The sequence below is a fragment of the Pseudomonas sp. YA1 genome (assembly GCF_058680555.1).
Genome location: NZ_JBZWBG010000015.1, coordinates 111,452 through 167,479 on the forward strand (window position 1 = coordinate 111,452; position 56,028 = coordinate 167,479).

Here is a 56,028-nt window from a genome sequence, read left to right on the forward strand (position 1 = left end):
GAGCTGATGTACAAGCTCAAGCGCAAGGGCTTCTCCGACGCGCGCCTGGCCAAGCTGCTAGGCGTCACCGAGAAGAACCTGCGCAGCCATCGCCACAAGCTGAAGGTGCTGCCGGTCTACAAGCGTGTCGATACCTGCGCCGCCGAGTTCGCCACCGACACCGCCTACATGTATTCGACCTACGAGGAAGAGTGCGAGGCCAACCCGTCGAGCCGCGAGAAGATCATGATCCTCGGCGGCGGTCCGAACCGCATCGGCCAGGGCATCGAGTTCGACTACTGCTGCGTGCACGCGGCGCTGGCGATGCGCGAAGACGGCTACGAGACCATCATGGTCAACTGCAACCCGGAAACCGTCTCCACCGACTACGACACCTCCGACCGCCTGTACTTCGAGCCGGTGACCCTCGAGGACGTCCTTGAGATCGTCCGCGTCGAGCAGCCCAAGGGCGTGATCGTCCAGTACGGCGGCCAGACCCCGCTGAAGCTCTGCCGCGCCCTCGAAGAGGCCGGCGTGCCGATCATCGGCACCAGCCCGGACGCCATCGACCGTGCCGAAGACCGCGAGCGCTTCCAGCAGATGGTCCAGCGCCTGAACCTGCGCCAGCCGGCCAACGCCACCGCGCGCAGCGAAGACGAGGCCCTGGCCGCGTCCAAGGCCATCGGTTATCCGCTGGTGGTACGCCCGTCCTACGTGCTGGGCGGGCGGGCGATGGAAATCGTCTACCAGGAAGAAGAACTCAAGCGCTACATGCGCGAGGCGGTGCAGGTTTCCAACGACAGCCCGGTGCTGCTCGACCACTTCCTCAACTGCGCCATCGAAGTCGACATCGACGCGGTATGCGACGGCGAGATCGTGGTGATCGGCGCGATCATGCAGCATATCGAGCAGGCTGGCGTTCACTCCGGCGACTCCGCCTGTTCGCTGCCGCCGTACTCGCTGCCGCAGCACATCCAGGACGAGATCCGCGAGCAGGTCAAGAAAATGGCCCTGGAGCTTGGCGTGGTCGGCCTGATGAACGTGCAGATGGCGGTGCAAGGCGAGGATATCTTCGTCATCGAGGTCAACCCGCGCGCCTCGCGTACCGTGCCGTTCGTCTCCAAGTGCGTCGGCGAGTCGCTGGCCAAGGTCGCCGCCCGCGTCATGGCCGGCAAGACCCTGGCCGAGGTCGGCTTCACCCAGGAAATCATCCCGCCGTTCTTCAGCGTCAAGGAAGCGGTGTTCCCGTTCGCCAAGTTCCCCGGCGTCGATCCGATCCTCGGCCCGGAAATGAAGTCCACTGGTGAAGTGATGGGCGTCGGTGATAGCTTTGCCGAAGCCTTTGCCAAGGCTCAGTTGGGGGCCAGCGAGATCCTCCCGACCGCCGGTTGCGCCTTCATCAGTGTCCGCGAAGACGACAAGCCGTTCGCCGCCCAGGTGGCTGGCGACCTGGTCGCGCTGGGCTTCGAAGTGGTAGCCACCGCCGGTACCGCGCGTGTCATCGAGGCTGCGGGCCTGCCGGTGCGTCGCGTGAACAAGGTGACCGAAGGTCGCCCGCACGTGGTGGACATGATTAAGAACGACGAGGTCACCCTGATCATCAACACCACCGAGGGCCGGCAGTCCATCGCTGACTCCTACTCCATTCGTCGAAACGCCCTGCAGCACAAGATCTGCTGCACCACCACCATTGCGGGTGGGCAGGCGATCTGTGAGGCGCTCAAGTTCGGTCCCGAGAAGACCGTTCGGCGCCTGCAGGATCTCCACGCAGGAATCAAGGCATGAGCAAGTTCCCCATGACCGTCCAGGGCGCCCGCGCCCTGGAAGAAGAAGTGAAACACCTGAAGGGCGTGCTGCGCCCGCAGATCAGCCAGGCCATCGCCGAAGCGCGTGAACTGGGCGACCTCAAGGAAAACGCCGAGTACCATGCGGCGCGCGAACAGCAGGGCATGGTCGAGGCGCGTATCCGCGACATCGAGGCCAAGCTGTCCAACGCCCAGGTCATCGATGTCACCGCCATCCCGCACAGCGGCAAGGTGATCTTCGGCACCACCGTCGACATCGCCAACGTCGAGACCGACGAGACTGTGACCTACCAGATCGTCGGCGACGACGAGGCGGATATCAAGGGTGGCAAGATCTCGGTGAATTCGCCGATCGCCCGTGCGCTGATCGGCAAGACCGAAGGCGATGCCGTGCTGGTGAGAACCCCGGGCGGCGACGTCGAGTACGAGATCGTCGAGGTTCGCCATATCTAAGCGCGCCCCGTTGCGCGCAGGCGCGATCAGTTGGCTGCTGGCCCAGACGTTCTGGGTCGGCGGCCTCTGGTTGCTGCAGTTCGTGGTCCTGCCTGCATTGGCCAAGACCGGACTGGCGCCGCTGCTGGTGGAAACCGTAGCCGCGGCGTTGACGCCGCTGCTGATCGGCTTCGCCGGATTCTGTGCGGTGCTGCAGGCGCTGGTGTTGGTGTCGAGCCACGGGCCGAGGAGCCTTTGGCGAGACCTTCGCGGTCAGTTGTTGCTCGCCGTCGCGCTGCTCTGCCTGGTGTATTTCCTGGTGCGTGGGCTGGCGCCCGAGGCGGTGCGCTGGCTGCTGTTCAACTACCTGGCGGTGGCGATGTGTGGCCTGCTGCTGGTGTTGCAGCCGGTACCGGGGCGGGACGAGGAAGGCGTCTGAACCAGGCCGGGATGTTTCCCGACCTTGGTTGGATGGGGCATCAGATGCCGGCGAAACGGCTGATGTTCGAGAGATTCTTGTTCGGCTTCGGGTTCTTCCGATAGACCAGCGCCATCTTGCCGATGCTTTGCACCAGGTCGCTGCGTGACTGCGCGCAGAGTTCGTCGAGCAGGGCGCGGCGATCGTCGCGCTCGGCCAGCGCCAGTTTCACCTTGATCAGTTCGTGATCGTTGAGTGCGCGCTCGAGTTCGGCGAGAACGCCTTCGGTCAAGCCGTTCTCGGCTACGATCAATACCGGTTTCAGGTGGTGACCGATAGATTTGAACTGTTTCTTCTGCTCTTGAGTGAGCGCCATAATCAGACCCCTGGGAAAAAGTCGTCTATTTTACCCCAGTTTTAGTCCAAGTGATGCTGCCCCCGCCGACCGGGGGTGCCCGAAGAGGTATTCCGTGGCCCGCTCCAAAACCAGCCAGCGTTGGCTGAAAGAACATTTCGACGATCCCTACGTGAAGATGGCCCAGCGCGATGGCTATCGCTCGCGTGCCAGCTACAAGCTGCTGGAGATCCAGGAGAAGGACCGCATCCTGCGTCCGGGCATGACCGTGGTCGACCTGGGCGCCGCGCCGGGCGGGTGGTCGCAGGTCACCAGCCGGGTGATCGGCGACCGTGGCCGGCTGATCGCTTCGGACATCCTCGAGATGGACAGCATCCCCGACGTCACCTTCATCCAGGGCGACTTCACCGAGGACGCGGTGTTCGCGCGGATCCTCGAGGCGATCGGCGATCATCCGGTAGACCTTGTGATTTCCGATATGGCCCCCAATATGAGTGGAGTGCGGGCCGCCGACCAGCCGCGCGCCATGTATCTCTGCGAACTGGCGCTGGACCTGGCCGGCCGTGTGCTGCGACCGGGCGGCGATTTCCTGATCAAGATCTTCCAGGGCGAAGGTTTCGACCAGTACCACAAGCAGGCCCGGGAAATGTTCGACAAGGTACAGATGCGCAAGCCCCTGTCGTCGCGTGATCGTTCGCGGGAACAGTATCTGCTCGCACGCGGCTTTCGCGGGGAATAGACTGGAATGATTGACCCTATAGCCTGTCTATTGGTCGATGACCTGTTGTGCCGGGACGGGCGAGGGTTCATAAAGGGTTACAGACAACGCCTGCGTGCGCGGGCGCTTGTGTAGTACTTTTGGCCGGAAGGAGTCTGGCCGTCGTGTGAAGCGGTTTCCAGGACGGAGCCGGCTTCAGAGGGTAGTCAATTGAACGACATGGCAAAGAATCTGATTCTGTGGCTGATCATCGCGGCGGTACTGGTGACCGTGATGAACAATTTCTCGAGCCCGAGCGAGCCACAGACGCTGAACTACTCGGACTTCATCCAGCAGGTCAAGGATGGCAAGGTCGAGCGAGTGACCGTGGATGGCTATGTCATCACCGGCAAGCGTAGCGACGGCGATACCTTCAAGACCATCCGCCCGGCGATCCAGGACAACGGCCTGATCGGCGACCTGGTCAACAACAACGTCGTGGTCGAGGGCAAGCAGCCCGAACAGCAGAGCATCTGGACCCAGTTGCTGGTCGCCAGCTTCCCGATCCTGGTGATCATCGCCGTGTTCATGTTCTTCATGCGCCAGATGCAGGGCGGCGGCGGCGGTCGCGGCGGCCCGATGAGCTTCGGCAAGAGCAAGGCGCGCCTGCTGTCCGAGGACCAGGTCAAGACCACCTTCGCTGACGTCGCCGGCTGCGACGAGGCCAAGGAGGAGGTCAGCGAGCTGGTCGAGTTCCTTCGCGATCCGGGCAAGTTCCAGCGCCTGGGCGGCCGTATCCCGCGTGGCGTGCTGATGGTCGGCCCGCCCGGCACCGGCAAGACCCTGCTGGCCAAGGCCATTGCCGGCGAAGCCAAGGTGCCGTTCTTCACCATTTCCGGTTCCGACTTCGTCGAGATGTTCGTCGGCGTGGGCGCCTCCCGTGTCCGCGACATGTTCGACCAGGCCAAGAAGCACGCGCCGTGCATCATCTTCATCGACGAGATCGACGCCGTCGGCCGCCATCGCGGCGCCGGCCTGGGCGGCGGTCACGACGAGCGCGAGCAGACCCTCAACCAGTTGCTGGTGGAGATGGATGGCTTCGAGATGAACGATGGCATCATCGTCATCGCTGCCACCAACCGTCCGGACGTTCTGGACCCGGCGCTGCTGCGTCCGGGCCGCTTCGACCGCCAGGTGGTGGTCGGCTTGCCGGATATCCGCGGGCGCGAACAGATCCTCAAGGTGCACATGCGCAAGGTGCCGCTGGGCGACCATGTCGATCCTGCCGTCATCGCCCGCGGTACGCCCGGTTTCTCCGGCGCCGACCTGGCCAACCTGGTCAACGAGGCCTCGCTGTTCGCCGCGCGCTCCAACAAGCGCATCGTCGACATGCGCGAGTTCGAGCTGGCCAAGGACAAGATCATGATGGGCGCCGAGCGCAAGACCATGGTCATGTCCGAGAAGGAGAAGCGCAACACCGCCTACCACGAGGCCGGCCACGCCATCGTCGGTCGCCTGGTGCCGGAGCATGACCCGGTCTACAAGGTGTCCATCATTCCGCGCGGACGTGCCCTGGGCGTGACCATGTTCCTCCCCGAGGAAGATCGCTACAGCCTGTCCAAGCGCGCGCTGGAAAGCCAGATCTGCTCGCTGTTCGGCGGCCGTATCGCGGAAGAGATGACCCTCGGCTTCGAAGGCGTCACCACTGGCGCTTCCAACGACATCATGCGTGCTACCCAGTTGGCGCGGAACATGGTGACCAAGTGGGGTCTGTCCGAGAAGCTCGGCCCGCTGATGTACGCGGAGGAGGAGGGCGAGGTGTTCCTCGGCCGTAGCGCCGGCAGCCAGCACGCCAATGTGTCGGGCGAGACCGCCAAGATGATCGACCAGGAAGTCCGGCGCATCATCGACGACTGCTACGGTACCGCCAAGCGACTGCTCGACGAGAACCGCGACAAGCTGGAGATGATGGCCGACGCACTGATGAAGTACGAGACCATCGACTCCGACCAGATCGACGACATCATGGCCGGTCGCGTGCCGCGCGAGCCGCGTGACTGGCAGGGTGGTTCGGGTACCGGCACCCCGCCGGCCAACCTGGAAGAGTCGGGCCGCCGCGAGAACACCCCTCCCATCGGTGGGCCGGCCGGCGAGCACTGAGAGCCCTGAATGAGCAATCCGCAATACCCGACCCGACTGCCTTGCGGCAGTCGGGTTCTTGATTTGGCCCGCCCACATGTCATGGGCATCCTCAATGTCACCCCCGATTCCTTTTCCGACGGCGGCCGTTACGACCGGCTGGACGATGCCCTGCGGCATGCCGAGCGCATGGTGCTGGAAGGCGCAACGCTCATCGACGTCGGCGGCGAGTCGACCCGTCCCGGTGCGCGCAGCGTTTCTCCGACGGAGGAGCTGGAGCGGGTCGCTCCGGTAGTCGAACGCATCGCCCGCGAGCTGGACGTCGTGATTTCGGTGGATACCTCCACGCCTGCGGTCATGCGCGAAACTGCGCGTCTCGGAGCGGGTCTGATCAACGACGTCCGTTCGCTGCAGCGCGACGGTGCGCTGGATGCTGCGGTGGATAGCGGCCTGGCGGTCTGTCTCATGCACATGCGCGGAGAACCGCAGACCATGCAGGATGCGCCTGCCTACCAGGATGTGGTGGCGGAAGTCGGCGCGTTCCTGCAGGAGCGTGTGGATGCCTGCGTGGCGGCCGGAATCGACCGCGAGCGGCTGTTACTGGATCCGGGTTTCGGTTTTGCCAAGACACTGGAGCACAACCTGGTGCTGTTCAGGCATCTGCAGGCGCTCCATGGCCTGGGCCTGCCGTTGTTGGTCGGCGTTTCGCGCAAGAGCATGATCGGCAAGGTACTGGGGCGGGAGGTGGACGAACGCCTCTACGGCAGTCTCGCGCTGGCGGCCCTGGCGCTGGCCAAGGGCGCACGGATAATTCGAGTGCATGACGTGGCGGCGACCGTCGACGTGATGCGAATGATCTCCGCCGTTGAAATGGCGGATTGAGCACGGAAGACAAAAGATGAGCAGAAAATACTTCGGGACTGACGGTATCCGTGGTCGTGTTGGCGAGTTTCCGATTACTCCGGACTTCGTTCTCAAGCTGGGCTGGGCGGTGGGCATGGCCTTCCGCCGGCAGGGCAACTGCCGGGTCCTGATCGGCAAGGACACGCGCAGCTCGGGTTACATGTTCGAGTCGGCCTTCGAGGCCGGGCTCTCCGCTTCCGGCGCCGATACCCTGTTGCTGGGACCGATGCCTACCCCCGGCATCGCCTACCTGACGCGGACTTTCCACGCCGAGGCCGGGGTGGTGATCAGCGCTTCGCACAATCCCCACGACGACAACGGCATCAAGTTCTTCTCCGGGCAGGGGACCAAGCTGCCGGACGACGTCGAGCTGATGATCGAGGAACTGCTCGATGCGCCGATGACCGTGGTGGAGTCCGCCCGTCTCGGCAAGGTTTCGCGGATCAATGACGCGGCGGGGCGCTACATCGAATTCTGCAAGAGCAGCGTGCCGACCAGCACCGACTTCAACGGTCTCAAGGTCGTGCTCGACTGCGCCAACGGCGCTACCTACAAGATCGCTCCCAGCGTCTTCCGGGAACTGGGCGCGGAAGTGACGGTGCTGGCGGCCAGCCCGAATGGCCTGAACATCAACGACAAGTGCGGCTCCACTCACCTGGATGGCCTGCAGGCTGCGGTGGTCGAGCACCATGCCGACCTCGGCATCGCCTTCGACGGCGACGGCGACCGGGTGATGATGGTCGACCATACCGGTGCGGTCGTGGATGGCGACGAACTACTGTTCCTCATCGCGCGCGACCTGCAGGAAAGCGGGCGGCTGCAAGGTGGTGTGGTCGGCACCCTGATGAGCAACCTCGGCCTGGAGCTGGCTTTGCAGGAACTGCATATCCCGTTCGTGCGGGCGAAGGTCGGCGATCGCTATGTGATGGCCGAACTGCTGGCTCGGAACTGGATGCTGGGAGGGGAGAATTCGGGGCATATCGTCTGCTGCCAGAACACCACGACGGGCGATGCCATCATCGCGGCGCTACAGGTGCTGATGGCGCTCAAGCATCGCGGCCAGACCCTGGCCGAGGCGCGCCAGGGGATTCGCAAGTGCCCCCAGGTGCTGATCAATGTGCGCTTCAAGGGCGAAAACGATCCGCTCGAGCACCCCTCGGTGAAGGAGGCCAGCGTCCGCGTCACCGAGCAAATGGGCGGGCGCGGTCGTGTCCTGCTGCGCAAATCCGGCACAGAGCCGTTGGTCCGGGTGATGGTCGAGGGCGACGAGGAAGCTAGCGTTCGTGCCCACGCCGAACAGCTGGCAAAAATTGTTTCTGAGGTATGTGCTTGATTTTACTTGCCAGTCTGGAAACTGTTGAGTAACATCTGCGCCCACTTTGCCCCGCGAGGTACAGCATGCGTCGACCCTTGGTGGCCGGTAACTGGAAAATGCACGGTACGCATTCCAGTGTGGCCGAGTTGATCAAAGGCTTGCGTCAGCTGGCGTTGCCGAGCGGAGTCGATGTAGCTGTGATGCCGCCTTGCTTGTTCATCAGCCAGGTCATCCAGGGCCTGGCCGGCAAGGCGATCGATGTAGGTGCGCAGAACAGCGCCGTCGAGCCGATGCAAGGCGCGCTGACCGGTGAGACTGCTCCCAGTCAGTTGGCGGATGTCGGTTGTAGCATGGTCCTTGTGGGCCACTCGGAGCGTCGCCTGATTCTCGGCGAGAGTGACGAGGTTGTGAGTCGCAAGTTTGCCGCGGCTCAGTCGTGCGGCCTGGTGCCGGTGCTGTGTGTCGGGGAGACCCGGGCGGAGCGCGAGGCAGGCAAGACGCTGGAGGTTGTCGCTAGGCAGCTGGGTAGCGTGATCGACGAGTTGGGTGTTGGAGCTTTTGCTCGCGCAGTCGTGGCTTACGAGCCGGTCTGGGCGATCGGGACCGGGTTGACCGCGTCCCCCGCGCAAGCTCAGGAAGTGCACGCGGCGATCCGCGCGCAACTGGCAGCGGAAAATGCCGAGGTCGCAAAAGGTGTGCGACTCCTTTACGGCGGCAGTGTAAAGGCGGCAAGTGCAGCCGAGTTGTTCGGCATGCCGGATATCGATGGGGGGCTGGTAGGTGGAGCCTCCCTCAATGCGGATGAGTTCGGCGCGATCTGTCGTGCCGCGGGAAGCTGAAGATGCTGGAAAAGGTCGTAATTGTCGTGCATCTGCTGATGGCATTGGGTCTTGTTGGCCTGATCCTCGTTCAGCATGGCAAGGGTGCGGATGCAGGGGCTTCTTTCGGTGCAGGTGCTTCGGCAACTGTTTTCGGAAGCCAAGGTTCCGCTACCTTTTTGAGTCGGATTACTGGTATACTGGCAGCGGTTTTTTTCTTGACCAGCCTTGGCTTAGCGTACTTCGCTAAAGAAAAGTCTGATGCTCTGCAACACATCGGACTGCCGGATCCGGCAGTTCTGGAGCAGAAGCAAGAGAAAGCACCGGCCGCTGACGATGTGCCGGTTCTTCAGGAGCAGTCCAAGCCTGCGGAAAGTGCAGGCGATGTACCGGCGGCTCCTGAACAGAAGTAAGAGAAAGGTTTCTGCCGAGGTGGTGGAATTGGTAGACACGCTACCTTGAGGTGGTAGTGGCCATAGGCTGTAGGGGTTCGAGTCCCCTCCTCGGTACCATATAAGCAAGCCCCGTCCTGCGGGGTTTGTCTCCGCAAGGTTCGGTTGACCCATCAGGGTCTCGGTCGTATAATCTTGCACCAGCTTTGACGCGGGGTGGAGCAGTCTGGTAGCTCGTCGGGCTCATAACCCGAAGGTCGTTGGTTCAAATCCAGCCCCCGCAACCAGTTTTTCAGGGCCCCTTTTTAGGGGCTTTTTGTTAGCTGGACAGTCCATGCCACGGTTCCGAGTGGCAATTTAGGGATGGGCGTTTCGCCCATTTTTTGTTTCTACGACATACGCGAGGCGATCAGGTGTCGAGCAAGCTAGAACAGTTGCAGGCCTTGCTGGCCCCTGTGGTCGAGGCGCTCGGCTATGAGTGCTGGGGCGTCGAGTTCATTTCCCAGGGTCGTCATTCGGTGTTGCGCGTCTATATCGACCGCCCCGAAGGCATCCTCATCGATGACTGTGAAGCCGTCAGTCGGCAGGTCAGCGGTATTCTCGACGTCGAAGACCCGATCAGCGGCGAGTACACCCTGGAGGTGTCCTCTCCGGGCATGGATCGGCCGCTGTTCACCCTCGAACAGTTCGCCAAGCATGCCGGCGAGCAAGTGAAGATCAGGCTACGTTCGCCCTATGAGGGGCGGCGTAACTACCAAGGCATTCTCCGTGGTGTGGAGGAGCAGGATGTGGTGGTCCTGGTGGACGATCACGAGTACCTGCTGCCGATCGATTCGATCGACAAGGCCAACATCATTCCCCGTTTTGATTGAGACGCGAATCCGCGGATCCAATGGATTGAAAGGCGAGGCGTACAATGAGCAAAGAAGTACTGCTGGTTGTTGAGTCGGTATCCAACGAAAAGGGCGTACCGGCCGGCGTGATTTTCGAGGCGCTGGAGCTGGCTCTGGCGACCGCCACCAAGAAACGTTTCGAGGACGAGGTCGACCTGCGCGTCGAGATCAATCGTCATAACGGCAGCTACGAGACTTTCCGTCGTTGGCACGTCGTCGCCGACGAGGACTACCAGGACCCCGCCACCGAGATCACCGTCGAGGACGTCCAGGAGCAGAAGCCGGGCGCGAAGGTCGGCGAGGTCATCGAAGAAAAGATCGAATCCATCGAGTTCGGCCGCATCGCTGCGCAGACTGCCAAGCAGGTCATCGTGCAAAAGGTCCGCGAGGCCGAGCGCGCCCAGGTGGTCGATGCCTACCGCGAGAAGGTCGGCGAGATCATTTCCGGTACCGTGAAGAAGGTCACCCGCGACAACGTCATCGTCGATCTCGGCAACAACGCCGAGGCGCTGCTGGCCCGCGACCAGATCATTCCGCGCGAGACCTTCCGCGTTGGCACCCGCGTGCGCGCCCTGCTGAAGGAGATCCGTACCGAGAACCGCGGTCCTCAGCTGGTCCTGTCGCGTACCGCGCCGGAAATGCTGATCGAGCTGTTCCGCATCGAAGTACCGGAAATCGCCGAGCAGTTGATCGACGTGATGGCCGCCGCCCGTGACCCGGGCTCGCGCGCCAAGATCGCCGTTCGTTCCAAGGACAAGCGCATCGACCCGCAGGGCGCCTGCATCGGCATGCGCGGTTCGCGCGTCCAGGCGGTATCCGGCGAGATCGGTGGAGAACGGGTGGACATCGTCCTGTGGGACGACAACCCGGCGCAATTCGTGATCAACGCCATGGCTCCGGCCGAGGTGGCGGCGATCATCGTCGACGAGGATACCCATACCATGGATATCGCCGTCGCCGAGGACAATCTGGCGCAGGCTATCGGCCGCAGTGGCCAGAACGTCCGTCTGGCCAGCCAGTTGACCGGCTGGACCCTGAATGTGATGACCGAGGCGGATATCCAGGCCAAGCAACAGGCCGAGACCGGGGATATCCTGCAGCGCTTCGTCGACGAGCTGGATGTCGACGAGGAACTGGCCCAGGTACTGGTGGAAGAGGGCTTCACGACTCTTGAGGAAATCGCCTACGTACCGATGGAAGAGATGCTCAGCATCGATGGCTTCGACGAAGACATCGTCAACGAGCTGCGCTCCCGTGCCAAGGATCGCCTGCTGACCAAGGCCATTGCGACCGAAGAGAAGCTCGCCGACGCACAACCGGCAGAAGACCTGCTCAGCCTCGATGGCATGAGCAAGGAGCTGGCCCTGGACCTGGCGCTGCGTGGCGTAACCACCCGTGAAGATCTGGCCGAGCAATCGATCGACGATCTGCTCGACATCGACGGCATGGACGAAGAGCGTGCCGGCAAGTTGATCATGGCCGCCCGGGCCCATTGGTTCGAGTAAGCAGTCGCGGCCTGAGGAGAGAAGTGCATGACGCAAGTCACGGTGAAAGAACTGGCCCAGGTGGTCGACACACCGGTGGAGCGCCTGCTGCTGCAGATGCGTGACGCAGGTCTGCCGCACACCAGTGCCGAACAAGTTGTAACGGATAGCGAGAAACAAGCCCTGCTGACCCACCTGAAAGGCAGCCATGGCGATCGCGCCAGCGAGCCGCGCAAGATCACCCTGCAACGCAAGACCACTACCACGCTGAAAGTGGGTGGCAGCAAGACGGTGAGCGTCGAAGTTCGCAAGAAGAAAACCTATGTCAAGCGCAGCCCCGACGAGATCGAGGCCGAGCGCCAGCGCGAACTCGAGGAGCAGCGCGCGGCGGAAGAGGCGGAGCGTCTGAAGGCCGAAGAGGCCGCTGCCCGCCAGCGTGCCGAAGAGGAAGCGCGCAAGGCCGAGGAAGCTGCGCGTGCCAAGGCTGCCCAGGAAGCAGCGGCTACTGCCGGTGCCGAGCCTGCCGTGGTGGCGGATGTCGCGGTTGCCGAACCGGTGGCCAAGCCTGCCGCCGTGGAAGAGCGCAAGAAGGAAGAGCCGCGCCGCGTGCCCAAGCGTGACGAGGACGATGACCGCCGCGACCGCAAGCACACCCAGCACCGTCCCTCGGTCAAGGAGAAGGAAAAGGTTCCTGCTCCGCGCGTGGCTCCACGCAGCACCGACGAGGAAAGCGATGGTTACCGTCGCGGCGGTCGTGGTGGCAAGTCGAAGCTGAAGAAGCGCAACCAGCACGGGTTCCAGAACCCGACAGGACCGATCGTGCGTGAAGTGAACATCGGTGAGACCATCACCGTAGCCGAGTTGGCCGCCCAGATGTCGGTCAAGGGCGCCGAAGTCGTCAAGTTCATGTTCAAGATGGGCTCCCCGGTGACCATCAACCAGGTCCTGGACCAGGAGACCGCCCAACTGGTCGCCGAAGAGCTGGGCCACAAGGTCAAGCTGGTCAGCGAGAACGCGCTGGAAGAACAACTGGCCGAGTCCCTGAAGTTCGAGGGCGAGGCGGTCACCCGCGCGCCGGTCGTCACCGTCATGGGCCACGTCGACCACGGCAAGACCTCGCTGCTCGACTACATCCGTCGCGCCAAGGTCGCCGCGGGCGAGGCCGGCGGCATCACCCAGCATATCGGTGCCTACCACGTCGAAACCGAGCGTGGCATGGTGACCTTCCTGGATACCCCCGGCCACGCCGCGTTCACCGCGATGCGTGCCCGTGGCGCCCAGGCGACCGACATCGTGATCCTGGTGGTCGCGGCCGACGACGGCGTCATGCCGCAGACCCAGGAAGCCGTGCAGCACGCGAAAGCGGCGGGCGTGCCGATCGTGGTCGCGGTGAACAAGATCGACAAGCCCGAGGCCAACCCGGACAACATCAAGAACGGCCTGGCCGCTCTCGACGTGATCCCGGAAGAGTGGGGCGGCGACGCTCCCTTCGTCCCGGTTTCGGCGAAGCTCGGTACTGGCGTCGATGAACTGCTCGAAGCGGTCCTGCTGCAGGCGGAAGTGCTCGAACTGAAAGCCACTCCGTCGGCCCCGGGCCGTGGCGTGGTGGTCGAGTCGCGCCTGGACAAGGGACGCGGCCCGGTGGCCACCGTGCTGGTCCAGGACGGTACCCTGCGCCAGGGCGACATGGTGCTGGTTGGCATCAACTACGGTCGTGTCCGCGCCATGCTCGACGAGAACGGCAAGCCGATCAAGGAAGCCGGCCCGTCGATCCCGGTCGAGATCCTCGGCCTGGACGGTACGCCGGATGCCGGTGACGAGATGACCGTGGTCGCCGACGAGAAGAAGGCCCGCGAAGTCGCCCTGTTCCGTCAAGGCAAGTTCCGTGAGGTGAAACTGGCGCGTGCCCATGCCGGCAAGCTGGAAAACATCTTCGAGAACATGGGCCAGGAAGAGAAGAAGACCCTGAACATCGTCCTCAAGGCCGATGTGCGCGGTTCGCTCGAGGCTCTGCAAGGCTCGCTCAGCGGCCTGGGCAACGACGAAGTGCAGGTCCGCGTGGTCGGTGGCGGCGTCGGTGGCATCACCGAGTCCGACGCCAACCTGGCGCTGGCTTCCAACGCGGTGCTGTTCGGCTTCAACGTGCGTGCCGACGCCGGCGCGCGCAAGATCGTCGAAGCCGAAGGTCTGGATATGCGTTACTACAACGTGATCTACGACATCATCGAGGACGTCAAGAAGGCCCTGACCGGCATGCTCGGCAGCGATCTGCGGGAGAACATCCTGGGCATCGCCGAGGTGCGCGACGTGTTCCGCTCGCCGAAGTTCGGCGCGATCGCCGGCTGCATGGTCACCGAGGGCATGGTGCACCGCAACCGTCCGATCCGCGTACTGCGCGACGACGTGGTCATCTTCGAAGGCGAGCTGGAGTCTCTCCGTCGCTTCAAGGACGACGTCGCCGAAGTGCGTGCCGGCATGGAGTGCGGCATCGGCGTGAAGAGCTACAACGACGTCAAGGTCGGCGACAAGATCGAAGTGTTCGAGAAGGTCGAAGTCGCACGCAGCCTTTGATGGCGAGTGCGTAACCACAGCGCCCGGGCCGGCTTCCAGCTGTCCCGGGCGTTTGTCGCTTTTTTTTCCAGTGGCCGGGTGTCGCTGGAGGCAGGTTGAAAAATGGCAAAAGACTACAGCCGTACCCAGCGTATCGGCGATCAGATGCAACGCGAACTGGCTCAACTGATCCAGCGCGAGATCAAGGACCCGCGCCTGGGCCTGGTCACCATCACCGGTGTCGAGGTCAGCCGCGACGTGGCGCACGCCAAGGTGTTCATCACCGTCATGGGCCAGGACGATGCCGGCAAGATCGCCCTGAACATGGAAATCCTCAACGACGCCGCCGGCTACCTGCGCATGTTGCTGGGCAAGTCGATGAAGCTGCGCAGCGTGCCGCAACTGCATTTCCACTACGACGAAAGCATCCGCCGCGGCGCCGAGCTGTCCGCGCTGATCGAACGTGCGGTGGCCGAAGACGGCCGCCGCCACGGCGACGAGACCGAGGACTGAGCGTGGCCCAGGTGAAGCGTATCCGCCGCTCCATCAGCGGCATCCTGGTGCTCGACAAGCCGCGCGGCATGAGTTCCAACCAGGCACTGCAGAAAGTCCGCTGGCTGCTCAATGCCGAGAAGGCCGGCCACACCGGCAGCCTCGACCCGCTGGCCACCGGGGTGCTGCCGCTGTGCTTCGGCGAGGCGACCAAGTTCTCCCAATATCTTCTCGATGCCGACAAGGGTTACGAGACGGTGATGCGCATGGGCATCACCACCACCACCGGCGACGCCGAGGGCGAACTGCTCGCCGAGCGGGACGTGACCGTCGGTCGGGACGATCTCGAACAGGCCCTGCCGCGCTTCCGTGGCGACATAGAGCAGGTGCCGCCGATGTACTCGGCGCTGAAGAAAGACGGACAGCCGCTGTACAAGCTCGCCCGTGCAGGAGAGGTAGTGGAGCGCGAGGCGCGTTCTGTTACTATTACGCGCCTGGATTTGCTCTCCTTCGAGCCGCCCTGTGCGACCCTGGCCGTTTCCTGCAGCAAAGGCACCTACGTGCGTACGCTGGTGGAAGATCTCGGCCAGGTCCTGGGCTGCGGCGCGCACGTCGCAGCACTGCGGCGGACCCAGGCCGGGCCGTTCGCCCTGGCCCAGGCGATCACCCTCGAGACGCTCGAACGCGTGCATGCCGAAGGTGGTCCGGAAGCGCTGGACCAATTCCTGATGCCGGAAGACAGCGGCCTGTTGCATTGGCCGGTGTTGCAGTTGTCCGAGCACAGTGCGTACTACTGGCTGCACGGGCAGCCGGTGCGGGCCCCGGAAGCGCCGAAGTTCGGCTGGTTGCGGGTGCAGGATCACACAGGTCGTTTCATCGGTATCGGTGAAGTGACCGACGACGGGCGTATCGCCCCGCGTCGACTGATTCGGTCATAAGACCGATACGAGGGTGGCTGTCAGCAGGCACGGTCATTCCTCCTTTTAAAACACGGGAAGCGATTCCCGGCCTGTTCACTCAGAGGAAGCCCATCATGGCACTGAGCGTTGAAGAAAAAGCGCAGATCGTTAACGAATACAAGCAAGCTGAAGGCGACACCGGTTCCCCGGAAGTGCAGGTAGCCCTGCTGTCCGCCAACATCAACAAGCTGCAGGATCACTTCAAGGCCAACGGCAAGGATCACCATTCCCGCCGTGGTCTGATCCGTATGGTTAACCAGCGCCGTAAGCTGCTGGACTACCTGAAGGGCAAAGACGTGTCTCGCTACACTGCCCTGATCGGCCGTCTGGGTCTGCGTCGCTAAGCGACGCCGGTCGGCAGCTTGAAGCAAGAAGCTGGAAGTCTGGCGTCGATACCCGCACACGAGGCGGGTATCGGCGTCGGGCTTCCAGCTTCGCGCTTTCTAGGAATCGATTCGGGTCCGACTCCCGGCATTCCACCGATTTCCCCCAAGGCAACATAGAAGGTAAAGACACCGTGAACCCGGTAACCAAGCAATTCCAGTTCGGTCAGTCGACCGTCACTCTCGAGACCGGCCGTATCGCTCGCCAGGCCACCGGCGCCGTACTGGTCACCATGGACGACGTCAGCGTGCTGGTCACCGTGGTCGGCGCCAAGTCGCCGGCCGAAGGCCGCGACTTCTTCCCGCTGTCCGTGCACTACCAGGAAAAGACCTACGCCGCAGGCCGTATCCCCGGCGGTTTCTTCAAGCGTGAAGGACGTCCTTCCGAGAAGGAAACCCTGACCTCGCGCCTGATCGACCGTCCGATCCGTCCGCTGTTCCCCGAAGGTTTCATGAATGAAGTGCAGGTCGTCTGCACCGTCGTTTCCACCAACAAGAAGTCCGATCCGGACATCGCCGCGATGATCGGTACCTCCGCCGCCCTGGCGATCTCCGGCATTCCGTTCGCCGGCCCGATCGGCGCCGCCCGCGTCGGTTTCCATCCGGAAATCGGCTACATCCTCAACCCCACCTACGAGCAACTGCAGAGTTCCAGCCTCGACATGGTCGTGGCCGGTACCGAAGACGCCGTGCTGATGGTGGAGTCCGAGGCCGACGAACTGACCGAAGACCAGATGCTCGGTGCCGTGCTGTTCGCCCACGACGAGTTCCAGGCGGTGATCCGTGCCGTCAAGGAGCTGGCCGCCGAAGCTGGCAAGCCGGCCTGGGACTGGAAAGCCCCGGCGGAAAACACCGTGCTGGTCAACGCCATCAAGGCAGAGCTGGGCGAAGCGATCTCCCAGGCCTATACCATCACCATCAAGCAGGACCGCTACAACCGTCTGGGCGAGCTGCGCGACCAGGCCGTGGCCCTGTTCGCCGGCGAGGAAGAGGGCAAGTTCCCGGCTTCCGAGGTCAAGGACGTATTCGGCCTGCTGGAATACCGCACCGTTCGCGAGAACATCGTCAACGGCAAGCCGCGTATCGACGGTCGTGACACCCGTACCGTGCGTCCGCTGCGCATCGAAGTCGGCGTGCTCGGCAAGACCCACGGTTCCGCGCTGTTCACCCGTGGCGAAACCCAGGCCCTGGTCGTCGCGACCCTCGGCACCGCGCGCGATGCCCAGTTGCTGGATACCCTGGAAGGCGAGCGCAAGGACGCCTTCATGCTGCACTACAACTTCCCGCCCTTCTCGGTAGGCGAGTGCGGCCGCATGGGCAGCCCGGGTCGTCGTGAAATCGGCCATGGCCGTCTGGCCCGTCGTGGCGTCGCTGCCATGCTGCCGACCCAGGACGAGTTCCCCTACACCATTCGCGTGGTTTCCGAGATCACCGAGTCCAACGGTTCCAGCTCGATGGCCTCCGTGTGCGGCGCCTCCCTGGCGCTGATGGATGCCGGTGTGCCGGTCAAGGCGCCGGTCGCCGGTATCGCCATGGGCCTGGTCAAGGAAGGCGAGAAGTTCGCCGTCCTGACCGACATCCTCGGTGATGAAGACCACCTGGGCGACATGGACTTCAAGGTTGCCGGTACCGACAAGGGCGTCACCGCCCTGCAGATGGACATCAAGATCAACGGTATCACCGAAGAGATCATGGAGATCGCCCTGGGCCAGGCCCTGGAAGCTCGCCTGAACATCCTCGGCCAGATGAACCAGGTCATCGCCAAGCCGCGCGCCGAGCTGTCCGAGAACGCCCCGACCATGCTGCAGATGAAGATCGACTCGGACAAGATCCGCGACGTCATCGGCAAGGGCGGCGCGACCATCCGCGGTATCTGCGAAGAGACCAAGGCCTCGATCGACATCGAGGACGATGGCAGCGTGAAGATCTACGGCGAAACCAAGGAAGCCGCCGAGGCCGCCAAGCTGCGCGTCCTGGCGATCACCGCGGAAGCCGAGATCGGCAAGATCTACGTCGGCAAGGTGGAGCGCATCGTCGACTTCGGTGCCTTCGTCAACATCCTGCCGGGCAAGGACGGCCTGGTGCACATCTCGCAGATCAGCGACAAGCGCATCGACAAGGTCACCGACGTGCTGCAGGAAGGCCAGGAAGTGAAGGTCCTGGTGCTCGACGTGGACAACCGTGGCCGCATCAAGCTGTCGATCAAGGACGTGGCTGCCGCCGAAGCTTCCGGCGTGTAAGTCGAGTCGTGATCGATGAAAACAGGGCCCTCGGGCCCTGTTTTCGTTTCCGCGACACGCTTCTCGGCGAAGGGGGCGAATCCTTGCATTTTGCAAGCCCTGTCATCGCCAATTCGGCATTCTGCAACCGTCTCGCTTCCAGCTTATTTTTTAACTTATTGTTTTTAAAGGATTTTATTTTAGAGGAAAACTGGCACAGCGCTTGCGATATCTACTATGCAACTGACGCCAGGAATGGCTGCAGTTTTTCGAAATCCATAGGAGAAACCGCAATGAAATTCAGCAAACTCGCTATTGCCGCTGCTACTGCCACTGCTCTGAGCTTCTCGATGGCCAATGCGTTCGCTGCCCAGCCCATCAGCCTGGCGGCCAACGACACTATGCAGAAAACCGAAGAAGCGGTTTCCGATACCTGGATCACCAGCAAGGTGAAATCCAGCCTGATCGCCAACAAGAATGTCAGTGGCGTCGATATCAAGGTCGAGACCAACAAAGGTGTGGTTTCCCTTTCCGGCAACGTGAAGAGCGATGCCGAGCGTGACCTGGCGATCGAGACCGCCAAGGGCATCAAGGGCGTGAAAGCCGTTTCCGCCGATGGCCTGAAATCGGTCGAGTAAGCGCCCGGGCCGAACGACCCCTTTTCCCTCGTCACCAGGAGGAAGACCGATGAATTCCGATGTGATCAAAGGTAAGTGGAAGCAACTCACCGGCAAGATCAAGGAGCGTTGGGGCGATCTGACCGACGACGATCTCCAGGCTGCCGACGGACATGCCGAATACCTGGTCGGCAAGCTGCAGGAACGCTATGGCTGGTCCAAGGAAAGGGCTGAACAGGAAGTTCGCGACTTCAGCGACCGCCTGTGAACAGGTAGAAAGAAGCCCCGCCGGGATTGCCCGGCGGGGCTTTTTCATGGGCGCTGGATTCAGTCGCCGCGCCGGCTCTGGATGGCGCTGAGGCGGTTGCCCTCGAAACGGACGAAATACAGCATGCCGTTCCATGGGCCATAGATCCATTCCTGGACCTCGACCTCGTAGCGCTTGCCCCATTCCCCGACGACCTCGCGATAACCCAGGCTGTCGCGGCTGCGTGGCTCGCCGCAGCGCGCAAGAACGTCGGCGCTGCTGTTGCCGGTGCTGACCAGGCGGCTGCCGCAACGCAGCGAATCAGCCTGCGCATGTGCCAATGGCAGCAGGGACAGCAGCGCCACCAGGCCGGTACGCGGAAGCGAGCGATTCAACGCTTGAACTCGATGCGTTTCAGCTTGTTGGCTTCGAAGGTCAGGATGTAGGTCACGCCGTTGCGCGGGCCGTACACCCACTCCTCGACCTTGAATTCCCGGCGATCGTAGCTGCCCAGGGTATAGCCGACGTCGTCGCGGTGATCCGGATCGCCGCACTTTTGCTGTACTTCGAAGGCCCGGTCGCCGACGCTGACCAGCGCGCTGCCGCAACGCATGGTGTCGGCCTGCGCGCTAGCGCAGGCGAGGGGGAGCAGAGGGGCCGCGAGGGCGGCGAATCGCTTGTGCAAGGTATCACTCGCTATCCAGGTGCAATTGGGTGTCGACATTACCCTTGTCTTCGCCTTCGGCGAAACTGACGTCGATCAAGTAGATGCGATCGTCCGGCAACTGGCCTTTCTCCACCAGGTAATCCTTGATCCGGGTGGCCCGGGCCTGGCCAATCTGGCGCAGCAGCACCTGGCTCTTGGCCCAGGAAGCGATCACCGCTTCGCGCATCTTCGCGGTGCGTTCGTCGCTGTCCAGTTCCTTCCACTCGGCCGGTGGCTGCTGCTTCAGGCGGGTCCGGTAGATGCCTTCGAGCAGCGGTGCCTGCATGTTCTCCGGTACCTCGAGTTGCTTGGCGTCGCTCGGTACCTTGTCGCCGCGACGCTGGAGCATGCGGTAGTAGGTGTTCTGGTATTCCAGTTCGAGACGCTTGGCGCCGATCGAGGGACCGTCAGCCGCGGCGGAGGCCACGCCTTCCACTTCCAGGCGCAGCGCCGGCCGCTCCTTGAGCGCATCGGCGAGCTTGTCGAGGTTGGCCTGGGCTTCTGGCGTCAGCTCGTCGCTGCCCGCGGCGAAGGGTACCGTGCCGAGATCCTCGTTACCGCCGGCGGCGAGGCCGGCGATGAACTTGAACGGCGCCTGCACGGCGCGCAGGACCAGGTTGCGCAGGGTCTGCCAGACGATCGGCATGACGCTGAACTCCGGGTTGTTCAGATCACCGGCCACCGGCAACTGGATATCGATGTTGCCCTTGGTGTCCTTGAGCAGGGCTACCGCCAGCTTCACCGGCAGGTCCACGGCATCCGGGCTGTCGACCTTCTCGCCGAGTTGCAGGCCTTCCAGCAGGACCTTGTTTTCCGCCTTCAGTTGGCTGCGTTCGATCTGGTAGTGCAGGTCCAGGTTGAGTCGCCCCTTGCGGATGCGGTAGCCGGCGAACTTGCCGGAATAGGGCGTCAGGGTGGTCAACTCGACGCGCTTGAAGCTGGTGGTGATGTCGAGCTTCTTCAGCGGGTCGAATGGGTCCAGTTCGCCGGCGATGGTCACCGGTGCGTACTTGTCGACCTTGCCCTTGATGTCCACCTTGGCCGGCTGCGAGTTGCGCGTGTCGAGGGTGCCGACTTCGCCGCTGAGCTGCTGGATGGCGGTACCGAACGGCGGCATCAGGGTCAGGTCGGCGAAGTTCGCCGAGCCGTTGTTGATCCGTACGCCGCCGATGTGGATGCCCAGCGGCTTGCTCGCCGGCGCGTTCTTGCTTTCGGCGGCGGCCTTGCCGGACGAACTAGCCGGTTGCGGGATGATCAGCTCGCTGACGTTGGTGCTGCGATCTTCGTTGATGATGAAGCGGGCGTAGGGCTCCTCGAAGGACACGCTCTGGATCGACAGGCTGTCCTCGTGTCGGTAGGCGAGGCCGTTGAGGGTCAGCTTGGTCCATTTGACGAAGTCGCGGTCCTTGATGGTATCCAAGGTATGCAACTGGCTGACTTCGGCGCTGCCGTCGACGCTGAAGGCCAGCGGCTCGACGCTCTTCAGGTCGACCGCCAGCTCGCTGCCAAGGAAGCCGCTGCGCAGTTCCAGGCGGATGAACGGCGAGATGTAGGCCTGGGCCACGCGCAGGTCGATGTCGCGGGTACTGACCTTGAGCCTGGCGCTGACCGGATCGAGCACCACCTGGCCGCTGGCCTGGACCTGGCCGCGGTTGCCGAGGCCGGTCTTGAGCTTGAGGTCGAAGGGGGTCTTGCCGAGGCTGTCGACGTTCTGCAGGTCGAGGTCCAGCGGGCCGACTTCCAGCGGGACCTCGGTGGCCGGCTGGCGATCCACCAGGTGCGCCTTGTAGCCGCGCAGCTGGGCGTCGCGCAGGACGATGTGCCAGGGCTTGGCGGGCGTCTCCGCGGCGGCTTTCGTACTTTCCGGCGGAGGCGTCTTTGCAGTGCCGGCGAGCTGTTGCGGCTTGTCGTTGGCCGCCTTGTCGATCTCCGCAGTCTTGGCCGTTTCCTGCCCGGTTGCCTTGCCGGTCTTCGGAGCTTCGCTCGTCTCTTGCTTGGCTACTTTATCGGCAGCGCCGCCTTCCGCGGCCTTGGCGGACTCTTTGTCGTCCGTTGCCCTTTCCGTCTTGGCGACGCTGGCGTCCTTCTCCGCAGGCCTGTCCTTGCCCGCGTCGCCCGAGGCTATCGCGGCTGCCTTGGCGGCACCGTCGGTTGCCGGTTCGCGGGTGGTCTGCGCCGCGTCGGCCGGGGCAGCGGCGGGATCGGTGTTTTCCGCCGGCTTGGGCGCAGGCGCCTTGCGTGGCGGCGGAGTGAAGTCGGCGAACAGTTTCTGCCAGTCGAGCTGGCCGTCCTTCTCGCGCGCGGCCCAGGCTTCCAGGCCCTGGCTACGGACTTCGCCGAGCACCACTTCCTGCTTGGCCAGGTCCAGGGTGGTAGCGGCCACGTCGAGGCTGGCGAGCTTGGCCAGCGGCTTGCCCTGGGGCGAATTGATGCTGAAGTCGGCGAGTTTCAGCGCGGCCTTGTCGAGCAGCAGCTGGGTGTCCTTGGACAGGTCCAGGCGATAGTCGCTGGAGAGGCTGACCACGCCGTTCTCCAGCACCAGCGGGGCATTGTCGCGGACATAGGGCCACCAGGCCTTGAGCTGGATATCCTTGACGCTCAGGTGGCCCCTGGACGTGATCGGCACCAGGGTCAGGTCGCCTTCCCAGTCGAGGCGGCCGCCGTTCGGGCCGGTGGCGACCAGGGTCATCTTCGCGCCGTCGTCGGGCAGGGTGCTGAGGTTGTGCAGCTCGAAGCCCAGCGGATCGAAGCTGAAGTCCACCGGCTCGCTCGGTCGCAGGTCCTGGAAGTGCAGGCTGCCCTCGGCCAGTTGGATGCGGTCGATGCGCAGCGGGAACGGATCGCTCGGCTGTTCAGGCTCGGGCGATTCGCTCGGCGGGATCCTGAACAGGCTGGCCAGGTTGAGCTGGCCCTTCTCGTCGAACAGCAGTTCGGTATGCGGACCTTCCAGCTCGACGTCGGCCAGGTGCAGCTGGCGTTTCCACAGGCTGTCCAGCTGCAGGTTGGCGTACAGCCGGCGGAAGGCGAGCTGGGGGTTCTTCTCGTCGCCCAGGCGCAGACCCCAGAGGGTCAATTCCAGGCTGAAGGGGTTGAATTCGATACGTTCGAGACGTGCGGGGACGGTGGCGTATTGCGCCAGTTGCTGGTTGGCGACGCGCAGCCCGATGCCGGGTATGAGCAGGAAGCCCAGCAGGCAATAGACGAGGAAGGTGATCAGCAGGGCGCTGACAGCGCGTTTCAGTCCTTTGGGCATGGCTCTCTTTCGTTTTCCGTTCTAAGCGGTGCGTTGGAGTATGGCACGGCCTCAAGGTTCCGACCGTGATTCGCGCCGTTTCAGAGCCTTTGGACGGGTATTCTTGCTGTCACGGCACGAAAGTTCAGTGACTCACCGGCGGCAGCCCCATGCGCCGACAGGCTCGATGCATCGAAGCGTTGCGCACCGCCCAGCGCAGCAAGGGGACGCTGCGCCTGACGCTGCCGCGGATCAGGCGGCGTTGCAGCGGACTGAACGGGAGGTCGAGCATCGATCCGGCCCATTCCGGCAACAGCTCGGCGCCTGCGCGCAGCATCAGCGCGCCGAACGGCCTGGCCAGGGTGCTGGGCGCCGGCGCGTTGAAGAGAATCCGCACCACTTCGCGGGTGCGTTCGTCGCAACGCAGTCGCGGACGCATGGCCTCCAGGTAGGTGGCGATCTGCTGGCGGTCGCGTGGCACCGCACGGGCGCCGAGGCGTTCGGCGACCAGGGCGATTTCCGAGTAGTAACGGTCCTGCTCGCTGCCCGGCAGGTCGGGATTGAGATAGCGCAGGTAGGACTTGAGAAAGCTGCTGACCTCGGCGACATGCACCCAGGTCAGCAGGTCCGGGTCGCTGGCGGAGTAGGGCGTGCCGTCGGGCAACTGGCCGATGACGCTTTCGTGGATGCGCCGGACCCGCTCGATCAGTCGCTCGGCATCGGCCAGCGGGCCGTAGGTGGTGGCCGAGATGAACTGGCCGGTACGACGCAGGCGCCCGAGCAGGTCGTCGCGGAAATTGGAGTGGTCCCACACCCCCGCCAGGGCCAGCGGATGGAGCATCTGCAGGAGCAGCGCGCCGATGCCGCCGATCATCATGCTGCTGAAGTCGCCGTGGACCTTCCAGCAGGCGGCGTCGGGGCCGAACAGGCCCGGATCGCCTTTCGGCGATTCGAAGTCGACACCGCCGACGGCGAGCCCGGTAAGGCTCAGCACCTGGCTTTCGATATGGCGACGGACGCTTTCCATGGGGGGGCTCGCTACGACGGGGCAGGCACGAGCTTAACCCAGGCGCCGGAGCGACTGGAACCGTCCCGCGCCGCAGGGCGGCGGGACGGTTGCGCGGGTCAGCGGTTGAGGCGGTTGTCGATCAACCCCTGCACCACTCCCGGATCGGCCAGGGTCGAGGTATCGCCGAGACTGTCCAGCTCGTTGCAGGCGATCTTGCGCAGGATACGCCGCATGATCTTGCCGGAGCGGGTCTTCGGCAGGCTGGGCGCCCATTGCAGGTGATCCGGCTTGGCGAAGCTGCCGATCTCCTTGCCGACCAGGGCCAGCAATTCCTGTTGCAGCGCCTCGCTGGGCTGACTGCCGGCCATCAGGGTGACGAACGCGTAGATGGCCTGGCCCTTCACGTCATGCGGGCAGCCGACCACCGCCGCCTCGGCCACCGCATCGTGCAGGACCAGCGCGCTCTCGACCTCGGCGGTGCCGATCCGGTGTCCGGAGACATTGATCACGTCGTCGACCCGGCCGGTGATCCAGTAGTAGCCGTCCTCGTCGCGGCGCGCGCCGTCGCCGCTGAAGTAATACCCGGGGTAGGGCTTGAAGTAGGTGTCGATCATCCGCTGGTGGTCGCCGTAGACGCTGCGGATCTGACTCGGCCAACTGGCCTTGATCGCCAGTACGCCGCTGCCCGCGCCGTCGATTTCCTTGCCTTTCTCGTCGAGCAGCACGGGTTGCACGCCGAAGAACGGGCGGGTCGCCGAGCCTGGCTTTAGCGCAGTGGCGCCGGGCAACGGGGTGATCAGGATGCTGCCGGTCTCGGTCTGCCACCAGGTATCGACGATGGGGCAGCGCTTCTCGCCGACCACCTGGTAGTACCACTCCCAGGCTTCCGGGTTGATCGGCTCGCCCACCGAGCCGAGCAGGCGCAGGCTGCTGCGCGAGGTCTGGCGGACCGGGGCGTCGCCTTCACGCATCAGCGCGCGGATCGCGGTCGGCGCGGTGTAGAAGATATTCACCTGGTGCTTGTCGATCACCTGCCAGAAGCGCGAGGCGTCCGGGTAGTTGGGCACGCCCTCGAACATCAGGGTGGTGGCGCCGTTGGCCAGCGGGCCGTAGACGATATAGCTGTGTCCGGTGACCCAGCCGACGTCGGCGGTGCACCAGTAGACGTCGCCATCGTGGTAGTCGAACACGTACTTGTGGGTCATCGCCGCGCCGAGCAGGTAGCCCCCGGTGGTGTGCAATACGCCCTTCGGCTTGCCGGTGCTGCCGGAGGTATAGAGGATGAACAGCGGGTCCTCGGCGTCCATCGCTTCCGCCGGGCAGTCGGCTGAGGCCGCGTGGAGCGCCTCGTGGTACCAGATGTCGCGGCCTTCGACCCAGGGTATGTCGCCCTGGGTGCGCTCGACCACCACCACGGTGGAGACGTCCGGGCAGTCCTTCAGCGCCTTTTCCACATTCTGCTTCAGCGGGATGTACTTGCCGCCGCGCACGCCCTCGTCGGCGGTGATCACGGTGCGGCAGTCGGCATCGAGGATGCGGTCGCGCAGCGAGTCCGGCGAGAAGCCGCCGAACACCACCGAGTGCACCGCCCCGATGCGGGCGCAGGCGAGCATGGCGTAGGCGGCCTCGGGAATCATCGGCATGTAGATGCAGACCCGGTCGCCCTTTTCCACGCCGCGGCTCTTCAGCACGTTAGCCAGGCGGCAGACGTTGTGGTGCAGCTTGCGGTAGGTGATGTGCGCGGATTCGCTGGGGTTGTCGCCTTCCCAGACGATCGCGATCTGTTCGCCGCGGCGTTCCAGGTGGCGGTCGATGCAGTTGTAGGCGACGTTCAACTGGCCGCCCTTGAACCAGGTGGCCTGGCCTTTCCTCAGGTCGCCGTGGTGGACGCTGTGCCAGGGCTTGAACCAATCGAGGAAGGCCTTGGCCTGCTCGCCCCAGAACTCTTCGGGGTTCTCGACGGATTGGCGGTACAGGCGCTGGTAGTCGTCGTCGTTCAGGTAGGCACGCTGGCGGACGGCGTCCGGCACCGGGTGGACGCTGATCTCGAACATGGCGGTTTCCTTTGTTTTTCTGCTCCGCAAGGTGTCGAGAGACCGCACGCGGCCCCTCTTCAGGTTCGACCAAGGGTGGGCCAGGCGAGTGCCATGTTCAAGTGCCAAAGGCGCGAGCGGGGAAGGCGCCGGGGTCAATCGCCGGACGGAATGAAAAAGCCCGGCCTAGGGCCGGGCTTTGGGGAGAGGCGGATCAGCCGCGATGGCGGCCGCGGAAGAAGTCGATCAGGCCTTGGGTGGAGGCGTCCTCGGCCGGGGTTTCCTCGCTGCCGACCAGGCGCGAATAGACACCCTTGCCGAGTTCCTTGCCAAGCTCCACGCCCCATTGGTCGAAGGCGTTGATGCCCCAGAGGATGCTCTGTACGTAGACCTTGTGCTCGTACATGGCGATCAGCGCGCCGAGGCGGCGGGCGCTGATGCGCTCGACCACCAGGGTGTTGCTCGGTCGGTTGCCCGGGATCACCTTGTGCGGCGCCAGGCGCTGCACTTCGGCTTCCGGCAGGCCCTTGGCGCGCAGTTCGGCCTCGGCCTCCTCGCGGCTCTTGCCGAGCATCAGCGCCTGGCTCTGCGACAGGCAGTTGGCGTACAGCCACTGGTGATGGTCGGCCACCGGGTTGTAGCTGCTCACCGGGACGATGAAGTCCGCCGGGATCAACTGGGTGCCCTGGTGCAGCAACTGATGGTAGGCGTGCTGGCCGTTGCAGCCGACACCACCCCAGATCACCGGCCCGGTGCCGCTGGTGACCGGCGTGCCGTCCTGGCGCACGCTCTTGCCGTTGGATTCCATGTCCAGTTGCTGCAGGTGGTCGGTGATATTCCGCAGATAATAGTCGTAGGGCAGGATCGCGTGGCTGTTCGCGCCCCAGAAGTCGCCGTACCAGACGCCGAGCAGGCCGAGCAGCACCGGGATGTTGCGTTCGAACGGCGCGGTCTGGAAGTGCTGGTCCATGTTGTAGGCACCGGACAGCAGTTCCTTGAAGTTGGAGATGCCGATGGACATGGCGATCGGCAGGCCGATGGCCGACCACAGCGAGTAGCGGCCGCCGACCCAGTCCCACATGGGGAAGATGTTTTCCTCGCGGATGCCGAAGGCGATCGCGGCTTCCTTGTTGCTGGAGACGGCGATGAAATGGCGGTAAAGCTCTTCCTCGGTGCCGCCCTGGGCCAGGTACCAGGCGCGTGCGGCCTGGGCGTTCTTCAGGGTTTCCAGGGTCCCGAAGGACTTGGAGGAAACGATGAACAGGGTGGTCTCGGCGTTCAGGCGGCTGGCCAGTTCATGGAACTCGCTACCGTCGATGTTCGCCAGGTAGTGGCAGCGCACGCCTTTCTGGGCGAACGGCAGCAAGGCTTCGGATACCAGTTGCGGGCCGAGGAAGGAGCCGCCGATGCCGATGTTCACCACGTCGGTGATCGGCTTTTCGGTATAGCCGCGCCACAGGCCGTTGTGCACGTAGCCTACCAGTTCGGTCATCTGGTGCAGGACGCGGTGGACTTCCGGCATCACGTCGACGCCATCGACCAGCACCTTGTCGCCGATCGGTCGACGCAGCGCGGTATGCAGTACCGGCCGGCGCTCGGAGGCATTGATCGCCTCGCCGTCGAACATCGCCCGGATCGCGTCGCTCAGCCGTGCTTCCTCGGCCAGCTTCACCAGCAGGTCGATGGTGTCCTGGCGAATCAGGTTCTTCGAGAAGTCAAGGAACAGCCCACAGGCGCTGAAGGAAAACCGCTTGAAGCGCTCCGGATCGCCGATGAACGCCTGGCGCATCCTGAAGTCCTGCAGTTCCTGGCGATGGGCGGCCAGGGCGCGCCAACTGTCGAGTTGCGTGGCATCCAGCGGAGTGAGGTGGTGCTTCATGGCTGACCTTCTGGTTGGAATTCGATGGCGCACTTATTTGAACATGAAAAAGCCCGGATGAAACCGGGCTTTATCCAGAGGGGGCGAGGTCAGGCGACCTGTATCGGAATCGCCTCGCTGGTATGGCTGAGCTGGTTGCCCGGCGCCATGTACAGCATGCGCGGCTTGTGGCTGGCCAGTTCGGCTTCGCTGTAGTGTGCGTAGGCGCAGATGATCACGCGGTCGCCGACCTTGGCCTTGTGTGCCGCGGCGCCGTTCACCGAGATCATCTTCGAGCCGTTCTCGGCGCGGATCGCATAGGTGGTGAAGCGCTCGCCGTTGTCGACGTTGTAGATCTGGATCTGTTCGTACTCGCGGATTCCGGAGAGGTCCAGCCAATCGCCGTCGATGGCGCAGGAGCCTTCGTAGTCGAGGACGGCATGGGTGACTTCGGCGCGATGCAACTTGGCTTTGAGCATGATGGCGTGCATGGGGCGACTCCTATCGGGTCCGCGGGGGGCGGCAGAGTATGGCGAGTCCGTGGTGAGCGCTCAAGCCCCCGGGAACCGGGGGCTCGGCATGCGTCAATCGAGGTGGATTGAGAGGTTGTCGATCAGCCGCGTACTGCCCAGGTAGGCGGCGGCCAGGATAACCAGTTGGCGGTCGCCGGGTACCCCGGGGCGCAGGCTGATCGGCTCGCGGATTTCCAGGTAGTCGGGGCGCAGCCCGGCCTGTTCCAGGGCCTGGCGGGCGTCGGCGAGCAATGCCGGGAAGTCCTCGGCGCCGGCGCGGATGCGTTCGCCGAGCTGCCGCAGGGTGCGGTAGATCGCCGGGGCGGCGGCGCGCTGCTGCTCGTCGAGGTAACCGTTGCGCGAGGACAACGCCAGGCCATCGGCGGCGCGCACCGTCGGCTCGCCGAAGATCTGCACCGGCAGGTTGAGGTCGCGGACCAGCTTGCGGATCACCGCCAACTGCTGGAAATCCTTTTCGCCGAACAGCGCGAGGTCCGGCTGGACCATGTTCAGCAGCTTGCTGACCACGGTCGCCACGCCTTCGAAATGGCCGGGACGACTGGCGCCGCAAAGGCCTTCGGAGACGCCGGGAACATGGATGCGGGTCTGCCCGTCCATGCCGTCGGGGTACATTTCCTCGACGGTCGGGGTGAACAGCAGGTGGCAGCCGGCTTCGAGCAGGCGTTCCTGGTCGGCTGCGAGGGTCCGCGGGTATTTGTCGAGGTCTTCGCTGGGGCCGAATTGCAGCGGGTTGACGAAGATGCTGACGACCACGAAGTCGGCGCGTTCGCCGGCTTTCTTTACCAGCGCGGCATGGCCGGCGTGGAGGTTGCCCATGGTCGGCACGAAGCCGATGCGCTTGCCTTCGCTGCGGGCGCGCGCCACCGCGGCGCGCAGTTCACGGACGGTCTTGACGGTGTTCATGCGTTGAATCCGTGTTCGGCGGCGGGGAAGGACACGTCCTTGACGGCGCGGACATAGGCCGCGATGGCGGCCGGGATGCTCTCCTGGCCTTGCATGAAATCCTTGACGAACTTGGGCGAGCGGCCGGTCAGCGAGAGACCCAGCATGTCGTGCATGACCAGCACCTGGCCATCGGTCGCCGCACCGGCGCCAATCCCGATCACCGGGATCTTCACCGCCTGGGTGATCTCTTCGGCCAGCACGCTGGGCACGCACTCCAGCAGCAGCATGGCGGCGCCGGCCTGCTCCAGGGCGATGGCATCGGCGCGCAACTGGCGCGCCTGGGTTTCCTGGCGGCCCTGGACCTTGAAGCCGCCGAACAGGTTGACCGCCTGTGGGGTCAGGCCGAGATGCGCGCAGACCGGCACGCCCATCTGTGCCAGGCGGGCGATCGGCTCCGCCAGCCAGGCCCCACCCTCCAGCTTGACCATGTGTGCGCCGGCCTGCATCAGGCGGACCGCGTCGGCAAGGGTCTGGGCCACGGAATGGCTGGATTCGAAGGCCAGGTCGGTGACGATCAGGGAACCTTTGTTACCGCGTTTCACGCAGGCCGTGTGATAGGCCATTTCCTCGTTGCTGACCGGCAGGGTGCTGTCGTGACCCTGCAATACCATTCCGAGCGAATCTCCGACCAGAAGCACGTCCACGCCGGCCTGGCTGGCGGTGTGGGCGAAGGTGGCGTCGTAGCAGGTCAGCATGGCGATCTTCTCGCCGCTCTGCTTCAACCCTTGCAGGGTGGTCAGGGTTACATCAGGCATGGAAAGGCTCCTCGTTGGGCCGGTGATGAGCCGGCGCGGGGCAAACGGCCACTTATAGTCCGGATGGGGTGGCTCGAAGTCAATTGCAGGTGTTACCGCATTGTTACGGCGTTACTGCCACTGCCGAACGCCGCGCCGCCTGCGGTTGCGCGCGCAGTGTACGCCCATCCGCGACGTCCTTCGTCAGCTTTTCGGTAACAGTGTGAAGAGCCCGCCGCGAGGTATCCGCGCAGCGGCGGGCAGGCAGGGTCAGGCGCCCGGAAGGCGTTCGATGCCCTCGAACGGACAGGCCGCGAGCAGCTCCGGCAGGTGGCGGCCATCGGGCAGGCGCAGGTCGGGGGCGAGATCGGCGAGGGGATAGAGCACGAAAGCGCGCGCCTGCATGTGGTAGTGCGGCACCTTCAGGCGCGGTAGGTCGAGCAATTGTTCGCCGAACAGCAGGATGTCCAGGTCGAGCGTGCGCGGACCCCAGCGCAGGTCGCGGACGCGCCCCTGTTCCAGTTCGATGGCCTGCAGGGCGTCGAGCAGGTCGAGCGGCGCCAGGTTGGTGTCGAGGGCCGCCACGCCGTTGACGAAGCGCGGCTGGTCGGCGGGGCCGAGCGGGTCGCTGATGTAGAGCGGCGAGACGGCGACCAGGCGGGTCTCGGGAAGCCGCTCGAAGGCGTCGAGGGCAGCCTGGATCTGCTCGCGCGGTTCGGCCAGGTTGCTGCCCAGCGCCACGTAGACGCGCTGGATCATTCGCCGCTTCCGCCGCTGCCTTCCTTGCGCGGCCCGCGGCGCCGACGGCCGCTGTTGCCGCCGCGGCGACGCTTGCGCGGGGCGCTGCCGTCTTCCTGGCTGACCAGGTCGCGGATCATGTTGCGCCGCTCGCTGTCGCTGACTTCCTGGTAATCGGTCCACCATTGGCCAAGTCCTTCGGTTTCCTCGCCGGCGCTTTCGCGCAGCAGGAGGAAGTCGTAGCCGGCGCGGAAGCGCGGGTTTTCCAGGAGCAGGTCGGCGCGCTTGCCCTGGCGTCGCGGCAGACGTTCCTGCATATCCCAGATCTCGCGGATCGGCAGGGTGAAACGCTTGGGAATGGCGATCCGCTGGCACTGTTCGCTGATCAGTTCGTGGGCGGCTTCCTGCATCGCTGGGATGGCCGGCATGCCTTTCTCCTGCAACTGCGCGACGCGCGCCGGCAGGGCCGGCCAGAGCAGTGCGGCGAAGAGGAAGGCCGGGGTTACCGGCTTGCCCTGGCGAATGCGCGCATCGGTATTGGCCAGGGCCTGGCGGATCAGCTTGCCGGTGTAGTCGGGGTTGGCCTGCAGTGCCTTGGCGCTGGCCGGGAACAGCGGCGCGAACAGTTCGTACTCGACCAGCAGCTCGAAAGTGCGCTCGGCCCGGCCGGCGAGGAACAGCTTGAGCACCTCGTCGAACAGGCGCGCCGAAGGGATTTCCCGCAGCAGCGGGGCCAGCCGGCGAATCGGCGCGGCGCTGTGCTTTTCGATCTCGAAGTCGAGCTTGGCGGCGAAACGTACCGCCCGCAGCATCCGCACCGGGTCTTCCAGATAACGCTGCTCCGGATCGCCGATCAGGCGGATCAGGCGATTGCGGATGTCGTGAACGCCATTGGCGTAGTCCAGCAGCCGCTCGCTGGTGACGTCGAAGTACAGGGCATTGATGGTGAAGTCGCGGCGCTGGGCGTCGTCTTCCAGGCTGCCATAGACGTTGTCGCGCAGGATGCGGCCGCTTTCGTTGCTGGACGCGCGGCTATCGCCATCGTCCTGGCCTTCAGGATGATGGGCGCGGAAGGTGGCGACCTCGATGATCTCGCGGCCGAAGTGCACGTGTACCAGTTTGAAGCGGCGGCCGATGATCCGCGCGTTGCGGAATTCGGCGCGGACCTGCTCCGGCGTGGCGCTGGTGGCGACATCGAAGTCCTTGGGAGCGATGCCGAGCATCTGGTCGCGTACGCAGCCCCCGACCACGTAGGCCTGGTAGCCGGCCCGCTGGAGGATCTCGACGACCTTGACGGCGTTCCGGCTGAACTGGTCCCGGCGCAGGGAGTGCTGGTTGTTACCGATGACTTCCGGGGTTGTACGGACGGCGCGCGGACGGCGCAGGGGGGAACGAATGGTCTGGATCAGCTTTTTCAGCATGGATGTGTTATCGGGAGCACGATGTGGGTGATTGCACGCCTGCGTTGCTCAAACAGGACGGACGTCGGGTAATGCTGCGGCATTATCAGGACCTCTCGGGCGAGGCGTGTTCTGTACCCGTTGAATGTTTGGCCCCGCGACGCACAGGGCGTCCCGGGCGCCGGAACCGACTGCGCCATGCATCCTGACAGAAACGAACAGGGGCCGTACATCCTGTTCCCGCGAAGCGGGAGAGGGCCGGGAAGGCTGCGGTGAATCTGGCAAGGCATGCGGATGGCCGCATAGTCTGCGCGGATTCTAGCATTGGATGGGGAAATGGTGTAAGGCGAAGGAAAAACGGGGAAAACGGAGGGAGGGGTGAAGCTACTGGGGGAGCCGAAGCTCCCCCCCAAGTAGGTGCGTGCTTTGTTTTTATTATGATTTCGGGCTTGTTGTTTTTGTTTGTCGACCCGTCCCTTGAGCCAGTCGCTTCAGGGATATCTCCCAGGCTGGGAGTTCAATAGCAAACGGATTGCTTTGGTCGCTGATGCTGCCATGATCGTCGAGCGATCCAACCAGTCTGTGCGCTGCCTCGAGGCAGTTTTATTCTTCTTCCGACTGGCTGCGGGACGGGTCCCGACAGCAACTCCTCTCCAAAAGAATCAGTTAGCTGCGCCTCCGCGATTTTGTTTTTGTTGTGCTGGAGTCGTTACGTGTTGTTTTTATTGTCTTCGTCGTTGCTTGTTATTGTTGTTGTGCCAATACATAAGCAGATGCCGTGCCAGTTTTTCGAAACCCAGTAAAATCAAGGGGTTGAGGTTTTCGGTGGGTCGGCGAAGGGCACAAAAAAACCGGGTTCCCGTTACCGATGAACCCGGTTTCTGTTACGCGGTACGTCTGCGGTAACAGGTTGCAGGGTGTTACGAGTCGGCCGAGGCCCCTGATTTGCGTCGCGGAATGCCCAGGCGCTGGCGGCGTTCCCACAGGCATTTGCGGCTGATGCCCAGCTTGCGGGCCAGCTCGGTCTCGGTCATGTGGTCCTGGTGCTCGAGGACGAAGTGCTGGAAGTAGTCTTCCAGCGAAAGGTCCTCGGTGGGCTCGTGGTTGCTGGCCGCGGCGCCCGCCGGGCCGAGGCCGAGGTCGGCGGCGAAGTCGTCCTCGAGGTCGTCCAGCTCGATGTCGATACCCAGCAGGTCGGCGTGGATTTCCTGGCTCTCGCTGAGGATCACCGCCCGCTCGATGGCGTTTTCCAGCTCGCGCACGTTGCCCGGCCATGGGTAATGGCGGATCGCCTGTTCGGCGTCGTGGGCGAAGCTGAGCGGCGCGCGCCCCATCCGGGTGCACTGGCGAGCCAGAAAGGCGCGGGCGATCTCCATCACGTCGTTGCCACGCTCGCGCAGGGCGGGCAGCTTCAGCGAGATCACATGCAGGCGGTAATAGAGGTCTTCGCGGAATTGCCCGGTCTTGGCCAGGGTCTTCAGGTCGCGGTGGGTGGCGGCGATCAGGCGCACGTCGACCTTCTGCGATTGCACCGAGCCGACCCGGCGGATCTCGCCTTCCTGCAATACGCGCAGCAGGCGGGCCTGGGCCTCCAGCGGCAGTTCGCCGATCTCGTCGAGGAACAGGGTGCCGCCGTCAGCTGCTTCGACCAGCCCGGCGCGCCCGGCGCTGGCACCGGTGAAGGCGCCTTTTTCATGGCCGAACAGCTCGGATTCGATCAGGGTTTCCGGAATCGCCGCACAGTTCACCGAGATCAGCGGCGCCTTGGCGCGCTTCGACAGGTTGTGCAGGGCGCGGGCGACCAGTTCCTTGCCGGTGCCGGACTCGCCTTGGATCAGTACCGTGGAGTCGGTCGGCGCGACCTTGCGAATCTTGCTGTACAGCTCTTGCATCGGCGCACAGGAGCCGATGATGCCTATCTCGCCGTCGGCTGCCGCCGGGCTGGCGCCGCGTTCGCCGCCGGCCTTGCCGCCGTTGGCGGAGACCGGGGCCGCGCTGCGGTTCTCCTGGCGGTCCTTGAGGATGCGCGCCACGGCCTGGAGCATTTCGTCGTGGTCGAAAGGCTTGGCGATGTAGTCCACCGCGCCCATCTTCATCGAATCCACCGCCGAACGCAGGCTGGCGTAGCTGGTCATGATCAGCACCGGAATACCTTCGGCGAGCTTGATCAGTTCGGTGCCGGGGGCGCCCGGCAGGCGCAGGTCGCTGACCACCATGTCGAAGGAGGGGATGGTGTAGCGCTCCTGGGCTTCCTGCACCGAGCCGGCTTCGCTGACCTGGTACTGGTTGCGCTCCAGCAGGCGTCGCAATGCAGATCGGATAATGGTTTCGTCTTCGACGATCAGAATATGTGCCATGTATTCAGCTCTCTCGACGTGCTCGTCTACAGCTCGGCCGTCGGGCCAGGGTGCCGCGGCAGGGTCACGCGGAAGCGGGTGCCGCCTTCTCGCTGGTGATCCGTCGGGCTCTCGATGGTTATCTGTCCATAATGCTCTTCCACGATCGAATAGACCAGTGCGAGGCCGAGCCCGGTCCCCTTGCCGGGGTCCTTGGTGGTGAAGAACGGTTCGAACAACTGGTCCATGATCGCCTTCGGAATGCCGCTGCCCTCGTCCTCGACGACCAGGTCCACGGTATGTTCCGAGGCTTCGCTGCGGACCCGGATCGCGCCGCCCGGCGGGCTGGCGTCGCGAGCATTGGAGAGCAGGTTGATCAGCACCTGGGCCAGGCGCTGCGAGTCGCCCTCGACCCAGTGCGCCGGATCGCAGAGGTTGAAGAACTCTACTTCGACGCTACGCCGGTTCAGCGACAGCAGTCCGATGGCTTCCTGGGCGACTTCGCTCAGGCACACCGGTTCCAGGGCCTGTAGGTGGCTGCCGGAGTGGGCGAAGCTCATCAACGACTGGACGATGCGCGATACGCGCTTGGTCTGGTCAAGGATCTGCTCGCTGATCTCGGTCAGCTCGCCGTCGCCTTCGCGTTCCTCGCGCAGGTTCTGCGCCAGGCAGGCGATGCCGGTGATCGGATTGCCGATCTCGTGGGCTACCCCGGCGGCAAGGCGGCCGATGGAAGCCAGGCGCTCGGAGTGGACCAGCTTGTCTTCCAGCAGTTGGGTTTCGGTGAGGTCTTCCACCAGTAGCACCAGGCCGCTGTTACCCGGCGCCAGGGGTTCCTCGATGGCCGCCTTGTGCAGGTTCAGCCAGCGGGTGTGGCCGTCGTAGACCAGGCGCTGTTTGTGCAGGTGCTCGTCGGGGGCGTCGATGAAGCGTTCCAGCAGGCCCTTCCAGGGTTCGGGCAAGGCCGACAGGCGCGAACCGACGACCTTCTGCGCGCCGACCCCGGTGAGTTCCTCGATGGCGCGGTTCCACATCAGCACTTCCTGGTCCTTGGCCAGGGAGCAGACGCCCATCGGCAGGTCTTGCAGGGTCTGCCGGTGGTAGCGGCGCAGGGTGTCGAGTTCGGCAGCCAGGCCAGTCAGCCGGGAGTGATAGTCCTCCAGGCGGCTCTCGATGAAGTGGATGTCCTCGGTGACATAGCTTTCTTCGCTGGTCTTGTAGGGAAGGAAGGTCTCCACGATGTCCTGGGCGACACTGGGACCCATCAGCCCGGAAAGGTTCGCCTCGATACGGTCGCGCAAGCGACGCAGGGCATAGGGGCGACGTTCGTCGAAGGGCAGGTGGAGATCGCGCAGGGCCTGCTCGACCTCCTTCTGCGCGGTCTTGGCGCCCAGCGGCTTGGCCAGCTGGCTGGCGAACTCCTGCGGCGAGCCGGCGAACAGTTCGCGGCGTTGCGGACGGCGTACGTTGTCCACCGCGCAGGCCTCGGCAGCACCTTTTTCCTCGTCGCTGGCCTCGGTGAACAGCGAGACCAGGGTGAACACCAGCACGTTGGCCGCCAGCGAGGACAGCGCCGCCAGGTGCCAGTTGGAGTCGTCCAGCACGTAGATCACGTCGAACAGCGGCAGGTACAGGCCCTGTACGTTCCCCATCAGGGGCAGCAGCATGGTGATCGCCCAGACCAGCATGCCGGCGATCAGCCCGGAGATGAAGCCGCGGCGGTTGGCGGTCGGCCAGTACAGCACCGAGAGGGCGCCGGGAAGGAATTGCAGGGTGGCGACGAAGGACACTATGCCCAGGTTGGAGAGGTCCTGTTCGGCGCCCAGCAGCAGGTAGAAGGCGTAGCTGGCCATGATGATGGCGACGATCAGCAGGCGCCGGGTCCATTTCAGCCAGCGGTAGATGTTGCCCTGCGCCGGCGGCTGGTAGAGCGGCAGCACCAGGTGGTTGAGGACCATTCCCGAGAGCGCCAGGGTCATCACGATGGTCAGCCCGCTGGCGGCGGAGATGCCGCCGATGAAGGCGGCCAGGGCCAGGGCCGGGCTGTCCACCGCCAGGCCGAGGCCGATGGTGTAGTACTCCGGTGTGGTCGAGGCGCCGAGGCGCAGCCCGGCCCAGAGGATCGGCGGTACCGCAAGGCTCATCAGCAGCAGGAACAGCGGCAGGCCCCAGCTGGCGGAAATCAGCGCGCGCGGGTTGAGGTTCTCGGTGAAGATCATGTGGAACATGTGCGGCATCACGATGGCCGCGGCGAAGAACACCAGCAGCAGCGTTCGCCATGGACCCTCGGCCAGCGGCGTGTGCAGGGTGGTCAGCGCGGTCTGGTTCTGCAGCAGCCAGACTTCCAGGCCTTCCGGCCCGCCGAAGACGCCGTACAGGGCGTAGAGGCCGATACTGCCGAGCATCACCAGCTTGACCAGCGACTCGAAGGCGATGGCGAACACCAGTCCCTCGTGGCGTTCGCGGGTGGCGATGTGGCGAGCGCCGAAGAGGATCGCGAACAGGGTGATCAGGGTGCAGAAGACGAATGCGACCCGCTCCTGGGCCGGGTCGCGGGTGAGAATGCTGATCGAGTCGGTGACCGCCTGGATCTGCAGGGCCAGCATCGGCAGCACGCCGATCAGCATGAACAGCGTGGTCAGGGCGCCGGCCCAGGTACTGCGGAAACGGAAGGCGAAGAGGTCGGCCAGCGAGGACAGCTGGTAGGCGCGTGTCACCCGCAGGATCGGATAGAGCAGCACCGGGGCGAGCAGGAAGGCCCCGGAAATCCCCAGGTAGATGGCGAGGAACCCGTAGCCGTACTGGTAGGCCAGGCCTACCGTGCCGTAGAACGCCCAGGCACTGGCGTAGACGCCCAGCGACAGGGTGTAGACCAGCGGGTGGCGTACCAGCCGGCGCGGCACGTAGCCGCGCTCGGTGATCCAGGCGATGCCGAAGAGGGTGGAGAGGTAGGCGACGCTGATCAGGATCAGCTGGGTCAGGCTAAAGCTCGTCAGCATCGCGCTGGCTCTGCAGGATGAAAGTGACCACGATGAGGATCAGCCACAGCAGGTACGGGCGGTACCAGGCGCCGTTGGGGTCGATCCACCAGTCCATGATGGCGGGGGAAAAGAGATAGATGCCCACGACCAGGAGCAGGACCAGTCGGTAGATGTACATGCCGCTTCCCTCATGCTTGGGCCGGCAGGCTACAGGCTGCGGGTGGGTGCCGGCAAGCCGCCGGGCGGGCTACAGGCGTTCCTCGGGAAGGGTAGCGCAGCGCGGGATGCGCGTGGCGTCCCAGTGCGCCACGCCCCAGGCCAGCGCCTCGCTGGCGCTGGCCTGGGCCAGTTCGGCCGGCGGCCGCTGGCCGAGCGCGCGCAGGGCGCGGGTCAGCGGCGCGGCGGCCTGCTCGGCGGGCAGTGGTGGGGAGCGGTAGGACTTGCCGAGCTTGTGCCCGTCCGGCTGGACGATCAGCGGCACGTGCAGGTAGCGCGGCTGGCTCAGCCCCAGCAGTTCCTGGAGGTAAAGCTGGCGCGGGGTCGAGTCGAGCAGGTCGGCGCCGCGGACGATGTCGGTGATGCCCTGCCAGGCGTCGTCCAGCACCACCGCCAGTTGGTAGGCGTAGAAGCCATCGCGGCGCTGGATGACGAAATCGCCGACCTCGCGGCCGAGATGCTGGCGGACTTCGCCCTGCACGCGGTCGACGAAGCGATATTCCAGCTCCGGCACGCGCAGGCGGATCGCCGCGTCCTCGCGGGCGTGCCCGGCGTCGCGGCAGAAGCCCGGGTAGATCCCGGCGAATCCCTCAAGCTGTTTGCGCGAGCAAGTGCAGGCGTAGGCCAGGCCGCTGCGCAGCAGTTGCTCGACCACTGCGGCGTAGGCCGGGAAGCGTTCGCTCTGCCGCTCCACCGCGCCGTCCCATTCGAAGCCGTAGCGCTCCAGGGTTTCCAGGATCGCCTGCTGGGCGCCCGGGACTTCGCGGGGCGGGTCGAGGTCTTCCATGCGCACCAGCCAGCGGCCGCCGACGGCACGCGCGTCCAGGTAGGAGGCGACGGCCGCCACCAGGGAACCGAAGTGCAGGTAGCCGCTGGGCGTCGGGGCGAAGCGGCCTACATAGGAAGAGCTCATGGCGCGGGCGGTGCGGCGGGGAACGGCGGAAACGAAACGGGGCGCCTTGGCGCCCCGTCGGTCCGGCTCAGGAGCCGAGTTGCTTCTCGCGGATTTCCGCGAGGGTCTTGCAGTCGATGCAGAGGGTCGCGGTGGGGCGCGCCTCCAGGCGACGGATGCCGATCTCGACGCCGCAGGAGTCGCACCAGCCGTACTCTTCGTCTTCGATCAGTTGCAGGGTCTCGTCGATCTTCTTGATCAGCTTGCGCTCGCGGTCGCGGGCGCGCAGTTCCAGGCTGAATTCTTCTTCCTGGCTGGCGCGGTCGGCCGGATCGGGGAAGTTGGCCGCTTCGTCCTGCATGTGATGCACGGTACGGTCGACCTCTTCCATCAGCTCCTGTTTCCATTTGTTCAGGATCGCGGTGAAGTGCGCGCGCATGCGCTCGCTCATGTACTCCTCGCCCTTGGTTTCCTGATAGGGTTCGAAGCCGCGGGTCATCTGCTGGCTGCTCTGTTGTTTTGCTTTGGTGGACATGAATGGCCGCCTCTCACTTTCGCTAATCCTGTCCGCGGCAGGGTTCCCTCGCCGGCTCTCCGGCCCCGCGGTCGCAAGCGGGCGAACTTACCAGAACGATAACCTTGGCGCTACTCCCGGTTGTCGAGGCTGGTGTCGCCCGCGTAATGGCTTGGTTAGAATCGGTTTTTCCTCGCAAAGTTCGGAATATCCATGGCTACCTCCTATAGCGCGCGCAGTCGGGCCATCGAGCCTTTCCATGTCATGGCCCTGCTGGCGCGGGCCAACGAGTTGCAGGCCGCCGGCCACGATGTGATCCACCTGGAGATCGGCGAGCCGGACTTCACCACGGCCGAGCCGATCGTCGAGGCCGGGCGCGCCGCACTGGCCGCCGGGCATACCCGCTACACCGCCGCCCGCGGCCTGCCGGCGCTGCGCGAGGCGATCGCGAAATTCTACGGCGAACGCTACGGGGTCGACCTCGACCCGCAGCGCGTGCTGGTCACTCCGGGCGGCTCCGGCGCCCTGCTGCTGGCCAGCAGCTTGCTGGTCGACCCCGGCCGCCACTGGTTGCTCGCCGACCCGGGCTACCCGTGCAACAGGCATTTCCTGCGCCTGGTGGAAGGCGCCGCGCAACTGGTGCCGGTGGGGCCGGACAGCCGTTACCAACTGACGCCGGATCTCATCGAGCGGCACTGGGATTCAGACAGTGTAGGCGCTCTGGTGGCGACGCCGGCGAATCCGACCGGGACCCTGCTCGATCGCGACGAACTGGCCGGCCTGTCGGGCGCCTTGAAGGCCCGCGGCGGGCACCTGGTGGTGGACGAGATCTATCACGGCCTGACCTATGGCGTGGACGCCGCCTCGGTGCTGGAAGTCGACGACGACGCTTTCGTCCTGAATAGTTTTTCCAAGTATTTCGGCATGACCGGCTGGCGCCTGGGCTGGCTGGTGGCGCCGGCAGCGGCGGTGCCTGAGCTGGAGAAGCTGGCGCAGAACCTCTACATCAGCGCGCCGAGCATGGCCCAGCAGGCCGCGCTGGCCTGTTTCGAGCCGACCACCATCGCCATTCTCGAAGAGCGTCGCGAAGAGTTCGCCCGCCGTCGCGACTTCCTCCTGCCGGCCCTGCGCGAGCTGGGTTTCGGAATCGCCGTGGAGCCGGAAGGCGCCTTCTATCTCTACGCCGATATCAGCGCGTTCGGCGGCGATGCCTACGCCTTCTGCAAGCACTTCATCGAGACCGAGCACGTGGCCTTCACCCCGGGGCTGGATTTCGGCCGCCACCAGGCCGGCCACCACGTGCGTTTCGCCTATACCCAGAACCTGCCGCGCCTGCAGGAAGCGGTGGAGCGGATCGCCCGCGGCCTGAAGAACTGGCGACCCTGATGCGTTTCGAGCAGCCACTGGAAGAAGGCCGCCTGCTGCGTCGCTACAAGCGTTTCCTCGCCGATATCGAGAGCGCCGGCGGCGAGCGCCTGACCATCCACTGTCCGAATACCGGTTCGATGCTCAATTGCATGAGCGAAGGTTGCCGGGTCTGGTTCAGCCGCTCCAACGACCCCAAGCGCAAGCTGCCGGGGACCTGGGAGCTGAGCGAGACCCCGCAGGGCCGCCTGGCCTGCGTCAACACGGCGCGGGCCAATCGCCTGGTAGAGGAGGCGCTGCTGGCCGGGGACATCGCGGAGCTTGCCGGTTTCACCGCTCTGCGCCGGGAAGTGGCCTACGGCGTGGAGAACAGTCGCGCCGACTTTCGCCTGGAATACCCCACGGGCGCACTGTTCATCGAGGTGAAGAGCGTCACCCTGGGCTTCGACGAAACCGCCGTGGCGGCCTTTCCCGACGCGGTGACGCTGCGCGGCGCCAAGCACCTGCGCGAACTGGCGGCGCTGGCGCGGGAGGGGATCCGCGCGGTGCAGCTGTACTGCGTGAACCTTTCCGGGGTCGAGGCGGTGCGCCCCGCCGACGAGATCGATCCAGCCTATGGCAAGGCGTTGCGCGAGGCGGCGCAAGCGGGCGTCGAGGTGCTGGCCTATGGCGCCGAGGTGACGACGGAAGGATTGCACCTGGCGCGGCGCCTCCCGGTGCGACTCTGAGGCATGGCCGCGCCGTGGGGCGCGGCCACTCGCTCAGCGGCGTTCGAGCAGGACGCCGCTTTCCATGTGGTGGGTGTAGGGGAACTGGTCGAACAGCGCGCAGCGGCTGATCCGGTGCGTGTCGTGCAGTTGGGCGATGTTCTGCGCCAGGGTTTCCGGGTTGCACGAAATGTACAGGATGCGCTCGAAGCGCCGGGTCAGCTCGCAGGTGTCCGGATCCATGCCGGCTCGTGGCGGATCGACGAAGACACTGCCGAAGGCGTAGCTCTTCAGGTCGATGTCGGCCAGGCGGCGGAACGGGCGAACCTCGTTCAGCGCCTGGGTCAGCTCTTCGGCCGACAGGCGCACCAGGCTGACGTTGTCCACCGCGTTGTCGGCCAGGTTGGCCAGCGCCGCATTGACCGAGGACTTGCTGATCTCGGTGGCCAGCACCTTGCGTACCCGGGTGGCCAGGGGCAGGGTGAAGTTGCCGTTGCCGCAGTACAGTTCGAGCAGGTCGTCGTCGCGCTGGCCGAGCGCCTCGTAGGCCCAGCCGAGCATCTTCTGGTTGACCTCGCCGTTGGGCTGGGTGAAAGCCCCCTCGGGCTGGCGGTAGCGGAAGCGCCGGCCGGCGACCGACAGTTCCTCCTCCACATAGTCGCGTCCGACGACGATACGCTTGCCGCGCGAACGCCCGACCAGGTTCACGCCCAGTTCCGCCGCGAGCTTTTCCGCTGCCTGTCGCCAGGCGTCGTCGATCGGCCGGTGGTAGCAGAGGGTGATCAGCGCGTCGCCGGCCAGGGTGGTGAGAAACTCCACCTGGAACAGCTTGAAGCCCAGCGCCGGGTCGGCCCAGGCCGCCTTCAGGCGCGGCATCAGTTCGTTGATGCGGCGGCTGGCGATGGGGAAATCCTCGATCAGGATCGGCGTGTGCTTGTCGCCCTGCTCGAACATCGCGTAGTGACGCTTCTCGTTGCCGGTTTCCCGCCACAGACGAAATTCGGCGCGCAGCCGGTAATGCTCGCGCGGCGACTCGAAGATCTCGGGCGCGGGTGCCGCGAACGGGGCCAGCAAACCGGCGAGGCGGGACTTCTTGTCTTCCAGTTGCGCGGCGTAGGTGCTGGGGTCGAACTGTGGACGGCTCATGCGTTGAAGAAGCCCAGCTTGATCACGAACAGGACGGAGAGGATCACCAGCGCCGGGTTCAGTTCGCGCCAGCGCCCGGACAGCACCTTGATCGCGGTCCAGGAAATGAAGCCGAAGGCGATGCCGGTGGCGATCGAATAGGTGAACGGCATGGCCAGCGCGGTGACGACCACCGGCGCGGCGACGGTGATGTCTTCCCAGTCGATCTCTGCCAGGCCCGAGGCCATCAGTACGGCGACGAAGAGCAGCGCCGGGGCGGTGGCGAAGGCCGGTACGCTGCCGGCCAGCGGGGCGAAGAACAGCGCGAGGAGGAACAGGATGGCGACGACGATGGCGGTCAGGCCGGTGCGGCCGCCGGCGCTGACGCCCGCGGCGGACTCGATGTAGCTGGTGGTGGTCGAGGTGCCCAGCAGCGAGCCGCCCATGGCGGCGGTACTGTCGGCGATCAGCGCGCGGCCCATCTTCGGCATGTGGCCGTCCTTGCCCATCAGTCCGGCGCGCTTGGCGACGCCGATCAGGGTGCCGGAGTTGTCGAACAGGTCGACGAAGAGGAAGGCGAAGATCACGCTGACCAGGCCGATGTCCAGCGCGCCCTTGATGTCCAGTTGGAGGAAGGTCGGCGCCAGCGACGGCGGCATCGAGACCACGCCGCCGAACTGGGTCACGCCGAGCAGGATGGCAATGGCGGTGACCACCAGGATACCGATCAGCACCGCGCCGGTGACGCTACGCGCCTCTAGGGCGACGATCAGGATGAAGCCGAGGGTGGCGAGGATCGGTGCCGGCTTGGTCAGGTCGCCCATGCCGATCAGGGTTGCCGGGTTGTCCACCACGATGCCGGCGTTCTGCAGGGCGATCAGTGCGAGGAACAGGCCGATGCCGGCGGCGATCGCCGAGCGCAGCGGCAGGGGGATGCTGTTGATGATCCATTCGCGGATGCGAAAGATCGACAGCAGGAAGAACATGGTGGCGGAAATGAACACTGCGCCCAGCGCGACCTGCCAGCTGTGGCCCATGTGCAGCACCACGGTGTAGGTGAAGAAGGCGTTGAGGCCCATGCCGGGGGCCAGGGCGATCGGGTAGTTGGCGATCAGGCCCATGATGGTCGAGCCGATGGCCGCTGCCAGGCAGGTGGCGACGAACACCGCGCCCTTGTCCATGCCGGTCTCGCCGAGGATGCTCGGGTTGACGAAGAGGATGTAGGCCATGGTCAGGAAGGTGGTGATCCCCGCCAGGATCTCGGTGCGCACCGTGGTGTTGTGCGCCTTTAGTTGAAACAGCTTTTCCAGCATGTTGGATTCCCCTGAATGTGCTCTGCAACGATCCCCATGGCGCCAGCAGAAGTGGCCGGCCGTGGAGCCGGCCGCCGACCAGGGAAAACCGAATTTCCGCGTGGCGGGCGTTGCATCGCTGTCTCGTCGGCGCGGTACCGCGAACGATCCCGGCAGACGGCTGAGTCCCGAAAATGCGCGAGCCGCATGAAACGACCCACGCACGCCAGGGGCCTCGCGGCGGCCTGCGTGGGGTTCATACGGCTCGAAAAGGCGCGCATCATACCAGTTCGCGGGAGAGGGGTGAATTTCCGCCAGTCTAGTCGATCGTCGCCTCGCGGAAGGCCCTGCTCGCCCGCCCGGCGCGGGCGGCGTTAACATAGGCGTTGGCGTCCGGACGGACGCTCCGCCCAGGTTTTCTGCAGTACCTCATCATGAAACGCTCGAAACTCGCACTCCTTCCGCTGGGCCTGGCGCTGCTGCTGGCCGCCTGCGCCAGCGATCCGCTGCCGATCCCGCAGCACAGCTTCGGGGTCTATGCCACCGCCAGCACGCCTTCCGCGGCGTTCCGCACCCTGGCCGACCCGCAGGGCAAGGCCATGCTGGTAGCGCTGAAGCCCAGCCTGACCCAGGCTGACGTACTCCGCGCCGAGGTCCTGTACGACCAGAACGGTCGACCCGGCGTCGAAGTCACCTTCACCGAACCGGCCGCCCGCCGCCTGGCCGCGCTGACCGGCGAGGCCCGGGGGCGCACTCTCGCGGTACTGGTGGACGGGCGCCTGCGCCTGGCGCCGCGGGTGCGCGAGCCGATCCGCAACGGCAAGGTCTATCTCGACGGGTTGGCTTCGGCCTACGAGGCCAGGGAACTGGCCGATCAGTTGAATGCGCTGGGAAGCCAGCCGGGGCGCTAAGCGCCCGGCTGGCGGCGAGGCTCAGAGCGTCTGGGCCTTGAAGGTATCGCAACTGGCCGGCGAGCCGCTCTCGAAGCCGGTCTTGAACCAGCGCATGCGTTGCGCCGAGGAGCCATGGGTGAAGGAGTCCGGCACCACCATGCCGCGGCCCTGGCGTTGCAGGCGATCGTCGCCGATGGCGTTGGCGGCGTTCAGGGCTTCCTCGATGTCGCCCGGCTCCAGCCAGTTCAGCCGCTGCTGTGCACGGTTGGCCCAGACCCCGGCGAAGCAGTCCGCCTGCAGTTCCTGGCGTACCGACAGGCCGTTGGCGCCCTCCATGCGCGCGCCGCGCTGGCGGGCTGCGTTGATCTTGGCCGAGATGCCCATCAGGTTCTGCACGTGGTGGCCGACCTCGTGGGCGATCACATAGGCCTGGGCGAAGTCGCCGGCGGCGGAGAAGCGCTGTTCCATCTCGCGGAAGAACTCCAGGTCGAGGTAGACCCGGCGGTCGGCCGGACAGTAGAACGGCCCGGTGGCCGACGAGGCGAAGCCGCAGGCGGAATTCACCCCATTGCTGAACAGCACCAGCTTGGGCTGTTGGTATTGTGCCTGGCCGCTGGCGAAGATCTGTTCCCAGGTGTCCTCGGTGTCGCCGAGGATCGAGCGGACGAACTCGCTCTGCTCGTCGTTGGCCGCCGGGGCCCGACCGCCGGCCTGCTGCTGGGTGGCCGGCGCCGGGCTGTCCATCTGGCCGAGCAGCGACCCGAGAATCTGCATCGGGTCCTGGCCCATCAGCAGGCCGACCACCACCACGATGGCCACCCCACCCAGGCTGAGGCCCTTGCCGCCGATGCGCATGCCGCCACCGCCGCCTGCGCCTCCTTCGCCCCGGGCATCAATCACGTTGTCACTGCGTCGTCCTTTGCGCCAGAGCATGGCGGTTCTCCTGTACGTTTCGCTTCTTCAGTGTTGTCGTCGTCCGCCGCCAGCGCCACCCCGACCGTCAGGCCGAGGTCAGCAGCTCGGCGCGGGCGAGCAGTTGGACGTGGCCGCCGACCCTGACGCTACCGTCTGTCGCGACCTGGACGTCGAGCCGGCTCGGCCGGTCGAGGAAGCGTCCCTGGTGCAGGACGAAGGGTTCGCCGCGCGCGGCAAGCCCGTATTCCACCAGGTAGGCGGCGACCGGACCGGCAGCGCTGCCGGTAGCCACGTCTTCCACCAGCCCCAGGTTGTCCCAGGTGCGGCCCTCGCGCCCGTCGACGTCGAGCAGATAGACAAACGCCGCGCCGAGTTTATCCAGGGCTTCTTGCAAATCGTTGACCTGACGGGCTCGACCCAGCGCCTCGGCGGTCACCGGCAGGAGCAGGTAGGGCAGGCCGGTGCTCACCACCCGCGGCGGATGCCCGGACAGGTCGTTGGCCGATAGCGAGAAGGCTTCGGCGAACCAGCGGCAGGTCCCGGCGTCCGGGGTGGCGCCGAATTCGGCGCGGCCCTGGTCCATCTCGGCGTAGAAACCGCTGCCCGCCCGCACGCTGCGCAGGGCCACCGATTTGCTGGCCAGGTGCAGCGTCCAGTGCTGTTCGTTGTCGCCGCCGCGCAGGTGATGGAGCAGGGCGGCGGCGCCGAGCAGCGGGTGGCCGGCGAACGGCAGTTCTTCCTCCAGGGTGAAGATCCGTGCGCGGAAGGCCCGTGGGTCGTTGCCCGGCAGCAGGAAGATCGACTCGAACTGGCGCAGTTCGCAGGTCCAGGCCTGCATGGCGGCGTCATCGAGGGCGCTGGCGTCGTCGAACACGGCCAGGCCGTTGCCGGTGAGCGGACGCTCGGCGAACACATCGAGTTGCCAGTAGCGTCGGGACATGGGCCTTTTCCTGTGAAATGGAATGAAAAACGCGAGGGGGGACTCGACAAGCAGCCTATCGGCCTTTATGTTCGCCGACAAGAAAGCGCCTGGCTGGTGCTTTCCAGGCCGCCGCAGCGGCCGGCGTCGCTCGGACGGTTCCGGGCGCTTACGTTACTCCGAGGACAGCATGGCTGAATCACGCCCTGCGCGCCGTTTCGCGCGCATCGACCGCCTTCCCCCCTACGTTTTCAATATCACCGCCGAACTGAAGATGGCCGCTCGTCGCCGTGGCGAGGACATCATCGACCTGAGCATGGGCAATCCCGACGGGCCGACCCCGCCGCATATCGTCGAGAAGCTCTGCACCGTCGCCCAGCGCGAAGACACCCATGGCTACTCCACCTCGCGCGGCATCCCGCGCCTGCGCCGGGCCATCTCGCACTGGTACCGCGACCGCTACGACGTGCAGATCGACCCGGAAAGCGAAGCCATCGTCACCATCGGCTCCAAGGAAGGCCTCGCGCACCTGATGCTGGCGACCCTCGACCATGGCGACACCATCCTCGTGCCCAACCCGAGCTATCCGATCCACATCTACGGTGCGGTGATCGCCGGCGCCCAGGTGCGCTCGGTGCCGCTGGTGCCGGGCATCGATTTCTTCAACGAGCTGGAACGGGCGATCCGCGAATCGATTCCCAAGCCACGCATGATGATTCTCGGCTTCCCCTCCAACCCGACCGCGCAGTGCGTCGAGCTGGACTTCTTCGAGCGCGTGGTGGCGCTGGCCAAGCAGTACGACGTGATGGTCGTGCACGACCTGGCCTATGCCGACATCGTCTACGACGGCTGGAAAGCGCCGTCGATCATGCAGGTGCCGGGCGCCAAGGACATCGCCGTGGAGTTCTTCACCCTGTCGAAGAGCTACAACATGGCCGGCTGGCGGATCGGCTTCATGGTCGGCAATCCCGAGCTGGTCTCGGCCCTGGCGCGGATCAAGAGCTACCACGACTACGGCACCTTCACGCCCCTGCAGGTGGCGGCCATCGCCGCTCTGGAAGGCGACCAGCAGTGCGTCCGCGATATCGCCCGGCAGTACCAGCAGCGCCGCGACGTCCTGGTGAAGGGGCTGCGCGAGGCCGGCTGGATGGTGGAGAACCCGAAGGCCTCGATGTACGTCTGGGCGAAGATCCCCGAGCCCTATGCGCACCTGGGCTCGCTGGAGTTCGCCAAGAAGCTGTTGCAGGACGCCAAGGTCTCGGTGTCGCCGGGGATCGGCTTCGGCGACTACGGCGACGATCATGTGCGTTTCGCCCTGATCGAGAACCGCGACCGCCTGCGCCAGGCGGTGCGCGGGATCAAGTCGATGTTCCGCGCCGACGGGCTGCTGTCGCCGCAGAGGAAGGTCGATAGCCTGGCGGAGTGATCCTCACGCCCTGCTACAAGGAAAAACGCCGTTTCCCCTGGGGGAAACGGCGTTTTCGTTAGCGTCCCGGGTACTCCGCCAGTACCGAGGCCTGGCCGCTCCTGGTCAGGCCGACGACCTGGTAGGCGTCCTGGCGGCCGCCCATTTCCATGCCCGGCGAGCCGACCGGCATGCCCGGTACGGCGGCGCCGACCAGGTCGGCGCGTTCGCGCAGCTTGAGGATGTCGGCTGCCGGCACGTGGCCTTCGACGAACTTGCCGTCGATCACTCCGGTATGACAGGAGCCCATGCTGTAGGGCACGCCGAGGCGGCTCTTGACTGCGCTCATGTCTGCTTCCACATGGTCGGTGACCTTGAAACCGTTGGCTTCGAGGTGCTTGATCCAGTCCTTGCAGCAGCCGCAGTTGGCGTCGCGGTGGACGTCGATGGCCAGCGGTTCGGCGGCCTGGACCAGGGAACCGTGGAGCAGGGTGGCGGCCAGGACGGCCAGGGGAGCGAAGCGGCGCATGGGATTCTCCTTGCTGCGAGCGAATGCCGGGAGCATACCGCTGGCACCCGCTGCCACCCAGCCGGTGAGCTGTATCCACTTGTGACGAAGCGATGCGCTGCCCGCCGCGCCGGGTTGCCGTTGGGCAGGGACGGATTGTCGCAGCGAACTCGTCGGCGCAGTTTGGGTCTGCTGTCCTTAGGGTTGCCGGGGCGTTCGCCGCCGGTGTCGAACTGACCGCTGGGGGCAACAGGCCCGAGGAGAAAGGGGATGCTCTTCGCCCGTTTGGTTTTGCTGGTTCAGGCGCTGGTATGGGGCGCGCTGGGAGTGCTGTACTGGGTGCGTCCCTACGAGATGGCCAATCTCAGTGGCATGCTGCTGATGGAGCCTTCGGCGGTCAGCGATGCGCGGGTGTTCTATGGCGGCCATCAGTTCGCCCTGGCGTTGTTCCTGCTGTTCGCCCTGCGCCGGGCTTCGCTGGTGCAGCCGGCGTTGATCCTGGTAGTGCTGCTGCAATCGATCCTGACTCTGTCGCGGCTATTGATTGCCTGGATCGAGGGCGGGATGGAGGCCGACGGCAACCTGTTCGGCCTGCTGTTCCGCGGCGCAATGGCTGCCCTGGGGATCGCCGCCCTGTGGTGGCTGCAACGGCGGCCGCCCCGGCTGTCGACGCCCGGCGAGAGCACCGAGCGCCGCGAGGACGACTTCGACGGCCTGTGACATTCAAGGTTGACTGCGACTCGGGAAGTCCTTCAGCAACTGCGCGACGCCGCGGTCGAACGCTTCCTGGGTCAGCGCCGGATCGTGCAGTTGGCGGCTCAGCACACTTTCCAGAAGGACCCTGCCGTTGCTTTCGTCAAGGATGCGCAGCGCCAGCCTGGCCTCGGTGTCTTCGGTCAGTTGGGTCTGGGTGAAGACGCCATCCTGGGTGATCACCGGGCGCATTTCCAGGCCCGGCTGGCGTTGCAGGCCGAGGGCGTAGATCACCCGCAGGTTGCCGTGTTCCGCGTGGTAGCGATAGCCCTTGGCCTCCAGGGCGCGGCGCACGGCCGTATCGAAACGCTCCTCGAAGTCGATGCGGTGCCCCTCGGCGCGTACCGCCTGGATGAAGAAAGTCCGGTAATCCGCCGCTGTTACGCCAGGGGCGAGCCGTACGGGGCCCGGTTCATTGCGGCAGGCATAGAGCAGCAGGCCGAACAGGAGCAGCAGGACGAAGCGCAGGCTGAATCGGCGCATGGCGCGTTCCTTCCTCTTTTTTATCTTTGTGCCGCAAGCCTAGCCGTTGCCTCGCGGCTTGCCGCCCATCCCCCGTTGGGTCAGTCGTCCAGCTCCACCCAGAGGCCTTCGGCGTCTTCCCGGCAGGGCAGGGCGCGCAGGCGCTCGCCAGCGCAGGGGCCGGCGACGCACTCGCCGGACTCGATGAGGAACAGCGCGCCGTGGCTGGCGCAACGGATCAGGCTGGCGCTGTCGTCGAGGAAGGCATCGGGCTGCCACTCCAACGGGATGCCGCGATGCGGGCAGCGGTTCAGGTAGATGTAGGCGCGGCCGTCGCGACGCACCGCGAACAGCCGTCGCTCATCGACGAGGAAGCCGCGGCTGTTGCCTTCGGCGAGATGGGAAGAGGGACACAGGTGGATCATGGGCGCTCCGTTTGCCGGGATCATTATCCCTGATCCGGAGGACGGCTTTCACCTGTGGCATGGAAAGCGCCCGGCATGGCCAGGCGCTGGGTATGGGGGCACTTCCGTGTGCGAAGGGGTAACGGGTCAGATGTCCCAGACCAGGTTGACCGCGAAATTGCGGCCTGGCTGGGACAGTCGGTCGATGTTGGCCGGGGCCAGCGCCGAAGCCTCGCCGACGCTGTCGTAGCCGCGCACGTCATCCCACAGCCAGTATTTCTCGTCGGTCAGGTTGTAGAGACCGGCGTTGAGGGTCAGGTCCTTGCTCAGCCTGTAGTAGGCGCTGAGGTCGAGGACGCCGAAGCCCGGGGTCTTGAACTGGCTGGCGGTGCCATCCGGGGTGTGGAAGGTGCTGTCGTCGACGCGATCCTTGCGTTTGACCAGGGTCCAGCTGAGCAGTCCGCCGTAGTTGCCGTCTGCTTCGTCGTAGCCCAGGCCGAACACTCCGGTGAGTGGGTTGACGCTGTTGATCGGCTCGCCGTTGTCCTTGTTGCGACCGTAGGCGTAGGCCACGCTGCCCTGGGTGTAGAGTCCCTGCGGCGCGCCGAAGGCGCCCAGCTCCAGGCGGCCCTTGAGCTCGACGCCCTTGATCACCGCACGCTCGATGTTGTTGGACTGGAAGGTCTGGCCGTTGCCGCCGGTGCTATCGGTATTCAGGGCGTCTTCGTCGATGAAGTCGCGATATTTGTTGTAGAACACCGCCACGCCGAAGCTGCCTTCGTCGAACTTGCCGCGCAGCCCGGTCTCGAAGCTCTGGCTCTTTTCCGGCTTGAGGTTGGGGTTAGGCTCGATGTGGTAGCCCGCCTGCAGGTTCTCGAATCGACCGTACAGCGCCTTGGCGGTGGGCGTGCGGAAGCCCTGGGCGTATTGGCCGTACCAGGTGTAGTGCTGGGCGAAGTCGTAGGTCACGCCGAACTTGGGCGAAACCCGGTGCCATTTCTTGTCCGACTCGTCGACCGCGGTGTTCTGGCTCTGCTTCATGGTGCGCAGGAACTCGTCGGTGATGTGCGGCTCCATGCGCGTGTAGTCGTAACGCAGGCCGGGAGTGAAGGTCCAGTCGTTCCAGCTGATGCTGTCCTGGGCGAACAGGGCGTAGGTCTTCACCGTCGGATCGGGAAAGTCGCTGCTGCGTTCCAGGGCATCGCGCGGGCTGTCCGCGCCGGTGTCCAGGTTGGTGCCGGTGCCGCTGCGCATGCCGGTGACCTTCTGGTGCTTGAGATTGATCCCGTAGCTCAGCAGGTGCTCGGTCTCGCCGATGGCGAAGCTCTTGTCCAACTGGCTGTCGAAGACCCACAGGCGTTCCTTGTAGGTAGTGTCGCGGGTGCGCAGGACCTTGCGGGTGATCGGGTAGTAGAACTCGCGGGTCGCCTGGTCGGTCTTCGCCAACTGGTAGTTCAGGCTCCACTGGATGCGATCGGCGACCGGGCTGTCGAGCAGGAAATGGTGCTCCAGGCCGTAGCGCTCGCGAGTCAGGGTGTCGTTGCCCTTGCGCCACTGGTACATGCCGCCCGGCAGCATGCTCGGCGGGATGGCCGGCTTGCCCTTGTCGTACGGGCCGCCATAGGCGCTCTTCTGGTCGGTATCGACGTCGCTCTTGTACTTCTCGAAGACCAGCCCGAAGCGGCTGCCCTCGGCGTAGTTCCAGCCCAGCTTGCCGAGCAGGCTGTAGCTGTCGGCGTCTTCCGGGTTGGCTTCGCTGCGCGAGAGCCCGGTGCCGCCGTGGCCGCCGTTGGATTCGGTCTCGTGGCCCTGGCGGTAGCCATAATGCAGCAGGCCGTCGAAGTCGTCGGCGCGGCCGGCGACGGTGGCCGAGGTCAGCCAGGAGTGGCTTGCCGACTCGTAGCCGGCCTTCAGCCGGGCGCCGACGTCCTTGCCGTCCTTGATGATGTCCGACGGGTCGAGGGTGAAGTAGCTCACCGCGCCGCCGATGGCGTTGCTGCCGTACAGCGCCGAGGCCGGGCCGCGAAGGATTTCCACGCGCTTTACGATGTCCGGATCGACGTAGTTGCGGTGGGTCTGCGCGTAGGGGCCGCTGAAGAAGTCGTTGGGCAGTTCGACCCCGTCGATCTGCGTAAGGATGCGGTTCCCGTCGATGCCGCGGATGTTGTAGCCGGTGATCCCGGCACGCTGGCCGGCGCCGCCGACCGAGACTCCCGGTTCGTAGCGCACCAGTTCCTTGATGTTGTTGACGTTCTGCCGGTCCAGTTGTTCGCGGGTCTGCACGCTGACGGTGCTTGGCACCGAATCCACTGCCTGCTCGGTACGGGTGGCGGTGATGGTGGTCGGGGTCAGCGGGACGGCGTTCCCCGCCAGAGCCAGGGAAGGGCTGAGCAACAGCAGGGCCAGGCAGGGGCGCAGGGCGAAGGGCGGGGAGAGCGGCATGTGGGACTCCTTGGGTCGGGCCGGTGGCGAATAGCCAGGGGGACGTCGGGCGCACAAGGTACTGCCAGAAAAACGCTAATGCAAATAATTATCAAATGGATTCAGATATGCGTTTTGTGGCAAAGTTCGCCTGTTTTTGCGCGTAGCGCGACCGAACCGGATATGCCCGAGGAACCGTCGATGAGCAGCACTCCCAGCCTTTCCCATTCCCCTGCCGAGCTTTACCGCGCCTGGCAGGACCTGCGCGCCGAGCGACCGCAGCTACGCGCGCGCGACGCCGCCGCGCTGCTGCAGGTCAGCGAAGGCGAGCTGGTCGCCAGCCGGGTCGGCATCGATGCCGTGCGCCTGCGGCCGGACTGGGCCGCCTTGCTGCCGGCGCTCGGCGAACTGGGGCCGATCATGGCGCTGACCCGCAACGAGCATTGCGTCCACGAACGCAAGGGGCCGTATCGCGAAGTGACGGTCTCTGCCAATGGGCAGATGGGCCTGGTGGTCTCGCCGGATATCGACCTGCGCCTGTTCCTGGGGGGCTGGAACGCCGTCTTCGCCATTGCCGAGGAGACATCGCGGGGTACCCAGCGCAGCATCCAGGTGTTCGACCAGCAGGGCGTGGCGGTGCACAAGGTGTTCCTTACCGAGGCCAGCGACGTCCGCGCCTGGGAACCGCTGGTCGAGCGCCTGCGGGCTGCCGAGCAGGATGCCGTGCTGGCGCTGCACGAACCCCGCGCGCCGGCTGCGGCGCTCGTCGATGCGCAGATCGATGCCGCCGCCTTGCGCGAAGGCTGGGCCGCGTTGAAGGACACCCATCATTTCCACGCCCTGCTGAAGAAGCATGGCGCGCAGCGCACCCAGGCGCTGCGCCTGGCTGGCGGCGAATGGGCCGAGCGCCTGGACAATGGCGAGCTGGCGAAACTCTTCGAAGCGGCGGCCGAAAGCGGGTTGCCGATCATGGTGTTCGTCGGCAACGCCTACTGCATCCAGATCCATACCGGGCCTGTGTGCAACCTGAAGTGGCTGGACGACTGGTTCAACGTGCTCGATCCGGAATTCAACCTGCACCTGAAGACCACCGGCATCGCCGAGCTTTGGCGGGTGCGCAAGCCGAGCACCGATGGCATCGTAACCAGTTGGGAGGCCTTCGACGCCGACGGCGAACTGATCGTGCAACTGTTCGGCGCGCGTAAGCCCGGCGAGCCCGAGCGCGACGACTGGCGCGAACTGGCCGAATCCTTCAAGGCGCTCTGAGGAGAGATCATGCGTATCGATCGACTATTCAACGGGTTGGCGCTGGGCATCCTGCTCGGCACCGGCATGGCCCAGGCCGCCGAGCTGCCGCAACGCTGGGTGAGCGCGGGCGGCTCGCTGAGCGAATGGGTGGTGGCGCTGGGTGGCGAGAGCAAGCTGGTCGGGGTGGACACCACCAGCCAGCATCCGCAGGCGCTGAAACAGTTGCCGAGCGTCGGCTACCAGCGCCAACTGGCTGCCGAGGGCGTGCTGGCGTTGCGTCCGGATATCCTCATCGGCACCGAGGAAATGGGGCCTCCGCCGGTACTCAAGCAGCTCGAAGGCGCCGGCGTGCGGGTCGAGACCCTCTCCGCCAAGCCGGATCTGGAGGCACTGGAAAGCAACCTGAAGAAGCTCGGCGACTGGCTCGGCGTGCCCCAGCGCGCCGAGGCCGCCGAACTTGACTATCGCCAGCGGCTGCGGCGCCAGGCGGACTGGATCGCGGCCGCGCAGAAGAGCCAGCCGGCCCCGGGCGTCCTGCTGGTGATCGGCAATGCCGGCGGTCAGTTGCTGGTAGCCGGGCGCAATACCGGCGGCGATTGGGTCCTGAACCGAGCCGGAGCACGCAACCTGGCTACCCATGAGGGTTACAAGCCGATCTCGGTTGAAGCCCTGGCAGCGCTCGATCCGGTCGCGGTGGTGATCGCCGACCGCAGCCTCGAAGGTGATGCGGCGCGTGCCGCGCTGCTCAAGCAGAACCCCGGCCTCGCCGCGACCCGCGCGGCGCGTGACGGACGTCTGCTGGTGCTGGACCCGACGCTCCTGGTGGGCGGCCTCGGTCCGCGCCTGCCGGATGGCCTGGCGGCTCTCTCCGCAGCCTTTTATCCTTCCGCGAAACCGCTGAGTACGGAAGCCGCCCATTGAAATCGGTTGTTCGTCCCCGCGCACTGTTCGGTGCGCTGGGGATTTCGCTCGTGTTGGTCCTCTGGTTGTCCCTCGCCCTCGGTCCCGTCAGCCTGCCGCTGGGCGATACCCTGCGCGCCGCGCTGCGCCTGGCCGGGCTGCCGCTCGATGGAACGGGCCTGGCCCAGGCGGAAATGATCCTCGGCCAGATTCGTCTGCCGCGGACCCTGCTCGGCCTGGCCGTGGGCGCGGTGCTGGCGCTGTCCGGGGTGGCGATGCAGGGCCTGTTCCGCAACCCGCTGGCCGATCCAGGGCTGGTCGGGGTGTCCAGCGGCGCGGCCCTCGGCGCGGCGCTGGCCATCGTATTCGGCGCCTCGCTGGGCGGCTTGCCGGCGTTCCTCGCGCCTTACCTGCTGTCGCTGTGCGCCTTCGGCGGCGGCCTGGGGGTGACCTGGCTGGTCTATCGGCTTGGCCGCCGCGATGGCCAGACCAGCGTGGCCACCATGTTGTTGGCAGGGATCGCCTTGACCGCACTGTCCGGCGCGGTGATCGGACTGTTTACCTATCTCGCCGATGACGCCACCTTGCGTACCCTGACCTTCTGGAACCTGGGCAGCCTGAACGGCGCCAGCTACCCACGACTCTGGCCGCTGCTGCTGGTGGCGCTGCTGGTGGCCTGCTGGCTACCGCGCCGGGCAGATGCGCTGAACGCACTGCTGCTCGGCGAGTCCGAGGCCCGTCACTTGGGCTTCGACGTCGAGCGATTGAAGGCCGAACTGGTGCTTTGCACTGCCCTCGGCGTCGGCGCCGCAGTGGCGGCGGCGGGGATGATCGGCTTCATCGGCCTGGTGGTGCCGCACCTGATCCGTCTGGTTGCCGGTCCGGATCATCGGACGTTGCTGCCGGCCTCGATGATGGCCGGCGCCATTCTCCTGCTGCTTGCCGACCTGCTGGCGCGCCTGGCGCTGGCTCCGGCGGAGTTGCCGATCGGCATCGTCACGGCACTGATCGGCGCGCCGTTCTTCCTTTATCTGCTATTGCGGGGGCGGGCCTGATGCTGCGCGTGGAGAACTTGTCCATCCGCCGTGGCGGAAAGACTGTACTGGAAGGCCTCGAACTGGAGCTGCGGCCTGGCGAGATGCTCGGCGTACTCGGCCCCAACGGCGCCGGCAAGAGCACCTTGCTTGGCGCTCTCTGTGGCGAACTGGAGCCGGCCGAAGGGCTGGTGCTGCTCGACGAGCGCGGCCTCGACGACTGGCCGGGCGTCGCTCGCGCGCAGCGCCTGGCGGTGCTGCCGCAGAGTTCGTCGCTGGGCTTCGCCTTTCCGGTGGAGGCGGTGGTCGGCTTCGGTCGGCTGCCCCATTCCAGCGGCCGCGAGCGCGATGTGCAGATCGTCGCCGAGGCCTTGGCGGCGGCCGACGCCAGCCATCTGGCCGGGCGCAGCTACCTGGCGCTGTCCGGCGGCGAACGCCAGCGCGTGCACCTGG

General features: G+C 65.2%; 52 protein-coding genes and 2 tRNA genes (2 of these 54 only partly in view). 29 read left to right on the plus strand and 25 right to left on the minus strand.

The annotated features are described in order from the left end of the window. The 3 genes in view from carB to AC4OR5_RS21585 are tightly spaced (at most 10 nt apart) and all read left to right on the plus strand, a layout consistent with a single transcriptional unit that may run on beyond the window. Window positions 1-1,764, plus strand: partial view of a carbamoyl-phosphate synthase large subunit gene (carB, locus tag AC4OR5_RS21575; RefSeq protein ID WP_003095207.1) — the 3' portion only. Its footprint begins 1,458 nt before the window's first position; 1,764 of the gene's 3,222 nt are visible here — the last part of the coding sequence; its start codon lies off the left edge, out of view; it ends in the stop codon at window positions 1,762-1,764. Further along, window positions 1,761-2,237 (plus strand): transcription elongation factor GreA, encoded by a 477-nt coding sequence (gene greA, locus AC4OR5_RS21580; RefSeq protein WP_003095206.1) that lies wholly within the window; start codon window positions 1,761-1,763, stop codon window positions 2,235-2,237. Before carB ends, greA begins: the two co-directional genes overlap by 4 nt. Before the next feature lie 10 nt (window positions 2,238-2,247). Then, the gene (locus tag AC4OR5_RS21585) at window positions 2,248-2,655 is read left to right on the plus strand and encodes a DUF4149 domain-containing protein (RefSeq protein WP_003109321.1); all 408 of its coding nucleotides are present in this window, start codon (window positions 2,248-2,250) and stop codon (window positions 2,653-2,655) included. A gap of 40 nt (window positions 2,656-2,695) precedes the next feature. On the opposite strand, the gene yhbY is transcribed toward AC4OR5_RS21585, so the two are convergent. Beyond that, a complete protein-coding gene (gene yhbY / locus AC4OR5_RS21590; RefSeq protein ID WP_003095204.1) occupies window positions 2,696-3,010 on the minus strand; it encodes a ribosome assembly RNA-binding protein YhbY in 315 nt (104 codons plus the stop codon). Window positions 3,011-3,104: 94 nt separating this feature from the next. On the opposite strand from yhbY, the gene rlmE reads away from it, so the two are divergent. The 17 genes from rlmE (at window position 3,105) to AC4OR5_RS21675 (ending at window position 19,118) form a co-directional block, all read left to right on the plus strand. Beyond that, on the plus strand, window positions 3,105-3,728 hold the full coding sequence (gene rlmE / locus AC4OR5_RS21595) for a 23S rRNA (uridine(2552)-2'-O)-methyltransferase RlmE (RefSeq protein ID WP_003095202.1): 624 nt from the start codon (window positions 3,105-3,107) through the stop codon (window positions 3,726-3,728). A 198-nt stretch (window positions 3,729-3,926) separates the two neighbouring features. Then, on the plus strand, window positions 3,927-5,846 hold the full coding sequence (gene ftsH, locus AC4OR5_RS21600) for an ATP-dependent zinc metalloprotease FtsH (RefSeq protein ID WP_003095200.1): 1,920 nt from the start codon (window positions 3,927-3,929) through the stop codon (window positions 5,844-5,846). A gap of 9 nt (window positions 5,847-5,855) precedes the next feature. Then, window positions 5,856-6,707 (plus strand): dihydropteroate synthase, encoded by an 852-nt coding sequence (gene folP, locus AC4OR5_RS21605; RefSeq protein ID WP_003113907.1) that lies wholly within the window; start codon window positions 5,856-5,858, stop codon window positions 6,705-6,707. 16 nt (window positions 6,708-6,723) lie between these two features. Next, a complete protein-coding gene (gene glmM, locus AC4OR5_RS21610; protein ID WP_003095196.1) occupies window positions 6,724-8,061 on the plus strand; it encodes a phosphoglucosamine mutase in 1,338 nt (445 codons plus the stop codon). Window positions 8,062-8,126: 65 nt separating this feature from the next. Next, entirely contained in the window at window positions 8,127-8,882 is a 756-nt protein-coding gene (tpiA, locus tag AC4OR5_RS21615; RefSeq protein ID WP_003100513.1) for a triose-phosphate isomerase, read from the plus strand. 2 nt (window positions 8,883-8,884) lie between these two features. Beyond that, on the plus strand, window positions 8,885-9,274 hold the full coding sequence (gene secG, locus AC4OR5_RS21620; protein ID WP_003095194.1) for a preprotein translocase subunit SecG: 390 nt from the start codon (window positions 8,885-8,887) through the stop codon (window positions 9,272-9,274). Window positions 9,275-9,287: 13 nt separating this feature from the next. Further along, window positions 9,288-9,373, plus strand: a tRNA-Leu gene (locus AC4OR5_RS21625). 90 nt (window positions 9,374-9,463) lie between these two features. Then, window positions 9,464-9,540 (plus strand) — tRNA-Met (locus tag AC4OR5_RS21630). Between the two features lie 126 nt (window positions 9,541-9,666). Continuing rightward, complete coding sequence (gene rimP, locus AC4OR5_RS21635; RefSeq protein ID WP_003095193.1) at window positions 9,667-10,125, plus strand: ribosome maturation factor RimP; 459 nt, start codon at window positions 9,667-9,669, stop codon at window positions 10,123-10,125. Between the two features lie 44 nt (window positions 10,126-10,169). Then, complete coding sequence (nusA, locus tag AC4OR5_RS21640; protein ID WP_003095192.1) at window positions 10,170-11,651, plus strand: transcription termination factor NusA; 1,482 nt, start codon at window positions 10,170-10,172, stop codon at window positions 11,649-11,651. A 27-nt stretch (window positions 11,652-11,678) separates the two neighbouring features. Further along, the gene (infB, locus tag AC4OR5_RS21645; RefSeq protein ID WP_003113908.1) at window positions 11,679-14,201 is read left to right on the plus strand and encodes a translation initiation factor IF-2; all 2,523 of its coding nucleotides are present in this window, start codon (window positions 11,679-11,681) and stop codon (window positions 14,199-14,201) included. Window positions 14,202-14,303: 102 nt separating this feature from the next. Further along, complete coding sequence (gene rbfA, locus AC4OR5_RS21650) at window positions 14,304-14,693, plus strand: 30S ribosome-binding factor RbfA (protein WP_003095188.1); 390 nt, start codon at window positions 14,304-14,306, stop codon at window positions 14,691-14,693. 2 nt (window positions 14,694-14,695) lie between these two features. Further along, complete coding sequence (gene truB / locus AC4OR5_RS21655) at window positions 14,696-15,610, plus strand: tRNA pseudouridine(55) synthase TruB (protein WP_003100522.1); 915 nt, start codon at window positions 14,696-14,698, stop codon at window positions 15,608-15,610. A 95-nt stretch (window positions 15,611-15,705) separates the two neighbouring features. Continuing rightward, window positions 15,706-15,975 carry a 30S ribosomal protein S15 gene (gene rpsO, locus AC4OR5_RS21660; RefSeq protein WP_003095184.1) on the plus strand — a complete coding sequence of 90 codons (270 nt, stop codon included), beginning with the start codon at window positions 15,706-15,708 and terminating at the stop codon, window positions 15,973-15,975. 173 nt (window positions 15,976-16,148) lie between these two features. Beyond that, complete coding sequence (gene pnp, locus AC4OR5_RS21665; RefSeq protein WP_003095181.1) at window positions 16,149-18,254, plus strand: polyribonucleotide nucleotidyltransferase; 2,106 nt, start codon at window positions 16,149-16,151, stop codon at window positions 18,252-18,254. 272 nt (window positions 18,255-18,526) lie between these two features. Continuing rightward, the gene (locus AC4OR5_RS21670; RefSeq protein ID WP_003095177.1) at window positions 18,527-18,871 is read left to right on the plus strand and encodes a BON domain-containing protein; all 345 of its coding nucleotides are present in this window, start codon (window positions 18,527-18,529) and stop codon (window positions 18,869-18,871) included. A 49-nt stretch (window positions 18,872-18,920) separates the two neighbouring features. Next, window positions 18,921-19,118: a CsbD family protein gene (locus AC4OR5_RS21675; protein ID WP_003095174.1), complete on the plus strand. Its 198-nt coding sequence runs from the start codon at window positions 18,921-18,923 to the stop codon at window positions 19,116-19,118. 59 nt (window positions 19,119-19,177) lie between these two features. On the opposite strand, the gene AC4OR5_RS21680 is transcribed toward AC4OR5_RS21675, so the two are convergent. From AC4OR5_RS21680 to dksA, 16 genes are all read right to left on the minus strand, one after another. Then, entirely contained in the window at window positions 19,178-19,492 is a 315-nt protein-coding gene (locus AC4OR5_RS21680; RefSeq protein WP_058160327.1) for a DUF2845 domain-containing protein, read from the minus strand. Beyond that, window positions 19,489-19,782: a DUF2845 domain-containing protein gene (locus tag AC4OR5_RS21685; protein ID WP_079992427.1), complete on the minus strand. Its 294-nt coding sequence runs from the start codon at window positions 19,780-19,782 to the stop codon at window positions 19,489-19,491. Before AC4OR5_RS21685 ends, AC4OR5_RS21680 begins: the two co-directional genes overlap by 4 nt. Window positions 19,783-19,786: 4 nt before the next feature. Beyond that, window positions 19,787-23,056, minus strand: coding sequence for a DUF748 domain-containing protein (locus tag AC4OR5_RS21690; protein ID WP_058160326.1), 3,270 nt, complete (start codon window positions 23,054-23,056; stop codon window positions 19,787-19,789). Window positions 23,057-23,180: 124 nt separating this feature from the next. Then, window positions 23,181-24,062: an oxygenase MpaB family protein gene (locus tag AC4OR5_RS21695; protein WP_009314245.1), complete on the minus strand. Its 882-nt coding sequence runs from the start codon at window positions 24,060-24,062 to the stop codon at window positions 23,181-23,183. Between the two features lie 98 nt (window positions 24,063-24,160). After that, complete coding sequence (acs, locus tag AC4OR5_RS21700) at window positions 24,161-26,098, minus strand: acetate--CoA ligase (protein ID WP_003161366.1); 1,938 nt, start codon at window positions 26,096-26,098, stop codon at window positions 24,161-24,163. 193 nt (window positions 26,099-26,291) lie between these two features. Further along, window positions 26,292-27,956, minus strand: coding sequence for a glucose-6-phosphate isomerase (pgi, locus tag AC4OR5_RS21705; RefSeq protein ID WP_058160325.1), 1,665 nt, complete (start codon window positions 27,954-27,956; stop codon window positions 26,292-26,294). A gap of 89 nt (window positions 27,957-28,045) precedes the next feature. After that, complete coding sequence (panD, locus tag AC4OR5_RS21710) at window positions 28,046-28,426, minus strand: aspartate 1-decarboxylase (protein WP_003095150.1); 381 nt, start codon at window positions 28,424-28,426, stop codon at window positions 28,046-28,048. A 93-nt stretch (window positions 28,427-28,519) separates the two neighbouring features. Continuing rightward, window positions 28,520-29,371, minus strand: a complete 852-nt coding sequence (panC, locus tag AC4OR5_RS21715) for a pantoate--beta-alanine ligase (RefSeq protein WP_015503696.1) — start codon at window positions 29,369-29,371, stop codon at window positions 28,520-28,522. Then, on the minus strand, window positions 29,368-30,168 hold the full coding sequence (gene panB / locus AC4OR5_RS21720; protein WP_003095147.1) for a 3-methyl-2-oxobutanoate hydroxymethyltransferase: 801 nt from the start codon (window positions 30,166-30,168) through the stop codon (window positions 29,368-29,370). Before panB ends, panC begins: the two co-directional genes overlap by 4 nt. A gap of 249 nt (window positions 30,169-30,417) precedes the next feature. Beyond that, window positions 30,418-30,906 (minus strand): 2-amino-4-hydroxy-6-hydroxymethyldihydropteridine diphosphokinase, encoded by a 489-nt coding sequence (gene folK, locus AC4OR5_RS21725; protein ID WP_003095144.1) that lies wholly within the window; start codon window positions 30,904-30,906, stop codon window positions 30,418-30,420. Further along, window positions 30,903-32,306, minus strand: a complete 1,404-nt coding sequence (locus tag AC4OR5_RS21730) for a polynucleotide adenylyltransferase PcnB (protein WP_003095142.1) — start codon at window positions 32,304-32,306, stop codon at window positions 30,903-30,905. Before AC4OR5_RS21730 ends, folK begins: the two co-directional genes overlap by 4 nt. Before the next feature lie 899 nt (window positions 32,307-33,205). Further along, window positions 33,206-34,642, minus strand: a complete 1,437-nt coding sequence (gene cbrB, locus AC4OR5_RS21735; RefSeq protein ID WP_003095138.1) for a two-component system response regulator CbrB — start codon at window positions 34,640-34,642, stop codon at window positions 33,206-33,208. A gap of 26 nt (window positions 34,643-34,668) precedes the next feature. Then, window positions 34,669-37,620 carry a two-component system sensor histidine kinase CbrA gene (gene cbrA / locus AC4OR5_RS21740; protein WP_003095132.1) on the minus strand — a complete coding sequence of 984 codons (2,952 nt, stop codon included), beginning with the start codon at window positions 37,618-37,620 and terminating at the stop codon, window positions 34,669-34,671. Next, window positions 37,604-37,780, minus strand: coding sequence for a hypothetical protein (locus AC4OR5_RS21745; RefSeq protein WP_003095129.1), 177 nt, complete (start codon window positions 37,778-37,780; stop codon window positions 37,604-37,606). The genes cbrA and AC4OR5_RS21745 overlap by 17 nt, the downstream gene beginning before the upstream one ends. Window positions 37,781-37,849: 69 nt before the next feature. Beyond that, entirely contained in the window at window positions 37,850-38,731 is an 882-nt protein-coding gene (gene gluQRS / locus AC4OR5_RS21750; protein WP_003100186.1) for a tRNA glutamyl-Q(34) synthetase GluQRS, read from the minus strand. Window positions 38,732-38,798: 67 nt separating this feature from the next. After that, window positions 38,799-39,245 carry an RNA polymerase-binding protein DksA gene (dksA, locus tag AC4OR5_RS21755; RefSeq protein WP_003095122.1) on the minus strand — a complete coding sequence of 149 codons (447 nt, stop codon included), beginning with the start codon at window positions 39,243-39,245 and terminating at the stop codon, window positions 38,799-38,801. A gap of 192 nt (window positions 39,246-39,437) precedes the next feature. Here dksA and AC4OR5_RS21760 point away from each other — a divergent pair, with 192 nt between their 5' ends. After that, on the plus strand, window positions 39,438-40,610 hold the full coding sequence (locus AC4OR5_RS21760) for a pyridoxal phosphate-dependent aminotransferase (protein ID WP_003095120.1): 1,173 nt from the start codon (window positions 39,438-39,440) through the stop codon (window positions 40,608-40,610). After that, window positions 40,610-41,317, plus strand: coding sequence for a DNA/RNA nuclease SfsA (gene sfsA, locus AC4OR5_RS21765; RefSeq protein WP_003100180.1), 708 nt, complete (start codon window positions 40,610-40,612; stop codon window positions 41,315-41,317). Before AC4OR5_RS21760 ends, sfsA begins: the two co-directional genes overlap by 1 nt. A 33-nt stretch (window positions 41,318-41,350) precedes the next feature. Here the strand turns inward: sfsA and trmA are convergent, their stop codons facing one another. Further along, a complete protein-coding gene (gene trmA / locus AC4OR5_RS21770) occupies window positions 41,351-42,442 on the minus strand; it encodes a tRNA (uridine(54)-C5)-methyltransferase TrmA (RefSeq protein WP_058160324.1) in 1,092 nt (363 codons plus the stop codon). Further along, window positions 42,439-43,734 (minus strand): NCS2 family permease, encoded by a 1,296-nt coding sequence (locus AC4OR5_RS21775; RefSeq protein WP_003095114.1) that lies wholly within the window; start codon window positions 43,732-43,734, stop codon window positions 42,439-42,441. Before AC4OR5_RS21775 ends, trmA begins: the two co-directional genes overlap by 4 nt. 413 nt (window positions 43,735-44,147) lie before the next feature. On the opposite strand from AC4OR5_RS21775, the gene AC4OR5_RS21780 reads away from it, so the two are divergent. Beyond that, entirely contained in the window at window positions 44,148-44,624 is a 477-nt protein-coding gene (locus tag AC4OR5_RS21780) for a SecDF P1 head subdomain-containing protein (RefSeq protein ID WP_003111176.1), read from the plus strand. 21 nt (window positions 44,625-44,645) lie between these two features. Here AC4OR5_RS21780 and ypfJ read toward each other — a convergent pair whose 3' ends face one another. Together ypfJ and AC4OR5_RS21790 are read right to left on the minus strand one after the other, a co-directional pair. Next, window positions 44,646-45,539, minus strand: a complete 894-nt coding sequence (gene ypfJ / locus AC4OR5_RS21785; RefSeq protein WP_003095112.1) for a KPN_02809 family neutral zinc metallopeptidase — start codon at window positions 45,537-45,539, stop codon at window positions 44,646-44,648. A gap of 67 nt (window positions 45,540-45,606) precedes the next feature. Next, the gene (locus tag AC4OR5_RS21790) at window positions 45,607-46,461 is read right to left on the minus strand and encodes a PhzF family phenazine biosynthesis protein (protein WP_058160323.1); all 855 of its coding nucleotides are present in this window, start codon (window positions 46,459-46,461) and stop codon (window positions 45,607-45,609) included. Between the two features lie 169 nt (window positions 46,462-46,630). Here AC4OR5_RS21790 and alaC point away from each other — a divergent pair, with 169 nt between their 5' ends. Continuing rightward, a complete protein-coding gene (gene alaC, locus AC4OR5_RS21795; RefSeq protein WP_004365361.1) occupies window positions 46,631-47,866 on the plus strand; it encodes an alanine transaminase in 1,236 nt (411 codons plus the stop codon). 58 nt (window positions 47,867-47,924) lie between these two features. On the opposite strand, the gene AC4OR5_RS21800 is transcribed toward alaC, so the two are convergent. Beyond that, on the minus strand, window positions 47,925-48,374 hold the full coding sequence (locus tag AC4OR5_RS21800; protein WP_058160322.1) for a DUF411 domain-containing protein: 450 nt from the start codon (window positions 48,372-48,374) through the stop codon (window positions 47,925-47,927). A 249-nt stretch (window positions 48,375-48,623) separates the two neighbouring features. Here AC4OR5_RS21800 and AC4OR5_RS21805 point away from each other — a divergent pair, with 249 nt between their 5' ends. Then, window positions 48,624-49,073: a DUF4345 family protein gene (locus tag AC4OR5_RS21805; protein ID WP_004352646.1), complete on the plus strand. Its 450-nt coding sequence runs from the start codon at window positions 48,624-48,626 to the stop codon at window positions 49,071-49,073. Window positions 49,074-49,076: 3 nt separating this feature from the next. Here AC4OR5_RS21805 and AC4OR5_RS21810 read toward each other — a convergent pair whose 3' ends face one another. The 3 genes from AC4OR5_RS21810 to phuR all read right to left on the minus strand — a co-directional run bounded on the left by AC4OR5_RS21810 (window position 49,077) and on the right by phuR (window position 52,414). Next, the gene (locus AC4OR5_RS21810) at window positions 49,077-49,589 is read right to left on the minus strand and encodes a DUF4136 domain-containing protein (protein ID WP_012614565.1); all 513 of its coding nucleotides are present in this window, start codon (window positions 49,587-49,589) and stop codon (window positions 49,077-49,079) included. An 80-nt stretch (window positions 49,590-49,669) separates the two neighbouring features. After that, window positions 49,670-50,017 (minus strand): Rieske (2Fe-2S) protein, encoded by a 348-nt coding sequence (locus AC4OR5_RS21815; protein ID WP_003121065.1) that lies wholly within the window; start codon window positions 50,015-50,017, stop codon window positions 49,670-49,672. 102 nt (window positions 50,018-50,119) lie between these two features. Further along, window positions 50,120-52,414, minus strand: coding sequence for a heme/hemoglobin uptake receptor PhuR (gene phuR, locus AC4OR5_RS21820; RefSeq protein ID WP_058160321.1), 2,295 nt, complete (start codon window positions 52,412-52,414; stop codon window positions 50,120-50,122). Window positions 52,415-52,594: 180 nt separating this feature from the next. Between phuR and AC4OR5_RS21825 the strand changes: the two genes are divergently transcribed. The 4 genes in view from AC4OR5_RS21825 to AC4OR5_RS21840 are tightly spaced (at most 50 nt apart) and all read left to right on the plus strand, a layout consistent with a single transcriptional unit that may run on beyond the window. Next, window positions 52,595-53,659 carry a hemin-degrading factor gene (locus tag AC4OR5_RS21825; protein ID WP_023108333.1) on the plus strand — a complete coding sequence of 355 codons (1,065 nt, stop codon included), beginning with the start codon at window positions 52,595-52,597 and terminating at the stop codon, window positions 53,657-53,659. A gap of 9 nt (window positions 53,660-53,668) precedes the next feature. Next, entirely contained in the window at window positions 53,669-54,562 is an 894-nt protein-coding gene (locus AC4OR5_RS21830) for a hemin ABC transporter substrate-binding protein (RefSeq protein WP_003095100.1), read from the plus strand. Window positions 54,563-54,612: 50 nt separating this feature from the next. Then, window positions 54,613-55,596: a FecCD family ABC transporter permease gene (locus AC4OR5_RS21835; protein WP_003121063.1), complete on the plus strand. Its 984-nt coding sequence runs from the start codon at window positions 54,613-54,615 to the stop codon at window positions 55,594-55,596. Beyond that, window positions 55,596-56,028, plus strand: partial view of a heme ABC transporter ATP-binding protein gene (locus AC4OR5_RS21840; protein WP_003095098.1) — the 5' portion only. The gene runs 335 nt beyond the window's last position; the window shows 433 of its 768 coding nt (coding positions 1-433); its start codon is at window positions 55,596-55,598; the stop codon falls past the right edge of the window. Before AC4OR5_RS21835 ends, AC4OR5_RS21840 begins: the two co-directional genes overlap by 1 nt.

Bases quoted from the DNA above. Each gene is read 5' to 3' on its own strand.
- panC (WP_015503696.1), bottom strand. From the start codon at position 29,371: ATGAACACCGTCAAGACCGTCCGTGAACTGCGCGCCGCGGTGGCGCGC.
- rpsO (WP_003095184.1), top strand. From the start codon at position 15,706: ATGGCACTGAGCGTTGAAGAAAAAGCGCAGATCGTTAACGAATACAAG.
- AC4OR5_RS21745 (WP_003095129.1), bottom strand. From the start codon at position 37,780: ATGTACATCTACCGACTGGTCCTGCTCCTGGTCGTGGGCATCTATCTC.
- panD (WP_003095150.1), bottom strand. From the start codon at position 28,426: ATGCACGCCATCATGCTCAAAGCCAAGTTGCATCGCGCCGAAGTCACC.
- panB (WP_003095147.1), bottom strand. From the start codon at position 30,168: ATGCCTGATGTAACCCTGACCACCCTGCAAGGGTTGAAGCAGAGCGGC.
- ftsH (WP_003095200.1), top strand. From the start codon at position 3,927: ATGGCAAAGAATCTGATTCTGTGGCTGATCATCGCGGCGGTACTGGTG.
- folP (WP_003113907.1), top strand. From the start codon at position 5,856: ATGAGCAATCCGCAATACCCGACCCGACTGCCTTGCGGCAGTCGGGTT.
- AC4OR5_RS21780 (WP_003111176.1), top strand. From the start codon at position 44,148: ATGAAACGCTCGAAACTCGCACTCCTTCCGCTGGGCCTGGCGCTGCTG.
- secG (WP_003095194.1), top strand. From the start codon at position 8,885: ATGCTGGAAAAGGTCGTAATTGTCGTGCATCTGCTGATGGCATTGGGT.
- yhbY (WP_003095204.1), bottom strand. From the start codon at position 3,010: ATGGCGCTCACTCAAGAGCAGAAGAAACAGTTCAAATCTATCGGTCAC.
- rbfA (WP_003095188.1), top strand. From the start codon at position 14,304: ATGGCAAAAGACTACAGCCGTACCCAGCGTATCGGCGATCAGATGCAA.
- AC4OR5_RS21675 (WP_003095174.1), top strand. From the start codon at position 18,921: ATGAATTCCGATGTGATCAAAGGTAAGTGGAAGCAACTCACCGGCAAG.
- AC4OR5_RS21810 (WP_012614565.1), bottom strand. From the start codon at position 49,589: ATGCGCCGATTCAGCCTGCGCTTCGTCCTGCTGCTCCTGTTCGGCCTG.
- phuR (WP_058160321.1), bottom strand. From the start codon at position 52,414: ATGCCGCTCTCCCCGCCCTTCGCCCTGCGCCCCTGCCTGGCCCTGCTG.
- cbrB (WP_003095138.1), bottom strand. From the start codon at position 34,642: ATGGCACATATTCTGATCGTCGAAGACGAAACCATTATCCGATCTGCA.
- AC4OR5_RS21825 (WP_023108333.1), top strand. From the start codon at position 52,595: ATGAGCAGCACTCCCAGCCTTTCCCATTCCCCTGCCGAGCTTTACCGC.
- nusA (WP_003095192.1), top strand. From the start codon at position 10,170: ATGAGCAAAGAAGTACTGCTGGTTGTTGAGTCGGTATCCAACGAAAAG.
- AC4OR5_RS21815 (WP_003121065.1), bottom strand. From the start codon at position 50,017: ATGATCCCGGCAAACGGAGCGCCCATGATCCACCTGTGTCCCTCTTCC.
- cbrA (WP_003095132.1), bottom strand. From the start codon at position 37,620: ATGCTGACGAGCTTTAGCCTGACCCAGCTGATCCTGATCAGCGTCGCC.
- dksA (WP_003095122.1), bottom strand. From the start codon at position 39,245: ATGTCCACCAAAGCAAAACAACAGAGCAGCCAGCAGATGACCCGCGGC.
- sfsA (WP_003100180.1), top strand. From the start codon at position 40,610: ATGCGTTTCGAGCAGCCACTGGAAGAAGGCCGCCTGCTGCGTCGCTAC.
- AC4OR5_RS21800 (WP_058160322.1), bottom strand. From the start codon at position 48,374: ATGCGCCGCTTCGCTCCCCTGGCCGTCCTGGCCGCCACCCTGCTCCAC.
- pgi (WP_058160325.1), bottom strand. From the start codon at position 27,956: ATGAAGCACCACCTCACTCCGCTGGATGCCACGCAACTCGACAGTTGG.
- infB (WP_003113908.1), top strand. From the start codon at position 11,679: ATGACGCAAGTCACGGTGAAAGAACTGGCCCAGGTGGTCGACACACCG.
- tpiA (WP_003100513.1), top strand. From the start codon at position 8,127: ATGCGTCGACCCTTGGTGGCCGGTAACTGGAAAATGCACGGTACGCAT.
- AC4OR5_RS21805 (WP_004352646.1), top strand. From the start codon at position 48,624: ATGCTCTTCGCCCGTTTGGTTTTGCTGGTTCAGGCGCTGGTATGGGGC.
- AC4OR5_RS21695 (WP_009314245.1), bottom strand. From the start codon at position 24,062: ATGGAAAGCGTCCGTCGCCATATCGAAAGCCAGGTGCTGAGCCTTACC.
- AC4OR5_RS21775 (WP_003095114.1), bottom strand. From the start codon at position 43,734: ATGCTGGAAAAGCTGTTTCAACTAAAGGCGCACAACACCACGGTGCGC.
- AC4OR5_RS21690 (WP_058160326.1), bottom strand. From the start codon at position 23,056: ATGCCCAAAGGACTGAAACGCGCTGTCAGCGCCCTGCTGATCACCTTC.
- AC4OR5_RS21760 (WP_003095120.1), top strand. From the start codon at position 39,438: ATGGCTACCTCCTATAGCGCGCGCAGTCGGGCCATCGAGCCTTTCCAT.
- folK (WP_003095144.1), bottom strand. From the start codon at position 30,906: ATGATCCAGCGCGTCTACGTGGCGCTGGGCAGCAACCTGGCCGAACCG.
- ypfJ (WP_003095112.1), bottom strand. From the start codon at position 45,539: ATGCTCTGGCGCAAAGGACGACGCAGTGACAACGTGATTGATGCCCGG.
- gluQRS (WP_003100186.1), bottom strand. From the start codon at position 38,731: ATGAGCTCTTCCTATGTAGGCCGCTTCGCCCCGACGCCCAGCGGCTAC.
- AC4OR5_RS21830 (WP_003095100.1), top strand. From the start codon at position 53,669: ATGCGTATCGATCGACTATTCAACGGGTTGGCGCTGGGCATCCTGCTC.
- AC4OR5_RS21790 (WP_058160323.1), bottom strand. From the start codon at position 46,461: ATGTCCCGACGCTACTGGCAACTCGATGTGTTCGCCGAGCGTCCGCTC.
- trmA (WP_058160324.1), bottom strand. From the start codon at position 42,442: ATGAGCCGTCCACAGTTCGACCCCAGCACCTACGCCGCGCAACTGGAA.
- glmM (WP_003095196.1), top strand. From the start codon at position 6,724: ATGAGCAGAAAATACTTCGGGACTGACGGTATCCGTGGTCGTGTTGGC.
- acs (WP_003161366.1), bottom strand. From the start codon at position 26,098: ATGTTCGAGATCAGCGTCCACCCGGTGCCGGACGCCGTCCGCCAGCGT.
- alaC (WP_004365361.1), top strand. From the start codon at position 46,631: ATGGCTGAATCACGCCCTGCGCGCCGTTTCGCGCGCATCGACCGCCTT.
- greA (WP_003095206.1), top strand. From the start codon at position 1,761: ATGAGCAAGTTCCCCATGACCGTCCAGGGCGCCCGCGCCCTGGAAGAA.
- AC4OR5_RS21730 (WP_003095142.1), bottom strand. From the start codon at position 32,306: ATGCTGAAAAAGCTGATCCAGACCATTCGTTCCCCCCTGCGCCGTCCG.
- AC4OR5_RS21670 (WP_003095177.1), top strand. From the start codon at position 18,527: ATGAAATTCAGCAAACTCGCTATTGCCGCTGCTACTGCCACTGCTCTG.